Here is a 41,037-nt window from a genome sequence, read left to right as displayed (position 1 = left end):
CACGCAGATGGTCGAGTCGACGGTGTCCTGCGTGACGTCCGGGTTCAGGACGCCCGGTGTACACGTGGAATCGGGCAGGGGGAGGTAGGCCTGGGCAGCCGACCAGCGAGGCGCCCTTCGGGTAGCCGTCCCACTGGGCCGCGCTGACCGGGTGGGGCGTCGAGGCGTTGTTGCCCACCACTCCCCCGTCGGGGACCCGCCAGCGCTTCCGGTCGTCGAGCACGAACGCGAACCCGCGGTCCGGTGCCTCCACCGCCTCCGCCCCCGAGCGCAGGTGGGCCGCCACCGGGAGCGTCGCCAGGGCCGGGGGCGCCTTCTCCAGCACCTCGCCGGCCAGGGCCACCGCCACCGCGCGCCGGTCCACGCGCACGCGGGCGCCCGCCCGGACCAGGTCCATCGTGCGCTCCGGCGAGGGGGCCGTCACGCCGTCGAACGTCGCCGCCACCCGGCCCGGGTTCGCGCACGCCTGGCTGCCCCGCAGGTCCAGCCCGAAGTGCCGCAGGTCGCTCGGCGCGTGCGCCCCGCCGAGGGTGGTCGCGCGCACGACGTCGAACGGCACCCGGTCGCACGGGTCGGCCGACGACAGCGGCGCGTGCCCGTCCGCGCGGCGCACCAGCCCCGGCCCTTCCTGCCACGGCCCGGGGATCACCACCGGCTGGAACGGGTGCTCGGTGAAGTCCGCCGTCCAGAAGGTCAGCGTCGTCCCGCCGTCGGTCTCGTGCGCGACGACGAACGCGGCGAGCGCGCCCACCCACATCAGGTCGGCGCTGAACCCGTCGACGATCGACCGGGCCCGCGGCGCGGACGTCGACGCGACCGGCACGAACCCGCCGACGTCCAGCGCCTGCACCCCGGACCCGAACGCCGGGTCGCGCGAGCGGAGCAGGAACTGCCCGGCGCCGTTGGCGCCCGCGGCGCGGCCGGTGGTGTCGGTGAACATCAGGTAGAACCAGCCGTCGAGGTAGACGACCGAGGGCTGGCCGGCCCCGTAGACGTTCGCGCGGTGCACGTCGTGCGACGGCCCGAGGATCGGCCGCCCGCCCGCGGCGCGCGTCCAGTGGAGGCCGTCGGTGCTGGTGGCGAGCCCGACCGCGTTGCCGAGCGCGTGGTCCCCGGCGGCGCCGGTGTAGTAGAGGTAGTACGTCGAGCCGACACGCAGGACGGACGGGTCGCAGGTGTGCATGCCGTCGAACTGCCCGGGCGCGCCGGAGAACACGGCCGCGGGAATCCCGCCGCCGGGTCCGGCGAACGGCCCGTCCGTCGACGGCGCCTGGGCGTAGAGGATGTCGTCGCCGGCGGGCCCGGCGCCGCCGTACTGGCTGCACCACCACATCCGGGTCTGCCCGCGGTCGAGCATGACGGAGGGACCGTAGTTGTAGACGGCATCCGCCCCACCGGCGGCGATCACGCCACCACTCTGCCGGGGGTCACCCGAAGCGAGCTTGACATCGGCGGGCCGCTGCCCCTTCCCCCCGGCGATCGCCGGCTGCTCCCCGGCGGCCTGGGGCTGGGCGTAACCCTGGGTGCACCCCGCGAGGAGGAGCCCCGCCAGGACGCTGGCGAACAAGGCCCGAGCGGGTCGCCGACCCCCACGACGAAACGGGTGCACGGCACCGGAGTGTAGCGAGACACCACCCGTCCGGGCGGCAGCGCTCCGGTTCGGGGTCGCTCGATCGGGCAAGGGAGATCACGTAGCGACGGGCGACGGGCCTTTTCTGTTCGGCCCGGCGACGCGCCCGGCAAGGTTGTTGCCGGGCGGCGGGGGCCTTCCACCGCGGCCCGCACCAGCCGGGGCGCTACCGGGCGGCAGGGCCTTCCGCCGCGACCAGCTCGACCTCGAACCCGGCCTCGTTCTCCAGGTAAGCCGCGTAGTGGTCGGCGCCGCCCGCGTGCGGGTACCGGTCCGCGAACAGCGGGCGCCACCCGTGCTTCTCCGCCCTTGCCGACAGGTCGTCCACCTCCGACCGGGTGGCCACGTGCAGGGCCAGGTGGTTCAGGCCCGGCCGGGTGCGCTCGTGCTCCGCCGCGCTCGAGGCCGGCGACGCCTCGACCACCAGGTACGTCGCGCCGAGCCGCCAGCTGACGCCCGCCGGCCAGCGCTGGTGTTCGCGCCAGCCCAGCTCGCCGAGGAGCCAGCCCCAGCTGCGCTCCGCCTCCGCCAGGTCCGGCACCCACAGCTCGATGTGGTGCGGCCGCCCGTGCACGGCCGGCAGCGCGACCAGGACCCGGTGCAGGTCGCCGTAGTGGACGCCGCTGCCGACGTCCAGGAAACCCAGGCGGCCGGCCACCCTGCGGCTCGCCGCGTTCCGCTCGTGGGCCAGGGCCCAGACCGCCGGGAGCCCGAGCGTGCCGAGCCCGTGGTCCAGCAGCGCGCGGGCGGCCTCGGTCGCCAGGCCCTGCCCCGCGTGCTCGCTCGCGACGTAGTACCCCAGCTCGGCCACCTCGCCCGGCAGCTCCGACGACGGCCGCAGGTGCGCGACGCCGATCACCTCGCCGTCGCGCTCGATCACCCAGTGGCCCTGGCCCGCCGGGCCGCGGTAGGCGAGGCGGCGGTCCACCATCGCGCTCGCCGTGGCCGGGTCGGAGAAGTCCGCCGCGAAGAACCGGCTCATCTGCGGGTCGGCGAAGACCCGCACCACGGCTTCGCGGTCCGCCTCGCTCAACGGCCGCAACGTCAGCCGTGGCGTCGCCAGCAGGGTCATCCCGGGTGCGCGGCCAGCCAGCGCAGGGCGAGCGGGTAGCCGTCCACGCCGAGACCCGCGATCACCGCGGTCGCGATGTCCGAGAGCACGCTGTGGTGCCGGAACGCCTCCCGCTTGTGCACGTTCGAGATGTGCAGCTCGATCAGTGGCGCGGTCAGCTGCGCCGCGGCGTCGCGCACCGCGATCGAGTAGTGCGTCCACGCGCCGGCGTTGAGGACCACCGGGTTTCCGCCGTCGGCGGCCTCGTGCAGCCAGCCGACCAGCTCGCCCTCGTGGTCGGTCTGCCGGACCTCGACCTCGATCCCGAGCTCCTCGCCGGTTTTCACGCACAACGCCACGAGGTCGTCGTGGGTGGTCGAGCCGTAGACCGACGGCTCGCGCTTGCCGAGCCGGCCGAGGTTGGGGCCGTTGAACACGAACGCCTTCACAGCAGCACGCTCCCGCCGCTGCGGGCCGTCGTCTCCGCCGCGACCGCCGAGTACGCGGCCGCCAGCAGTGCCGGGTCCGGGCCTTCGAGCCGGCCGGGCCGGCCGACGCCGTCGAGGACGACGAACCGCAGCGCCCCCGAGCGGGTCTTCTTGTCGCCCTTCATGGTTTCCAGCAGCTGCGGCAGCGCGTCGGCGTCGTAGGTCGTCGGCAGGCCGAGCAGCTTCAGCACGGACGCGTGGCGTTCGGCCGTCGCGTCGTCGAGCCGCCCGGCCAGCCGCGCCAGCTCGGCGGCGAACACCAGGCCGACGCTGACCGCGGCGCCGTGGCGCCACCGGTACCGCTCCCGACGCTCGATGGCGTGGCCGAGCGTGTGACCGTAGTTGAGGATCTCCCGCAGGTCGGACTCGCGCAGGTCCGCGGCGACGACGTCGGCCTTGACCTGGATGGACCGCCGGACCAGCTCGGCGAGGACGTCGCCGGTCGCGTCGAGCGCGGCGGCCGGATCGGCCTCGATCAGCTCGAGGATCCGCGGGTCGGCGATGAAGCCGGTCTTGACGACCTCGGCCATCCCGGCGACGAGCTCGTTCCGCGGGAGCGTCTCCAGCGTGGCGAGGTCGACGAAGACCGCGCTCGGCTCGTGGAACACCCCGACGAGGTTCTTGCCGGCCTCGGTGTTGATGCCGGTCTTGCCGCCGACCGAGGCGTCGACCATGCCCAGCAGCGTGGTGGGCACGTTGACCAGCCGGACCCCGCGCATCCACGTGCCCGCGACGAACCCGGCGAGGTCGGTGACCGCGCCGCCGCCGAGGCCGACCACGACGCCGCGGCGGTCCAGCCCGATCCGGCCGAGCACCTCCCAGCAGAACCCCGCGACGGTCAGCGACTTGCCGTCCTCGGCGTCCGGGATTTCGACGCGGTGGGCGTCGAGGCCCGCCGCGTTCAGCTCGTCGCGGATGGCCTCGGCCGTGGCGGTCAGTGTGGGCGGGTGGATCAGCGCGATCTTCGAGGCGTCGGCCAGGTGCTCGGTGAGGTCGCCGAGCAGGCCGCGCCCGACCACGACGTCGTAGGGCTGGGCGGTGGCGACCGGGATGCGCACCGGATCGGACAGCGCCGGATCAGACACGGGGGAACTCACTCCTTGGCTTCGGCGGGAGCGGCGAGCTCCGCCACGAGGGCCGCGACGATCTCGGCGGGCGGCCGGTCGTCGGTGACGATCTCGACGGTGGCGACCTCGCGGTAGACGGGCACCCGCTCGTCGAGCAGTTTCTTGAAGGTGGCACGGGGGTTCACCCCGGCCAGCAACGGCCGCGCGGAGGACAGCCCGGTGCGCTGCACCCCCGCCGCCAGGCCGACGTTGAGGAAGACCACGGTGTGCCGGGCCAGCCGGGCCCGGGTGCCCGGGGCGAGCGGGGCGCCGCCGCCGAGGGAGAGCACGCCGTCGTGCTCCGCCAGCGCGGTGGCGACCGCTTCCTCTTCCAGCGCGCGGAAAGCGGGTTCACCGTCTTCCGCGAAGATGTCGGAGATGCTGCGCCCGGCCCGGGCGACGATGTCGTCGTCGCTGTCCCGGAATTCGACGCCGAGCGCCTTCGCGAGCAGCGGGCCGACCGTGCTCTTGCCCGAGCCGGGCGGGCCGACGACCACCGCGCGCGGACTCACCAGCGCTCCTCGAGGGCCTTGAGGTACGCCTCGGCGTTGCGCTTGCTCTCGGCGAGCGAGTCGCCGCCGAACTTCTCCAGCGCGGCGTCGGCCAGGATCAGCGCGACCACCGACTCCAGCACGACCCCGGCGCGCGGCACCGCGCAGACGTCGGAGCGCTGGTGGATGGCCACCGCGGGCTCGCCGGTCTTGACGTCCACTGTGGACAGTGCTTTGGGGACGGTCGAGATCGGCTTCATGGCCACGCGGACGCGCAGCGGCTCGCCGTTGGTGATGCCGCCTTCGAGGCCGCCCGCGCGGTTGGACCGGCGGGTGACGCCGACCGGGCCGGTGCCGCGGTCGATCTCGTCGTGCGCCTGGCTGCCCCAGCGGCGGGCGGTCGTGAAGCCGTCACCGACCTCGACGCCCTTCATCGCCTGGACGCCCATCAGGGCGCCGGCCAGCCGCGCGTCGAGGCGACGGTCCCAGTGGACGTGGGAGCCGAGGCCCGGCGGGAGGCCGTAGGCGAGGACCTCGATCACGCCGCCGACGGTGTCGCCCGCCTTCCGCACGGCGTCGACCTCCGCGACCATCGCGTCGGTGCCCTCCTGGCTGAACGCGCGCACCGGGCTTTCGTCGATGGCGGCCAGGTCGGCGGCGACCGGCAGTGGGCCTTCGGGCGCGTCCGCGCCGCCGATCGAGACGACGTGGCTGAGGATCTCGACGCCGAGCAGCTGCTTCAGGTAGTTGCGCGCGACGGTGCCGAGCGCGGTCCGCGAAGCCGTCTCGCGGGCGCTCGCGCGCTCGAGGACGGGACGGGCCTCGTCGAAGCCGTACTTCTGCATGCCGGGCAGGTCCGCGTGGCCGGGGCGGGGCCGGGTGAGCGGTTCGTTGCGCGCGAGACCTTCGAGCACCTGCGGGTCGACCGGGTCGGCCGCCATGACCTGCTCCCACTTGGGCCACTCGGCGTTCTCGATCTGGACGGCGACCGGGCCACCCTGGGTGAGGCCGTGGCGGACGCCGCCGAGGAACTCGATGTGGTCGGTCTCGAAGCCCATCCGCGGGCTGCGGCCGAAGCCGAGACGGCGCCGGGCGAGCTGCTCGGTGACGTCGGCGGTGGTGACGGCGACCCCGGCGGGCATGCCTTCGAGCACGGCGGCCAGCGCGGGTCCGTGCGATTCACCTGCGGTGATCCAGCGCAACATGGGCTCAATCCTGTCACGGGCGGGGTGCGGGGCATGCCTCCGGTCATGCCGAGCCGGGGAAGAGGGCGCACAGCCGGGTGACGGCGAGGGTCCGAGCCGAGTGACCCCCGTACCCGGAAGGCCGGTTCGCGTGCCTGGAGGGTCGACTCGCGTGATCGGACAGTCGGCTCGCGTATCTGGAGTGGTCGGCTCGCGTATCTGGAGGGTCGGCTCGCGTGCCTGGAGGGTCGGCTCGGGTATCTGGAGGGTCGGCTCGGGTTTTCCAGGGCGGAACTCGCGTGATTGCGGGGGCATCACGTGTGACTGGAGGGGCATCACCAGGCTGGGGATGCCCCTTCCGTCAGAGGGTCAGGCGGAGGAGGGCCAGGCCGCTTCCCGTGCGGACCTCCAGGGCCGTCAGGTCCGACGCCTTGAGGGCCGTGCCGATCACGATGCGGGCCGTGTTGTCCGGGACCGCCTTCCACGTCGCCAGCTGGGTTTCCGTTCCCGTCCGGGAGATCGCCACCAGCACGTACTCGCCGCTGCTGCGGTCGCCCGTGTAGCTGCACGACATGTCCACCTGCGTGCCCCACGAGAAGGCGTCGAGGCGGGCGTCCGCGCGGACCGGGAACGCGCCGAGCGCCGTCATCGCCACCGAAGGCGGCGAAGGCGGCAGAGCCGGCGTGGGCGACGAAGCCACCACCGCCAGCGCGACGCACGCCGACACCGCCAGGGCCGCCGAGGCGGACGTCACCGCCGTGCGAATCCGGCGGCCGCGCCGGACGCGGCGGAGCACCGACGGCAGCAGGTCCGGCGGGGGTGCCGAAAGGTCCGGCGGCACCGCGGGCGCGTCGACCCTGGCCAGCAGCCCCGGCAGCCCCGCCAGTTCGCGCACCGAGGCCGCGCAACGGTCGCACGTGCGCAGGTGCTCCTCGAAGCGCTGACGGTCCTCGGGGGACAGCGCTCCCAGCACGTAGGCGGCGTCGAACGTCGCGAACGGGTCTTCGCTCACTGGGTCACCCCCCTCTCCTCGAGCACCAACCGCAACGCGCGCAACGCGTAGTGCGTGCGCGACTTGACCGTCCCTTCGGCCACGCCCAGCTTCAGCGCCGCGTCCGCCACTGAATAGCCCTGGAAGTAACACAGGACCAGCACCTCGCGGTGCCGTTCCGACAGCTCGGCCAGTCCCTCCGCGACCAGCCAGCCCTGCACCGCGCGGTCGGTGCCGTCGGCGACCGCACCCTCCGGTGGCCGGTCGGTGACCACCTCCGACCGGGCCGACGCCGACCGCCAGCCGTCGATGGCGATCCGCCGCGCCACCGTGAACAGCCACGCCCGCGCCGAGCCCTGCGACTGGTCCAGCACCGCCGGTGACCGCCAGGCCCGCAGCAGCGTCTCCTGGAGGACGTCCTCGGCCCGGATCCGGTCCCCGGAGGTCAGGTGCAGCGCGTAGGACCACAGCGCGGCCGCGTGTTCTTCGTGCAGCGCGCGCATCAGCGCTTCTTCGGCGACTTCTCCCACGAACTCAGGCCGCGACCCGGCGCCGGTCCTTCACGAACAGCAGCGCCAGGCCGCCCACGATGCAGACCGCCTCCGTGATGACGCCCCAGTACTCCGGCTGGCTGTTGAACTGGTCGTGGTTCCCCGCGAACCCGACCGTCGCGGCCAGCACGTACGCGCCGAGCGTCAGCGCCCCGAAGCCGAACGCGCCCAGCGCCGGCAGCCAGTGCCGCCAGGCCAGGACCGCGATCGCCAGCACCAGCCCGGCGATCGCGTCCAGCAGGAACAGCGGCCCGACGATGCCCGGGTAGTCCTCTGTCCACAGGAAGTAGTGCACGCCGGCCGAGCCCAGCAGCGCGGCCGCCACGACGATGCGCAGAACCCAACTCACCATGATCGTTCCTCCACTCCACACCCACTCCGCTACATACACGGTGCGGGGGGCGATCCGGTTCACCGGGGATTGAACCGAACGGGTGCCGATCTCGTTCAGTAGGGCATGACAGCCGAACTGCACTCCCGCCGCACCGTCCTGTCCACCGGTGCCGCCGTCGCCGGTGCCGCCGTCGGCGCCGTCGCCCTCACCGCCTGCTCGTCCGAGCCGGGTGCCAAGTCGGGCACCGCCCAGGCGCCGATCGCCGCCGGGACGCCGCTGGTCGCGCTTTCCGACGTCCCGGTCGGCCAGGCGAAGGCGGCCAAGGCCCCGGACGGCACCGACGTCATCGTGGCCCGGACGTCCGAGTCGGCCTGCGCCGCGTTCAGCGCCGTGTGCACGCACCAGGGCTGCACGGTCGCGCCGAAGGGCGCCGACCTGGTCTGCCCGTGCCACGGTTCGGTGTTCAACGCGCTCACCGGCGAGGTCAAGCAGGGGCCGGCGAACAAGCCGCTGCCGTCCGTGCCGGTCAAGGTCGAGAACGGGAAGGTCGTGACCGGCTGACGAGCCCGGGCACACCGGCGGGCCCTCGGGGACGATCGTCCCCGAGGGCCCGTTGTGTGACAGAAGAAACTCAGGCGTCCCAGACGAACAGCCGGTCGCCCGCGGCGACCTCGCGCTCGGTGTCCGAAGCGGACAGGACCTCCGCCGGCGCGTCCAGCGCGACGACCGGGACGATCGCCGAGTAGCCCGCCGCGGTCACCGCCTCCGGGTCCCAGCTGACGATCGGCTGGCCGGCCCGCACCTGCTCGCCCTTGACGACGTGCAGCGTGAAGCCCTCGCCCTTCTCCTTCACCGTGTCGATGCCCAAGTGGACCAGCACGGCCTTGCCGTCCTCGGTGGCCACGACGTAGGCGTGCGGGTGCAGCGTCGCGACCGTGCCGTCGACCGGCGCGACCGCGTCCGACCGGCCGCCCGAAGGCTGCACGGCGATCCCCGGGCCCACCATGGCCTGCGCGAACACCGGGTCCGGGACCTCGGTGATCGGCACCACGCGCCCGGCGACCGGGCTGAGGACCTCCAGGCTCACAGGAGGTCCTCGATGTCGCTGGCGATCGTGTCCGCCTCCGGCCCGACGATCACCTGCAGGGCCGACGACCCCATCTTCACCACACCCATCGCGCCGGCCTTCTTCAGCGCCGCTTCGTCGACGAGGCTCATGTCCTCGACCTCGCAGCGCAGCCGCGTGATGCAGCCCTCGATCTCGGTGAGGTTCTCCGTGCCGCCGAGCGCGGCGAGGATCTTCTCGGGCCTGTCATCCGCCATCGCGGTCTCCTTGATCACTGTTTGTTCCCAACCTGACGCGAACCGCGTGTCCACCTGTACTACGCCGATCGTCGGCATGCACGCCGCCGCGGGCCACGAACGGATAACGGTGGTTGACACCCGTCCGCACGGCGGAGCATCCTGCCCCATCAGATCATTGGTCTAGACCGGAACGTACCAATGTTCCGGGCCGGATGCGAGCACCGGTCCCCCGGTGCCGCGAGAACGAGGAGGGTGACGCCGATGAGCGCGGCCGCGCACGTCCCGCCACCCGACCGGGTCGTCAACGGGCCCACGCCCAAGCACGCCCAGCTGCGGGAGATCCTCCGCCGCACGGTGGAGCGCGAGCTCCCGCCGGGTGCGCCGATCCCGTCGGAACGCGAGCTGGCCCAGCGCTACGGCGTGTCGCGGCTCACGGTCCGGTCGGCGATCGGCAAGCTGGTCGAAGAGGGCCTGCTCGCGCGGGTCCGCGGCAAGGGTACGTTCACCGCGGCCCGGAGGATGGAGCTGCAGCTCTACCTGATGTCGTTCACCGACGACATGCGGAGGCGGGGGCTGACCCCGACGACCGAGGTGGTCTCCGCGGCCACCGAGGTGCCGCCCACCGCCTCGGCACACGCCCTCGGCCTGGCCGAGGGCGCTCCGGCGCACCACCTGGTGCGGTTGCGGCACGCCGACGGCGTGCCGCTGGCCGTCGAACGCGGCTGGTACCACGCGGGCCGGGCCCCCGGCCTGCTCGAACTGGACCTGACCCAGTCCATCTACTCGCAGCTGGCCGAGACGTACGGTGTACGTCCCGACCAGGCGTGGCAGACGGTCTGGGCGGAGGGCGCGGACCGCGAAACGGCCCGGCTGCTCGGCATGCGTGCCGGCAGCCCGCTGCTCGTGTTCCGGCGGGTCTCCAGCGCGAACGGCGACCCCATCGAAGACATCACGTCCTGGTACCGGGGAGATCACTACCAGGTGACCATGCAGTTGGACCGGAACACCCCGGAACCCGGTCAACCACCCCACTATGGAGGACCCAGATGAGCTCCACCACCGCGGAGGGGACGAAGAGCAAGGGCGGCGGAGGTCTCGCCGGCCTGCAGCGCTTCGGCCGCAGCCTCATGCTCCCCATCGCCACGCTCCCTGCGGCGGGCATCCTGCTGCGGTTCGGGCAGGACGACCTGCTCGGCAAGGACGGCCTGGGCTGGGACAAGGTAGCCGCCGTCATCGGTGCGGCGGGCAACGCGCTCTTCGACTTCCTGCCCCTGCTCTTCGCGATCGGCATCGCGGTCGGCTTCGCACGCAAGGGTGACGGCTCCACGGCCGTCGCCGGCGCCGTCGGCTGGGTCGTCTTCAACCGCGTGATCCAGGCCATCGCGCCGGTCAGCAGCCAGGTCGGCTACAAGCCCGCCTGGGACAGCTCGCCGCTGCACTGGCCCTACAGCGTCCTCACGGGCATCGTGGCCGGTATCGTCGCGGCCCTGCTGTGGCAGAAGTACCACCGGATCAAGCTGCCCGCGTGGCTGGCGTTCTTCGGTGGCCGGCGGTTCGTCCCGATCATCACCGCCTTCACGATGATCATCCTGGGTGTCGTCTTCGGCCTCGTCTTCAAGTACGTCGACCAGGGCATCCAGAACCTCGGCTCGGCGATCGTGGGCCAGCCGGTCATCGGTGGCGGCATCTACGGCTTCTTCAACCGCCTGCTCATCCCGGTCGGTCTGCACCAGCTGCTGAACGTGCCGATGTGGTTCATCTTCAACGGCGGTGACCTGACCAACTTCTTCAGCCACGTCCAGGGTTCGGGCGCGTTCATGACCGGGTTCTTCCCGATCTTCATGTTCGCCCTGCCCGCGGCCGCGCTGGCCATCTGGCAGACCGCCCGCCCGGCGCAGAAGAAGATCGTCGGCGGTGTGATGATCGCGGCCGCGCTGACCTCGTTCATCACCGGTGTCACCGAGCCGATCGAGTTCTCGTTCATGTTCGTGGCGTGGCCGCTGTACATCTTCCACGCGGTCATGACCGGTGTGTCGCTGGCGCTGGTGAACGCCCTGGACATCCACCTCGGCTTCTCCTTCTCCGCCGGCGGGATCGACTTCCTGCTCAACTCGAGCCTGGACACCGCGCACAAGGCGTGGCTGCTGATCCCGATCGGGCTGGTCTTCGGGGTGATCTACTACTTCGTGTTCCGGATCGTGATCACGAAGTGGAACCTGCGGACGCCGGGCCGGGAGGACGACTCGATCGAGGCGGACCTCGAGCGGACTTCCGCGAAGTAACATCAGCACCGACGTAGCACCCCTTAGGGAGAGGACGAACATGCCGGAGAAACGCGTCGCCGTGGCGAGCAAGGTGGGCCTGCACGCCAGGCCGGCCGCGCTGGTGGCGAAGGCGGCCGCGGCGCAGCCCGTCGCGGTGCAGATCGCCAAGGCCGGCGGGAACCCGGTGGCCGCCGGCAGTGTGCTCAACCTGATGACGCTGGCCGCCGGTTACGGCGACGAGGTGATCATCAGCGCCGAGGGCGAGGGCGCCGAGGAGGCCGTGGAAGCGGTCGCCCAGCTGGTCGCCACCGATCTCGACGCCTGAAACACCCCGCGAAGGCCTTCGCACCGGCTCCCCGACAGCCGGTGCGAAGGCCTTCGCGGCGTTTCGTAGGCTGGCGGCATGGAGAGTGTGCGCCTGATCGACGAGTGGCCGGTGGACAACGCCGCGACGGCCGTGGTCGCGGCCGACGGGAGCGTCGCCGGCCGCCACGGTGACACGGCGCGGAAGTTCCGGCTGGCCTCGGTGTCCAAGCCGCTGACCGCCTACGCCGCGCTCATCGCGATCGAGGAAGGCGTCGTCGAGCTCGGCACGCCGGCCGGTCCCGAGGGCTCGACCGTGCGGCACCTGCTGGCCCACACCTCCGGGCTCGCCTTCGACGCGCACCAGGCGATGGCCGAGCCGGGCACCCGGCGGCTCTACTCCAACGCCGGGTTCGAGCAGCTGGCCGACGCGCTGGCCGAGCACTCCGGCATCCCGTTCGCGCAGTACCAGGCCGAGGCGCTGTTCGGCCCGCTCGGCATGGCCTCGACCACGCTGGACGGCTCGCCGGCGTCCGGCGCGGTGTCCACTGTGGACGACCTGGCCGCGTTCGCCGCCGAACTGCAGGCGCCGAAGCTCTTGGACCCGGCCACCGTCGCCGAAGCCACGAACGTCGTGTTCCCCGGGCTCTCCGGCGTGCTGCCCGGGTTCGGCCACCAGAAGCCCAACGACTGGGGCCTCGGCTTCGAGCTCCGCGACCACAAGAGCCCGCACTGGACCGGGGCGAACAGCTCACCGCGGACGTTCGGCCACTTCGGCCAGTCGGGCACGTTCCTCTGGGTCGACCCGGACGCGGGCGCGGCCTGCGTCGCCCTGACCGACCGCGCGTTCGGCCCGTGGGCCGCCGAGGTCTGGCCGCGCTACACCGACGCCGTGCTGGCGGAACTGGGCGCGTGAAGCGGGTCCTCCTCGCCGTCCTCCTGCTGCTCGCCGCCTGCAGCGCACCCCGGGCCGCGCCCGCACCGGCGACGTCCCCGAACGGCCCCGAGCCGCCCCCTGCGCTCGGCACGAACGGCGCCGCGGTCCCGGCCCTGCGCTGGGCGCCGTGCCACGGGTCGTTCCAGTGCGCGTCCGCGGCCGTGCCGCTGAGCTACCGCGAGCCGAAGGGCGCCGCGATCACGCTGTCGGTGATCCGGTTGCCGGCGGGCGACCCGGGACGCCGGCTCGGCTCCCTGTTCTTCAACTTCGGCGGCCCGGGCACGGACGGGGTCGGCGAGCTGACCCGGTTCGCCGCCCGCTACCCGCCGGAGCTGCGCGCCCGGTTCGACCTGGTGAGCTTCGACCCGCGCGGGATCGGCGGGTCGGCGCCGATCAGCTGTCCCGGCGCCGACCACCTGCCGGCGGCCGGGTCCCCGGTGCGGCAGCCGGACGCGTTCTTCGCCGCGAGCGCGGCGGCCGGGCGGGCGTGCGCCGCATCGGGAGCCCTCCTGAGCCACCTCTCGACGGCGAACGTGGCCCGCGACCTGGAACTGCTGCGCCAGGCCGTCGGAGACGCCACGCTGAACTTCTACGGCTACTCCTACGGCACCTACCTGGGCGGCACCTACGCGAACCTGTTCCCGGCCAAGGTCCGCGCGATGACCCTGGACGGCACGCTGGACCTGGTCGCCAACGCCACCGGGAAGCCGGGCCGGGAGCGGCAGCCGGTGGACGTGCGGGCCGACGTCGCCGGGGCCCAGCAGCAGGAGCTCGACCGGTTCTTCGCGGTGTGCGCCGCGGCCGGGCCGAAGTGCGCCTTCTCCGCGGGCGATCCGAAGGCCCGGTTCGCCGGGATCTTCGCCCGCGCGTCGCACGGCCCGGGCGTGGGCTCCCTGATGAGGACGGTCGACAGCGCGCTCTACCAGTCCGGCCGGTGGAAGCGGCTCGCGCAGACCCTGTCCGCGATGCCGGCGGACCCGGGTGCCGCGTCACCGGTCCTGGACCCGTACGTGCCGACGCACTCCCCCGGCTTCCTGGCCGTCCAGTGCGTCGACAGCGACAACCCGCAGGCACCGGCGGACTACGCCGCCCTCGCCGCGCGGGAAAGCACCCGGCAGCCGTATTTCGGGCTGAGCGCGGTGTATGCGATGGCGCAGTGCGTCGGCTGGCCGGCCCGCGACGAAGACCGGTACACCGGACCGTGGCACCGGCCGCGGAAGAACCCGGTCCTGGTGCTGAACAACCGGTTCGACCCGGCGACCCCGCTGTCCAACGCCGAGGCGACGGCGGCGGAACTCGGCGACGGGCGGGTGCTCGTCGTCGAGGGCTACGGCCACACCTCGCTGGACGTGCCGAGCGCGTGCGCCTCGGCGGCCGTGGTGCGGTACCTGACGGACCTGGCCCTGCCGGCGACCGGGACGACCTGCGCCCCCGACACCGTCCCGTTCCCCTGACCCCCTCGTGAGTGAGAAACAGTGTTCTAACCCTGTTTCTCACTCACGACCAGCGGCGGCAGGGCGTTCAGCCGAACGGACGCCACCGGCAGGGTCCAAAGACCCTGCCGGCCGCCGGGCGCGGGTGGTGTTCTGTAGGGGTGCAGGCCCGCCGCAGGGCCGGTGCGGGGACCTCGGGCCCCGGCGGGCCGCACGCCTTCTTCACTCCATGACGCGGATCGGTTCCCCCGCCTGGTAGGCGGCGATGTCCTCGACCGCGTCACCGTAGAAGATCTCGTAGACCTCCCGCGTGACGAAGCCGATGTGCGGGGTCAGGACCGCGTTGTCGAGCGTCCTCAGTGGATGGTCGGCGGGGAACGGCTCGGTGTCGTAGACGTCCAGCGCGGCGGCGCGGATCTCCTTGCGCCGCAAGGCGTCCACCAACGCGGCCTCGTCGACGATCGGGCCACGCGAAGTGTTCACGAGCAGCGCGGTCGGCTTCATCGCGGCGAGCTCGGCCGCCCCGACCAGGCCGCGGGTGCGGTCGCCGAGCACCAGGTGGATGGACAGCACGTCCGAGCGCGCGAACAGCTCGTCCTTGGACACCGCGGTGACGCCGTGCGGGTCCGCCTTCTCCTGCGTGAGGTTCTGGCTCCAGGCGATGGTCTCCATCCCGAAGACCTGGCCGATCTTCGCCGCCCCGGCGCCGAGCCGGCCGAGGCCGAGCAGGCCGAGCGTCTTGCCGTGCAGCATGGTGCCGACGGAGGTCTGCCAGCCTCCGTCGCGCATCGACCGGAACTCCTGCGGCAGGTTCCGCGACGCGGCCAGGATCAGCGCCCAGGTGTGCTCGGCCGTCGGCTCGCCGATGTAGCCGGTGGCGGAGACGACGACGCCGTTGCGCCGGGCGGCGGCCACGTCGATGGCCGCGTTCCGCTTGCCCGTGCTGACCAGCAGTTCCAGCTCGGGCAAGGCGTCGAGCACCGCGGCCGGGAACCGGGTGCGCTCGCGCATGGCGACCACGCACTCGAAGCCCTGCAGCTGGGTGACGACGTCGGTCAGAGGCTCGGTGAAGACCGTGATGTCGGCCTTGAGGGACGCCCAGTCGCCGAAGGTGAGGGCGACGTTCTGGTAGTCGTCGAGGATCGCTATCCGCATGGACGTCACCGTAGCCGGGCCCGGACTTCCGCGCGGGGTGACGCGGCTCTCTCTTGAACGCGTTCAAAACCCGCGCTACCGTCCTTCTTGAACACGTTCAAAAACCGGAGGAAACCATGGACCCGACAGTCCTCGCCTACGCCCTCTACCTGCTGATCAGCGTCCCGCTGACGGTGCTCGTCGCCCGGACGCTGAGCAAGCACGGCCGCACCTTCCTCACCGAGGTCTTCGCCGACAGCCCCGGCCTCGCCAACGCCGTCAACCAGCTGCTGGTGGTCGGCTTCCACCTGGTCAGCCTCGGGTTCGTGACGCTGTTCCTGACCACCGGCGCCGACATCACCACGGCCCGCGAGGTGGTCGAAATGCTGTCGGTCAAGATCGGCACGGTGGCGCTCGTCCTCGGCGTCATGCACCTGGTCAACGTCCTGGTCTTCAACGGCATCCGGCGCCGTCACCTGGCCCCGAAGCCCGGGCCGGTGCCGCTGCCGTTCCCCTACCCCGGCGTGCCGCAGGCCCCGCCCTTCCCGGCCCCCTGACGGTGGCGGCGCTACCGTGCAGCGCGTGGCCAAGAGCGAAGAAACGCGGTCCCTGATCGTCACGACCGCCATGCGGCTGTTCGGCGAAAACGGCTACGACCGCACGACGATGCGGGCGATCGCCGCCGAGGCGGGCGTCTCCGTCGGGAACGCCTACTACTACTTCTCGTCCAAGGAACAGCTGATCCAGGGGTTCTACGACGAGATGGCCCAGCAGCACCTGGCGACGGCGCGGCCGCTGCTGGACGGCGAGACCGGCTTCGCCGCCCGCCTCAAGGCCGTGCTGCTGTGCTGGCTCGACGTCGCCGGGCCCTACCACCGCTTCGGCACGCAGTTCTTCGTCAACGCCGCCGACCCGGAGTCGCCGCTGAGCCCGTTCAGCGACGACTCCTCGGCCGCCCGCGAAGCGTCGATCGGCCTCATGCGCGAGGTCGTCGAGGGCTCCGACGTCAAGCTCGACCCGGAACTGCGCGCGCAGCTGCCGGAGCTGCTGTGGCTCTACCAGATGGGCGTGGTGCTGTTCTGGGTCCACGACCGTTCGGCCGGCACGAAACGCAGCCGGATGCTGGTCGAGCGCAGCGTGCCGCTGCTGGCCCGGCTGGTCGCGCTCTCCCGGCTCCGGCTGTTCCGGCCCGTCAGCCGGGAGATCGTCGGCCTGATCGCCGACCTCACCAAGCGGGACTGACCGCCCGGAAGTACAGGAACCGCGGCCGGGTCCGCAGGGTGGCCGTCCACTTCGGATCGGCGGCCTCGGCCGCCGGGTCCGGCATCGGCTCCACCAGGCGGTCCACCGCGAAGCCGGCGTCGCGGAGCGCCTGGAACGTCCAGCTCAGCGGGCGCCGGTAGAACCGCACCACGTTCCCGGGCGGGAACTCGTCCTCCAGCAGTTCGAGCTCGAAGTAGTTTTCCTTGCCGAACCACCGCCAGTCCTCGCCGGGGTGGTGCACCGAGAACACCAGCACCCCGCCGGGCGCGAGGACCCGGCGGAACTCCGCCAGCACCGGCCCCCAGTCCGGCAGGTAGTGCAGCACGAGGGACGCGGTGACGACGTCGATCGAGGCGTCCGGCAGGTCCAGGGGCCGCGCGAGGTCGGCGACCTCGAACCGGGCGGCGTCGCCGAACTTCCGGCGGGCGACGGCGATCATCCCGGCGCTGGAGTCGACCCCGAGGACGTCGGCACCCCGCTCGGCCAGGAGCGCGCTCAGGTGCCCGGCCGCGCAGCCGGCGTCGAGCACGCGCTGGCCCGTGACGTCGCCGGCCAGGTCGAGGATCGCGGGCCGGTCGTAGAGCGCGTTGGTGACGGACTTCTCCGCGTGCTCGGCGTAGGCCTCGGCGTGGCTGTCGTACTGCTCGGCGCGGGCGCGGCCGATGATCTCCTCGACCACCTCCGTCTTGGCGTCGGCGTAGTTCTGGACGTACGTCCACGTCTTCGCGGCGAGTTCACGCTTCTTCGCCGCGTACAGTTCCCGCTCCTCCGGGTGCGAGCGCAGGCGGTCGCGGAAGAGGCGGTAGCGCGGTGTCTGGCCGTTGCCCGGCGAGTACACGTGCAGGTTGATGTTCGTGTCCGGGCCCTTGAACATCCGGTGCTTCTCCCAGCCGGGCTCCCGGATCGTCACCCGGTACCCCGCCGCCTCCAGGGCCGGGAGGTAGGCGTCCTCGTCGTCGGAATCCGGTACCTCCAGGAGGATGTCGACGATCGGCTTGGCGCACAGCCCCGGCACCGACGTCGAGCCGACGTGCTCGAGGACGAGCACCCGCTCCCCCAGCACCGCCCGGATCCGCTCGGCTTCCCGCTCGAAGAGCCGTGGCCACTCCGGGTCGTAATCGGCGAGCGTGACGGTCGACTGGAGCTTCGGCGCTTCGCCGACAAACGCCGCCTGGACCTCTTCGTCGCTCAATGCGTCTTGACTGGTCATTCCGATAGACCCCCTTCAGCAAGGCAGTCGACCAGATTATCAACGCACGCAAGCGGTTTTCAGGTGATCGGCAGCGGCAGCAGGTTCCCGGTCGCTTCGCGCAGCGCGTCCCGCATCGCCGCCCGCGGGGCCGGACGGCCGGTGAAGTGCTCGGCCTGGCCGAATGCCTGGTGCAGCAGCATGTCCAGCCCGGTCGCGAGCCGGCCGCCGCGGGCCGCGACCGCTTCGGCGAGCGGCGTCGGCCACGGGTGGTAGATGACGTCCAGGACGTGCGCGACCACGGCGAGGTCGGCCACGTGCGCGACGACCGCGTCCGGCGGCACGGTGTTCACCAGCACCGCCGCGCCCGCCGCCAGGGCCGCGAAGTCCGTCTCCGACCAGCGCAGGACGTCGACGTCGAGCGAGGCCCGCTTGGCCGCGTCGAGGGTTTCGCCGGCCCGGGCCGGTTCGCGCACGACCAGGCGCACCTGCCGCACGCCGAGGTCCGCGAGCCCGACGACCGCCGCCGCCGCGGTGCCGCCCGCGCCGAGCACGACCGCGGTGTCCCCGGAGGACGGCTCGTAGCCGCCCGCAGCCCGCAGAGCGCCGGTGACGCCCTCGACGTCGGTGCAGTCCGCGAGCCAGCCCGCGGGCGTGCGGACCAGGGTGTTGGCCGCGCCGACGGCGGCCGCCCGCGGCGTCACCTCGGCCGCGTGGTCGAGGGCGGCGCGCTTGCCCGGCATGGTCACCGAGAACCCGGCCCACTCCGGGCCGAGGCCGTCGACCAGCGCCGGGAGCTCCGCGGCGCCGGCCTCGATCCGCTCGTACGTCCAGCCGGTCAGGCCGAGCGCGGCGAACGCGGCGCCGTGCAGCACCGGGGACAGCGAGTGCGCCACCGGTTTGCCCAGCACCGCCGCCTTGCGCGGCTCAGAAGACACCGCGTTCCTTGGCGAGGTTGACGTTCTTCTTGTGGTCGTCGAAGCTGACCGCGAAGCAGGACAGGCCGTTCTTCTCGCACTTGACGAAGTACACCCAGTCGCCCTCGGGCGGCTTGACCGCGGCCTTGATCGCGTCCGGGCTCGGCACCGCGATGGGGGTCGGGGTCAGCCCGGTCATCTTGTAGGTGTTGTACGCCCCGGCGCGGTCGCGGTCGTCGTCGTTGGTCGCCAGCGTCGGCCGGTCCAGCACGTAGTTGACCGTGGAGTCCATCTGCAGCCGCATGTTGATCTTCAGCCGGTTGTAGATGACCCGCGAGAGCTTGCCGAAGTCGGCCTTCACCGCCTCGCGCTCGATGATCGAGGCGATGATCAGCGTCTGGTACGGCGTCATCCCGGGACCGGTCGACTGCGGGGTCAGCCCGGCGACCTGGATCGCCTCGGCCGAGCTGTGCACCAGCTGCCCGAGGATCTCCTGGGCGGTGGACCCGGGCTTGACGTCGTAGACGCCGGGCGCGATCAGGCCTTCCAGCCGGCGGTCCTTGCGGTCGGCCTTGTTCGCGGGCTCGATCGCCCAGTCCGGCACGCCGAGCTGCTTGAGGTCCGCCGCGTCGACGGCCTTGCGCAGGTCGTCGGCCGAGACGCAGGTGCTCTTGCCGTTGAGCTGCGCGCAGGACGCCTTGGACATCAGGCTGTACACGCCGGGCGTGACCTTGCCGTCGGGCTGGGTGATGTCGTCGAACTGCGTGTACGGCCGGATTTCCAGCTGCCCGACGCGCGCGTCCGGGGTGGTGATCCGGTCGACCGCGCTGGCCCCGGACATGTGCGCCTTCATCACGTAGAAGCCGTGCTGGACCCGGGCGAGCTTCGGGTTGTCCTCGCCGGCCTTCACGAACGCCTTGCCGCTGGCGACGATGCCCGCCGAGGCGAGCTTCGCGCCGATCGCGGACGTCGTGTCGCCGTCGTCGACCTGGAACACGACGTCGTCGGTGCCGGCGCCTTCGAAGTCGTCGTAGCCGAAGATCTTGTTGAAGCCGTACCAGGCCCCGCCCGCGAGCAGGGCGATCACCGCGACCGCGGCGATCCAGCCGACGGCGCGCTTGCCCTTCTTGCGCGGCTTTTCCGGCTCTTCCTCGTAGTCGTCGTACTCCTCGTCGTACTCCGGGTCGTACTCCGCCCCGTCGTACTCGTCGTAGCCGTCGTACTCGTCGTAGTCCGCGTACTCGTCGTCCTCGGCGAGCGGCTCTTCGCGCGGCGCGCGGGGCGGCTCGGCCGGGGGCAGCGGGGCGAGCGCGGGCAGGACGTCGGTGACCGGTTCCTCGCGCACCGGCGGGGCCGGCGGACGGCGGCGGCGCGGATCGGCACCGGGTTCGGGCACGCCTGCGGACCGGTCACCCGGCTGGGCGGGCCGCCGGGCGGGCGGTTCGGGAACGGCGTCGGGGTCCGGCGCGGTGCGGCGGCGCCGCGAATCGGCGGCCTCGGGCGCGTCGGGAGCGCGGCGGCGGCCCGTTTCCCGCGGCTCCGGTGCCGGGCCACGCCGGCCCGGCGGCGGCTCGGCCGCGTCGGGCTCGGCGCGCCGCCGTCGCGGGGACGCCGGTTCGATGCGCTCGGGCAGGGCGCGCCGCCGTCCCTCGCCCTCGTCGGGGTCCGGGACGGCACGGCGCCGGGGCGCACCGGCTTCGGCGTCGTCGGGGTCCGGTGCCCGGCGGCGGCGCGGGGCCTGCTCGATCTCCGAACCCTCGTCGAGGCCGTGGCGGGCGCGGGCGGCGCGGGCCGGGGCGGCCCGCCGCTCCTGGGGGTCGACTTCGTCGTCGGCCGGGGGCAGGGTGCCCGGCGGCTCGAGACGGCGGCGACGTCCGGACGGCGGGGCGTCGCGGCGCGGGTCGTAGGCCGGCGGCTCCGCGGGCCGGGCCCGGCGGGAGGGCTGCGGCAGGTCGTACTCGCCGCTGGGGGCCTGCCCGCGACGCGGCGGCAGCTCGTGCTGCCCGCTCGGGGTGCGGCGCGGGTCGGTACGGCGTGGAGCGGGCCGGGACGGCGGCGGGGTGGCCGCTTCCGGCTCGCGCAGTCGCCGGCGCCCGCGTGGGGGCTCAGGTGGCTGCTCGTTCATCGGTCTCCCTCCCGGGCGCGGTGCGCAGCGGCGGCGTCGATCCAGGCCTGCAGGATCTCGACGGCGGCGGCCTGGTCGACCACCGCGCGCTGCTTGCGGCCTTTGACCCCGCGCTGGGAGAGGATGCGGGATGCGGTGACCGTGGTCAGCCGCTCGTCGCCCAGCCGGACCGGCACGGGCGCTATCCGCCCGGCCAGGCGTTCAGAATACGCGATGGCCAGCTCGGCCGCCGGACCCTGGCGGTTGGCGAGCGTTCTCGGCAGGCCCACGATCACCTCGACCACCTCGTGTTCGGTGACGAGGGCGGCCAGCTGGTCCAGATCACTGTCGTCGGTCGCATCGCGGGAGAGGGTAACCAATGGCGACGCCAGCATGGGCGCCGGATCGCTCAGCGCCACCCCGACCCGGACGGATCCGACATCCACGCCGAGCCGACGGCCGCGCCCCGGATCGTCCTTGCCTGGCCGATCCGGGCCGCGGTTTCCGCGGTTAACCAATGCCGGCAATCGCCGAGCGCAGCGCCGTGACCGCCTCGGCCGCGCCGGCCGGGTTCGTGCCACCGCCCTGGGCCATGTCGGGCTTGCCGCCGCCCCGGCCGCCGATCTTCCCGGCGAACGACGGCACGAGCTTGCCCGCGGCGATGCCCTTGTCCTGGGCCGCCTTGGTCGTCGCGACGACGAAGCTCAGCTTCTCGCCGGCCGGCGAGAACAGCGCCACGACCCCGGCCCGCGTGCCGAGCCGGCCACGGATGTCCGAGGCCAGCGCGCGCAGGCCGTTGCCGTCGACGTCCGGGACGACCTCGGCCACGACAGTGACTCCGCCGATCTCCTGCGCCTTGTCGACCAGCGCGCCCGCCGAACCCAGCACCTGCTGGGTCTTGAGCTGCGCGATCTCCTTCTCGGCGTTCTTCAGCCGGGAGAGGACGTCGTCGATGCGGCCGGGCAGCTGGTCCGACGGCACCTTGAAGGTGTTCGCCAGCTGCGAGACCAGCAGCTGCTCCTTGCGGACGTACTTGAGCGCGTCCGTGCCGACCAGCGCCTCGACGCGGTGCACGCCCGAGCCGATGGAGGCGTCCGAGACCAGCTTGACCAGGCCGAGCTGGCCGATCCGGTCGACGTGCGTGCCACCGCAGAGTTCGCGGGAGTAGTCGCCCATGTCGACCACGCGGACGTCGTTGCCGTACTTCTCGCCGAACAGCGCGACCGCGCCCAGCTCGAGGGCCTTGTCCTTGGTCGTGGTGTAGCTCTGGACCTCGACGTTGGTCTGGAGGTAGTCGTTGACCTCCTCCTCGACCTCGGTCAGCACGTCGGACGACACCGAACCGGGCGTGGTGAAGTCGAACCGCATCCGGCCGGGCGAGTTCAGCGAGCCCGCCTGCGCCGCGCGCTTGCCGTACGCGCCGCGGACGGCCGCGTGCACCAGGTGCGTCGCGGAGTGCGAGCGCTCGATCGAGAGGCGGCGGTGCGCGTCGACCGAGCCGGTGACCTTGGAGTCCAGGCCGACCTCGCCGTCGACCACCTCGACGCGGTGCACGTACAGGCCCGGCACGATCTTCTGGACGTCCAGGACCTTGAGCTCGACGCCGTCGCCGAGCAGCACGCCGGTGTCGGCGACCTGGCCACCGCTCTCGGCGTAGAACGGCGTCCGGTCGAGGACCAGTTCCGCCTTCTTGCCCGCCGAGACGCTGCGGACCGGCTGCCCGTCTTCGAGCAGCGCCACGACCTTGGCCTCGGCCTGCAGGTCGGTGTAGCCGAGGAACTCGGTCTCGCCGTGCTGCTCCAGGACCTTCCGGTACTCCGAGAGGTCGCCGTGGCCGGTCTTGCGGGACGCCGCGTCCGCCTTCGCGCGGGTGCGCTGCTCGTTCATGAGCGTGCGGAAGCCGTCCTCGTCGACGGTCAGGCCCTGTTCGGCCGCCATTTCGAGGGTGAGGTCGATCGGGAAGCCGTAGGTGTCGTGCAGCTGGAAGGCCTTGTCGCCGGCCAGCACGTCGCCGCCGCCGCGCTTGGTCTCCTCGGCCGCCATGTCGAAGATGCGCGAACCACTCGTGAGGGTCGAGAGGAAGGCTTCCTCTTCGATCCGGACGACCTCGTTGATCCGGTCGAAGCCGCTGACGAGCTCGGGGTAGGTCGGGCCCATGGTGTCGCGGACGACCGCCGCGAACGCCTGCAGCACCGGCTCGTGCACGCCCAGCAGGCGCGAGGAGCGGATGATCCGGCGCAGCAGGCGGCGCAGCACGTAGCCGCGGCCGTCGTTGCCCGGGGTGACGCCGTCGCCGATGAGCATGACGCCGGTGCGGGCGTGGTCGGCGATCACGCGGAAGCGGACGTCGTCGGCGTGGTTGCCGCCGTAGCGGCGGCCGGAGAACTCCTCCGCGCGGCCGATGACCGGGCGCACGAGGTCGGTCTCGTAGACGTTCTCGACGCCCTGCAGGATCGTCGCGACGCGCTCGACGCCCATGCCGGTGTCGATGTTCTTCTTCGGCAGCTCGCCGATCGGCGGGTGCCCGAGCTTGGGGCTCAGGTCGCCGCGGACGTCCTGCATGAAGACGAGGTTCCAGATCTCGATGTAGCGATCCTCGTCGGCGACCGGGCCGCCCTCGCGGCCGTACGCCGGGCCGCGGTCGTAGTAGATCTCCGAGCAGGGGCCGCCGGGACCGGGCACGCCCATGTCCCAGTAGTTGTCCTTGCCGTCGCGGGCCTGGATGCGCTCGCCGGGCAGGCCGGTGAGCTTGCGCCACAGGCCGGCCGCCTCGGAGTCGTCGTTGTAGACGGTCGCCCAGATGCGCTCCGGGTCGAGGCCGAAGCCGCCTTCGGTCTGGGGCTTGGTGATCAGCTCCCAGGCCGCCTCGATGGCGCCTTCCTTGAAGTAGTCGCCGAAGGAGAAGTTGCCGGCCATCTGGAAGAAGGTGTTGTGCCGGGTGGTCTTGCCGACCTCGTCGATGTCCGGCGTGCGCACGCACTTCTGCACGGAGGTCGCGCGCGGGTACGGCGGCGGCGCCTCACCGAGGAAGTACGGCTTGAACTGCACCATGCCGGCGTTGACGAACAGCAGGTTCGGGTCGTCGAGGATCAGCGGCGCGCTGGGCACGCGCGTGTGGCCGCGGCCTTCGAAATGGCGCAGGAAACGGTCGGTGATTTCGTGTGTGTCCACGGGTCAGTCCTTGTAGAGGTTCGGAACGGGGTCGGCGGCTACGGCGAAGGGCTCCGGGCAGGCCCGGATCAGCCCTCCGCCCGGCGAGCTCGCCGGACCGGGCGCCGGGCGGCCGCGTGCCGTCCCTCGGCGCGGGGCGCGCTCACGCCCGTCCGCTCCTCGACCATGTCGTGCAGCTCCTGTTCCCGCTCGTTCATGCCCGCCCGCACCTCGGCGCCGAACGAACCCACGGCGCCCGCCAGCTCGCGCACGGCATCCCCCAGGTTCGATGCTAACCCGGCCGGAGTGGCCTGACGAGCGGTTTCGGCGGCCTTGCGGGAGAGCACGACCCCGGTGACGACGCCGACGCCGAGCCAGAACAGCCGCTTCATTTCCCGGCCTTCCTGGCGGCCTTGAGAGCGCTCTTCTTCTTGCGCGCCTTGATCGCCTTGGACAGGCCGTAGGACAGGGCCGCGGTCTTGACCAGCGGGCCGCCCAGGGTGGCGGTGAAGACCGACGTCAGCGCGGAGACGTTGCCGGTCATCGCCTGCGCGTTCGCGGTGATCCCGTCGACCCGCTCGAGCTGGGTGTTGACGTGCGTGATCGTCTCGTTCGCGCCGATCAGCAGCGGATCGGTGTTGCTGTTGGTGCGCTCGATCGCCTCGGTGGCCGCGTCCAGCGTCTTGCCGAGCTTGATCAGCGGGATCGCCAGCAGGACGACCAGCACCACGAATGCTCCTGCGGCGATCAACGCGGCGATCTGCCCTGCCGACACGGGCCCTCCTCGGTTCAGGGGTCGGGATGCCGCCTGAGGTTACCGCCTGGCCGGGTCCCCGACCGTGTCACCCCGCCGGGCCCGGAAAACCCCTCGCCCGGAGGCCGCGGACCGCCGGAACTGTCGGTGCCCGCCGGTAGAGTCGAAAACGGGGGGCGCCCCGGCGGCCTGGGGTTTCCTGCCTACCGGTCCCTGACGACCGCCCGGTACAGCGCGGCCATGTCCTCGTCGCCGTACCCGGCCCCGACCGCCGCCTCCAGGTGGGCCAGCACCGCCTTCGCGCCCGCCACGTCGGCGTCCTCGCCGGCCGCCTCCACCACCAGGCGGGCGTCCTTCGCCGCCAGGCTCGCCGGGAACGCCGGCGGGTACTCGCCCGCCAGCATCGCGCCGCCCTTCGCGTGCGCGTAGCCCACGTCCAGGCCGCCGCCCTTGATCGTCTCCAGGAACAGCTGCGGGTCCAGGCCCAGCGCCCGGGCCAGGCCGAGGCTCTCGGCCGTTCCGTTCGTCAGGGCCAGCACCCAGGCGTTCATCACCAGCTTCAGGCGGCTTCCCCGGCCCGCCGGGCCGAGCCACTGCGTCTTCACGGCGACCGCGTCGAACACCGGCGTCGCCTTCGGGCGGGCCTCCTCCGGGCCGGACGCCAGGACCTGCAGCTGCGCCTGCTCCGCCGGCTGGCGGGTGCCCAGCACGGGGGCGTCGACGAACACCACGCCCGCCTTCTCGGCCATGGCGGCCAAGCGGTCGGTCCACTCGAGTCCGACCGTGCTCATCTGCAGCCACAGCGTCCCCGAAGCGGGCGAAGCGGCCTCGAAGGCTTCAGCGACGGCCGGGCCGTCGGCGAGCATCGTGACGAGGGTGTCCGCGCCCTCGGCCGCGGCAGCTGCCGAGGACGCCACCGTGGCCACGTCGGACAGGGGCTCGGCCTTGGCGCGGGTCCGGTTCCAGACCCGGACGTCGAGGCCCGCCCTGGCGATGTTGGCCGCCATCGGGGCGCCCATGATCCCGGTTCCGAGAAACGCGACAGTCATGCCGCCATCGTCGCCGACCCCGGGCGGCCCCGCGCGCTCAGTAGTCGCCGAGCAGGCAGAACGGGTGGCCGGCCGGATCGGCGTAGACGCGCCAGCCGCGGCCGCCGAGGTCCGGGTCGAGCAGCCGCCCGCCGTGGGCCAGGACCTGGTGGTGCGACTCGCGCAGGTCGTCGACCTCGAAGTCGAGGTGGAACTGCTGCGGGAACGCGGGGTCCGGCCAGCGCGGCGGCTGGTGGCCGTACGCCCGCTGGAAACCCAGCACCAGCCCGTTCACGTGCAGGGTGGACCAGTCGTCGTCGACGCGCCACCGCGGGTCGGGCCGGTCCACTTCGCCGCCGAGCAAGGCCTGGTAGAAGCGGGCGAGCACGAGCGGTTCCGGACAGTCCAAGACGATGCACTGCAGCGTCGCGGGCACGGGTACGCCTCCTGCCGTCGCTGCGGCCTTCGCCTGTTCCGGGCCGCCTCGAAGGGGGAAAGTTTACGAACCCCGATGATCTTGGCCACTCCGGCCCGCACTCCGGGCGAACGGTGTTCAACAGCGCGTGAAGCCGCCTTCACGCAGTGATCACCGCCCGCGGATCGTCCGGCGCAGTTTGGGGACGCGATCGGCGAGCGTCCGCTCGGCCCCGCGCTGGGTCGGCTCGTAGTAGTCCCGGCCCACCAGGTCGTCCGGCGGGTACTGCTGGGCCAGCACCCCCTCGGGCACGTCGTGCGGGTACCGGTAGCCCTGCGCGTTGCCCAGTTTCTTCGCGCCCGCGTAGTGCCCGTCGCGCAGGTGCGGCGGGACCGTGCCGGCCAGCCCGGCGCGGACGTCCGCGAGTGCGGCGTCGATGCCCTTGATCACCGCGTTGGACTTCGGCGCGGTGGCCAGGTGCACGGTCGCCTGCGCGAGCGCCAGCCTGCCCTCCGGCATGCCGATGAACTGCACCGCGTGCGCGGCCGCGACCGCCGACTGCAGCGCCGTGGGGTCGGCCATCCCGATGTCCTCGCTCGCGTGCACCACCAGCCGCCGCGCGAGGAACCGCGGGTCCTCCCCCGCCTCGATCATCCGGGCCAGGTAGTGCAGCGCGGCGTCCACATCGGACCCGCGGATCGACTTGATGAACGCGCTGATCACGTCGTAGTGCTGGTCGCCGTCGCGGTCGTAGCGCACCGCCGCCTTGTCCACAGTGGACTCGACGGTGGGCAGGTCGATCGTCTTCGCCTCGGTGGCCGAGGCCGCGTCCGCCGCCGCCTCCAGCGCGGTGAGCGCCCGGCGGGCGTCTCCGCCCGCGAGCCGGACGAGGTGGGCGCGCGCGTCCTCGGTCAGGGTCAGCTCGCCGCCGAGGCCGCGCTCGTCGGCCAGGGCGCGCTCGAGCAGCTGCGTGATGTCCTCGTCGGTGAGCGGGCGCAGCTGCAGCACCAGCGAGCGCGACAGCAGCGGCGAGACGACGGAGAACGACGGGTTCTCGGTGGTCGCCGCGACCAGCAGCACCGTGCGGTCCTCGACCGCGCCCAGCAGCGCGTCCTGCTGGGTCTTGGAGAACCGGTGCACCTCGTCGATGAACAGCACGGTGTTCTCGGTGTTGTACTGCCGGCGCCGCCGCGCCTCCTCGATGACCCCGCGGACCTCCTTGACGCCCGCGGACAGCGCCGACATCGCGACGAACCGGCGGCCGGTGGCGATCGAGACGAGGTTGGCCAGCGTCGTCTTGCCCGTGCCGGGCGGGCCGTAGAGCAGCACCGACGCCGGTGCGGCGCCTTCGACCAGCCGCCGCAGCGGAGCCCCTTCGCGCAGCAGGTGCTGCTGGCCGACGACCTCGTCGAGCGAGCGCGGCCGCATCCGCACGGCCAGCGGCGAGCTGGCCGGGTCCGCCTGCCGCTCGTCCGCGGTCGACGTCGTCCGCTCCGGGGGCGGCGCGATGTCGGCGTTCACGGTGAAAAGCTCGTCCTGTGCCACACCGAAGACGTTAACCGACACCACCGACAGAACCGCTTGCCCCGGTCCCCGCATCGGCGCTACCGTCGTACTGACCGGTTGACCGAAAGTGCGAATCCGGTCAACACGTCAAACCCTCAACGAACCCGCAGGTGGACGACCGCATGAGCCATCCCAACCGCGAACGCGCCGACCGGATCCTGGACGCGGCGGGCGAGCTGCTGCTGCGCATGGGCTACCGCAAGGTGGCGGTGGACGACATCGCGCGCGCGGTCGGCATCGGCAAGGGCACCGTCTACCTGCACTGGCGCAACAAGGAACTGCTGTTCCAGGCGCTGATGATGCGCGAATCGGCCGACCTCACCGACGAGGTCCTGCAGGCGATCGAGGCCGACCCGGCGATGATCCTGCCGCACCGGATGATCCCGGAGTCGTTCCTGATCACGCACCGCCGTCCGCTGGTGATGGCGATGCTGCGCGGCAACGCCGAGATGTTCGGGTCCCTCGGCGACCTCGCGCTGCACAAGCAGCAGGACGAGCTGCGCGCGCAGTTCGAGGAAACCATGCTGCGGCACGGGCTGATCCGCGCGGACGTGCCGAACCTGAGCTACGCGCTGAGCGCCTCGACGCTCGGCTTCTACCTGGGCGACACGCTTTCGCACGAGTTCGAGGACGTTCCCCTCGAAGCGAAGGCGGCCGTCCTCGCGCACGTGATCCGCACCGCGTTCGAGCCGGCCGGGGAGCCCGATCCCGGCGTGGTCGCGGAAGTGGCAGCGGAACTGGGCTCGGCGCTCGAGGAGCTCGTGTCGAGCTACCGCAACGGGATCTACGCACACGATCCCGCCAGGCCACCCGGGTAGCTCCCGGGGTTGCACAGGGGAAAGGGGCGGAAATGACCACCACACTCGCCGACACCTGGGGACTCCACGAATCCCAGTTCTGGTTGCGGGGAAAACAGCCGGAAAAGCAGGTCGAGTTCGCCGCGGAACTGGGGATGTGGAACGTCTACGGGCACCCGGAGGCCGAAGCGATCCTCCGCGATCCGGCGACGTTCTCGTCCGACACGTCCCGCCTGGTGCCGAAGGAGATGATGCCGGAGCTCGACGAGGACGCGCTGGCGGCGGGCAGCATCCTGCAGCTGGATCCGCCGCTGCACAACAAGATGCGCAAGCTCGTCAGCCGCGCTTTCACGCCGAAGGTGGTCGCGGACCTCGAGCCGCGGATCGCCGCGATCACCCGCGAGCTGCTCGACGCCGCCCCCACCGGCGGCCGGCTGGAGCTGGTGGCCGACCTGGCCTACCCGCTGCCGGTGATCGTGATCGCCGAGCTGCTGGGCGTCCCGGCGAGCGACCGGTACCTGTTCAAGGGCTGGGTGGACCGCATGTTCGAGTCCGCCGACCAGGTTTCCCTGGTGAATCAGGACGAAAAGCAGGGCGAAGCGATCAAGAAGTCCCTGGAGGGCCAGAAGGCGCTCATCGACTACCTGGGCGGGCACGTCGACGAGCGGCGCAAGCAGCCGCGCGAGGACCTGCTGACGAAGCTGGTCGAGGCCGAGCTGGACGGCGAACGGCTGTCCCGCGCCGAGGTCGTCAACTTCGCGAACATCCTGCTGCTGGCCGGCCACATCACCACCACGATGCTGCTCGGCAACGTGGTGCTGTGCCTGGACACCTACCCGGAGTGGGACGAGCGGGCGCGCGCCGACCGGTCGCTGGTGGCGCCGGTGATCGAAGAGTCGCTGCGGTACCTCACGCCGTTCGCGGCGGTGGGCCGCACGACGATGCGGGAGGCGGAGGTCGGCGGTGTCACCGTGCCGGCCGACCAGATGCTGCTGGTGTGGGTGGCGGCGGCCAACCGGGACGAGCGGGTGTTCGCCGCCCCTGGCCGGTTCGACCCGCTGCGCGACCCGAACCCGCACCTGGCGTTCGGCCGCGGCATCCACTTCTGCATCGGCGCGCCGCTCGCGCGGCTGGAAGGCCGGGTGGCGCTGGACATCCTGTTCGACCGCTACCCGGCGTTGCGCACGATCCCGGGTGAGCCGCCGAAGTTCCAGGTCAACCCGAACATGACGGGGGTGCGCGAACTGCCGCTCACCGTGGCGTGAGGGCGTTGCGCCCTGGGCGAAATCCCTCGCCCGGGGCGCCGCGCGTGCCCGATGGTGGGGCGGTGAACGTGGCCGTGCTGTCCGACATCCACGGGGTGCGGCCGGCGCTGGAGGCGGTCCTGGCGGAGCCGGACGTCCGGGCGGCGGACCGGATCGGGCTGCTGGGCGACCTGCTCGCCGGGCCGATGCCGGTCGAAACCCTCGAACGGCTGCAGGCGCTCGGCGACCGCGCGGTGTGGGTCCGCGGCAACGCCGACCGCGAGCCGGCGGAGTCGGCCCGCACCGGCGGTTCGTTCGTCCCGGACCCGATCTTCCCGTGGGCGGCGCGGCAGCTGCGTCCGGCCGACCTGCCGGTGCTGGACGCGCTGCCGCTGACGGTCACGCTGGGCGAGGTGCTGTTCTGCCACGCCACCCCGCGCGACGACGCCGAAATCGTGCTGGTGGACTCGTCCCCGCAGCGTTGGGCGGAGGTGCCGGCGGGGGTTTCCGCGCCGACGGTGGTCTGCGGGCACACGCACCTGCAGTTCGCCCGGTTCGCCGACCGGCGGCTGGTCGTGAACCCGGGCAGCGTCGGGATGCCGTACGGGGCGAGGGGTGCGCACTGGGCCCTGCTCGGCGAAGGCGTCCAGCTGCGGCGCACGGAGTACGACGCCGAGGCGGCGTGCCGGTACCTGACTTCGCGGTCGGCCTATCCGGACATCGAGGAGTACTTCGTCCGCAACCCGGCTTCGGACGTGGAGGCGTTGCGGGTGTTCAGCGGGCGCGGAACGAGTTCCACATGATCACCGCGGCGTAGGGCAGGAACTCGCGGCCGCGGCGCCACAGCCACGGGATGCCCTTGAGCACCAGCCACCCCACGTGCCCCGCGGTGCTCGGCTCGACGCCGCCGCTGCAGGTGAGGCTCACCGGTTCCGGCACGGCGTACCCGGCTTCGGCGAGCAGCCCGGTGAAGCCGTCGGCGAGCATGCGGTGGCCCAGTTCGGAGGGGTGCAGCCGGTCGACGCTCCACGACGCGAGGTCGTAGGCGCCGGGCAGCAGCGCGAGATCGAGGCAGGGCACGCCTTCGCGGGCGACGACCTCGTCGATGGCCGCGTTGAGCTCGGCGACGCGGGCGCTGAGGGCGCGTTTCAGCGACTGCGGGAGGCGGAAGACCTTGCTGTGGTCGTGGAACCGGACGGGCACGACGGTGGTCCCGGTCTCCCGCAGGCGGCGGATCACCTCGGTGAGGTCGGCGGCGATCCGGGCGGCGTCGAAGTCGGGCCGCAGGGTGTCGTTCATGCCGGCGACGACCAGCGCGACATCGGGCCGGTGCGCAAGGGCGGCGGGCACCTGTTCGGTGAGCACGCACCGCATCCGTGCACCGGCGAAGGAGGGGTTGAGGTAGCCGTCACCGGCAATCCCGAGCGCGGCGGCGACCAGCGGGCCGACCCCACGCCAGCCGCCCCGCCGCGGCAGGGGATCCCCGAGCCCGACGGCGGTGGAGTCCCCGAGCACGACCAGCCGCCGAGCCGGCCTCGGCCGCAGCGCCGGAACGGCGGCCAGCTGAGGCCGGCGGCCGGGTTCGGGGAGTTCGGGGGTGACATCGACGCTCATCACGGTCACGGTGACGACCATCGGCCACGCAGGCTCACAGGCGGTGAGGTCGAGGTAACGCGCCTGCGACACCGGGCCTAATTCTTGACGCGAAGCTCACGGACGCCGGAAATGTCCTGATGGCGGCGCCCACGGAGGTCGCTCCCCACGAAGGTCGAGGCTTGCCCACGAGTACCGCGCCGAAGTGACCACGGGCGGCGATCAGCTGCGGATCGCGCCGGTCGGGGCCGGTCGCCGGCCGGCTTGGTCGCCAGCCGGGCCGGTCACGCCGATCGCGCCGGTCGGGGCCGGTCGGTCGGGCCGGTCGCCAGCAGGGCCGCTCGCGCCGGTCGCCACTCGGGCCAGCCGGGCCGCCTCCCGCCCCAGAACAGCGCCCACCCTCCCAGGGGGCCGGTCCCGGTTCCAGCGTATCGAGAGCCACCGACAAGAACCGCGAAAAGCCGCCGACCCGCCTCAGCCATCCCCATCACGGCCACCCTGTGAACAACCACCCGGCCTCAGCGGAACGCCGGATAAAACGCCAGGTCCGCATGCGGCCCCAGCCGAGCCGCCAGAGCCGCTGCCACCCGGGCCGAAAACTCCGATACCGCCGTCATCCGGACATATCCCGCGTGCTTCGCCAGATCACGCCACCACGTCACGAACGCCGCCTCGCGGCTGACCGGGGCCGCGTGGCGGGAGAGGTTCAAGCCGCCCAGTTCCTCGCCCGTGATCAGCCAGACCCGCAGCAGCTCGCTCGCCGTCAGGTGCGTCGCCAGGGCTTCGTCGTCCGCGAAGGCCGGCCAGATGCCCACCACCTCCGCGCGCCAGGCGGCGATCATCGCCTCGCTCATGCCCGCCGGGAGGGCCAGGGCGTCCGGCCAGCTCGCGAACGGCAACCGCAGGTGGGCCGCGTCGTCCAGGGCCGAGCGGACGCAGCCGTACTCGAAGTCGAGGAAACGGACGCCCTGGCCCGTCACCAGGTTGTTGTCCGGGCTCAGCTCGACCGGGCTGAACGCCCGGAAGCCCGCCGACCGCGACTGCTCCAAAGCCGCCGTCACCTGCGCGCGGACGTCGTCGGGCACCGGGATGCCCAGGCGCTCCTGGATCAGGGACGGCACCCGCGCGCACAGCTCGTCGACGCCGCCGGAATCGCTCTTCGCCGGGCCGCCGAGGCGGCGCAGCAACGCATTGAAGTCCGCTTCGCGCCCCGCCGTGTTCGCGTGCAGGCGACCCAGGGAGCGGGCCCAGGACAGCAGCGCGCGTTCGGCCGCGCGGGAGTCGCGGGCGTAGAGCTTGTCCTCCAGCGTCGGTGTGCGGCCGAGGTCCTCCAGCACCAGCACGCGGTCGCGGCCGTCGTGGGCCAGCAGCTCCGGGCACATCCGCTCGTCCGGGGACAGCGCCGTGAACAGCTGGTAGCTGACCGCCTCCTGGGCGAACGGGTCGGCGCCCGCCGCCGGCTGGTCCGGGTAGTGCTTGATCACCAGCGTGCGCGGCAGCGCGAAGGACGACGACACCACTCTCGCCCGGACCACCGTCGCCGGCCCGCTACCCGCGAGGTCCTCCGGCGCGACGAGGGTGATCGGACTGCCGAACCGGCGCGAGAGAACGGACTCGCCCGCCGCGACCGCCGCGGCGACGGCGAGCTGCTCGGCTCCGGCCCCGACGCCGGCGTCGCCGGTGGACGAGGTGTCGACTGTCATTGTCACCGACCCTACTCGTGACTGAGCAACCATGACTACTGACATCCGGACAGAAAGGCGCATCCGCCCGGACACGGGTCACCCTCGTGAAAGCGGACGCGTTCCCACCGCTGAACGTTGCCCATTCCGGCGCACGATCAACACAATGGCCGCTGCTGCAACGATTCCGAGAAGGTTGACCAGCAGCTGGCCGACGGACTGGAGGCACCGGCTCCACTCCCCCGCCACCGCCGCGACGACCGCGTACCCCGCGGCCGGCACCGTGGTCACGGAAATGAACACGCCCACCAGCGCGGCCGACTTCGCCGAGGTCATGGCGAGCATCCCGGCCGCGCCGGCCAGCATCGCGACGACCAGCGACGGCACGCCGACCGAGAAGACGAAGTCGACCTCGTGGTTCCGTTCCAGCCGGAACGCGTCCGCGCCGAAGACGTCGGTCGCACGCACGAGCAGCGCGCCGCCCAGCGTCACGACCATCGCCAGCGGGAAGCCGGCGCCCAGCGCGGCACCCGCCCGGCGGACGAGGTCCCAGCGGCGCAGCACGCTCCCGACCGCGAGCGCGGCGAGCGGGCCGAACTCCGGGCCGACCACCATCGCGCCGACGATGGTGACCGCGGAGTTCGTCAGCACGCCGACGGCGGCCAGCAGGCACGCGATGGTGAGGAAGGCCAGGAACGTCACGTTCAGCCGGGATTCCTCGCCGGTGCGCGCAACCAGCTCCTCCCACACCACGGCGTCCGCGGCCTCGCCCGGCGCCGCCTCTTCCGCCCGGTCGGCGGCGTCGGACAGCGCCGTGTCCAGCGATTCCAGCGTGATGCCGCCGGTGTGGTCGAGCTCGAGCGCGCACAGGGCGTCGATGATCTCGTCCGCCGCCTCGCGCGCGATGTCGGCCTCGACCAGGTCACCCGCCGGTTCGACGGCCGCGCCGCGGTGCACGACGAGGTGCGCCGTGCCGGCGTGGGCCCGCAGGATGCCGAGTGCCTCGCCGGTCTTCTCCGGCGGGCACACGGCCCTGAGGTGCAGCACTAGTTCTGCGGGGCGGCGGCCGGTTTCGCGTCGATGCCGGCCTCCTTGCGCTGCTGCGCGGTGATCGGCGCCGGCGCCGCGGTCAGCGGGTCGTACCCGCCGCCGGTCTTCGGGAACGCGATCACGTCACGCAGCGAGTCGGCCTTGGCCAGCAGCATGACGATCCGGTCCCAGCCGAACGCGATGCCACCGTGCGGCGGCGGGCCGAAGGCGAAGGCGTCGAGCAGGAAGCCGAACTTCTCCTGCGCCTCCTCCTCGCCGAGGCCCATCAGGCTGAAGACGCGCTTCTGGACGTCGCCGCGGTGGATACGGATCGAGCCGCCGCCGATCTCGTTGCCGTTGCAGACGATGTCGTAGGCGTAGGCCAGGGCGTTGCCCGGGTCCTGCTCGAACTTGTCGATCCACTCCGGGGTCGGCGAGGTGAACGCGTGGTGCACCGCGGTCCACTTGCCGGAGCCGACGGCGACGTCGTCGCCGATGTCCTCGACCGGCGCGAACAGCGGCGCGTCGACGACCCACACGAACGACCAGGCGTTCTCGTCGATCAGGCCGAGCCGCTTGCCGATCTCGTCGCGCGCGGCGCCGAGCAGCGGCTGCGTCGACGCGGCCTTGCCCGCGGAGAAGAAGATGCAGTCGCCCGGCTTGGCGCCGGCCGCGGCGGCGACGTTCTCGCGCTCGGTCTCGGACAGGTTCTTCGCGACCGGGCCGCCGAGCGTCCCGTCCTCGTTGACGAGGATGTACGCGAGGCCGCGGGCGCCGCGCTGCTTCGCCCACTCCTGCCACGCGTCGAGCTGGCGGCGCGGCTGGTCGGCGCCGCCGGCCATCACGACCGCGCCGACGTACGGGGCCTGGAACACGCGGAACGGCGTGTCGGCGAAGAACTCCGTCATGTCGGTGATCTCGAGGTCGAAGCGCAGGTCCGGCTTGTCGGAGCCGTACTTGGCCATCGCCTCGTGGTAGGTGATGCGCGGGATGGGCCGCGGGATCTCGTGCCCGATCAGCTTCCACAGCGCGGACACGATGTCCTCGCCCAGCGCGATGACGTCGTCCTGCTCGACGAAGCTCATCTCGATGTCGAGCTGGGTGAACTCGGGCTGGCGGTCGGCGCGGAAGTCTTCGTCGCGGTAGCAGCGGGCGATCTGGTAGTACCGCTCCATGCCGCCGACCATGAGCAGCTGCTTGAACAGCTGCGGCGACTGCGGCAGGGCGTACCAGGAGCCGGGCTTGAGCCGGGCGGGCACCAGGAAGTCGCGCGCGCCTTCGGGCGTCGAGCGGGTCATCGTCGGGGTCTCGATCTCGACGAAGTCCTGGTTGTGCAGCACCTCGCGCGCGGCGCGGCTGACCTCGCTGCGCAGGCGCATGGCCGCGGCCGGGCCGCTGCGGCGCAGGTCCAGGTAACGGTGCTTGAGGCGGACCTCTTCGCCGACGTCGACGCGGTCGTCGATCGGGAACGGCAGCGGCGCGGCCTCGGACAGCACCTCGAGCTGGGTCGCGAGGACCTCGATCTCGCCGGTCGGGATCTCGGCGTTGGCGTTGCCCTCGGGGCGCTTCGCGACCTCGCCGACGATCTTCACGCAGAACTCGGAACGCAGGGCGTGCGCGCGCTCGGCCATCTCGCCCTCGCGGAAGACGACCTGGGCGACGCCACTGGCGTCCCGGAGGTCGATGAAGATGACGCCGCCGTGATCGCGCCGCCGGGCCACCCATCCGGTGAGGGTGACGGTCTGTCCGGCCTGTCCGGCACGCAGGGTGCCGGCTTGATGGGTGCGGAGCACTGCGACTGCTCTCCTTCGACATGGGTGGTTCAAGCTGCCTAAAGGCTAACGAACCACTCAGCCTACGACGTCGGCAGGCTGGCAGGGCGCCGAGGTCAGAGGACGTACTTGGGCCGGATCTCCAGCGCGGCGACCAGCCGGTGGGCCTGGGCCAGGTAGGCGGGCACCTGGTAGATGCGCCCGCCCGGGTTCGCCACCAGCCAGCTCGCGGCCGCGGACGCCGACGCGAAGAACGGCTGCCCCGCGCAGGCGACCGCGTCTGCCCCGTACAGGTCGAAGCCGAGGTCGACCGCCGCGACCACCACCGACGGCGGGTCGACCAGCAGGATCGCGCCGGCGGTCAGCTCGATGCGGATGCGGGTCCCGGTGACCGGGCAGGTCGCCGTCGCGTGCACGCGCTCGCCGGTGGCGATGGCCAGCAGGAACATGTCCACCGTGCCGTCGGGGCCGGCACCGAGGGTGCCTTCGGCCGGTTCGAGGCGGTGGTGGGCGCCGCGCGGGGCCGGGCCGGTGGAGACCAGGTCGCGGTGCAGGGTGAAACCGATCAGCTCGACCAGCCGCCGGGCTTCGGCCGGGGGCACGCCGACCGTCGCGGCCAGCCGGTCGACCCCCACCGGGTGCCGGCCGGCCCGCGTCAGCTTGAGGGCGGCCCAGGCGAGCCGGGCCGCCGCGACGCGGTCGGTCTGCGAGGTCGTCACGTCCGGCTCCTTCCGATCCCTTCGACGTTAGGCGCCGGTGACACGCGACGACAACGACACGATCGGACATTTTGGCGCAAGCCGAAGACACCGGACCGCAAACGGACCCGGATTGACGCGAACGGCGCAGCGCGTCACCCGGTCGGTCCACAAAGGACCGTCAGAGCAGGCGCAGCTGCTCTGACGGGACGTCCGCCGGCGCGGCCGGCGCCGGGCCGCGCAGGTCGAAACCCGTCTTGGTGTCGAGGCCGTGGCGCCGCAGCAGCGGCGCGACCCGCTCGGCAAGCCGCTCCCGGTACGCCTTCCGCACGTAACTGCCCCGCGCGTACAGCTCGCGGTAGCGCGGGACGAGCTCCGGGTGCGTGCCGGCCAGCCAGCGGCCGAACCACTCCCGCGCGCCCGGCCGCAGGTGCAGCGCGAACGCCGTGACGCTGGTCGCGCCGACCTCCGCGAGCTGCGCGAAGAGCGCGTCCAGGGCCTCGGCGGAGTCGGTCAGCCACGGCAGCACCGGCGCGACCAGCACCGAACACGGCAGCCCGGCGTCACGCGCCTTGCGAACCAGCTCCAGCCGCGCCCGCGGGCTCGGCGTGCCGGGTTCGAGGCGGTGCTGCAGCTCTTCGTCGAGCAGCGCGATCGACACCGCGAGGCCCACCGGGACGTCGGCGGAGACGTCCTTCAGCAGCGGCAGGTCCTGGGCCAGCACCGTGCCCTTTGTCAGCACCGACAGCGGGGTGCCGGACCGGGCCAGCGCGGTGATGATGCCCGGCATCAGCCGGTAGCGGCCCTCGGCGCGCTGGTAGGGGTCGGTGTTGGTGCCCATCGCGACCGGCTCGCGCCGCCACGACGGCTTCTTCAGCTGCGCGGCCAGCACCTGCGGCGCGTTGATCTTGACGACCACCTGGGTGTCGAAGTCGCGGCCGGCGTCGAAGTCGAGGTAGGTGTGGGTGTTCCGGGCGAAGCAGTTGTGCGACACCATGCCGTCGGCCACGAAGTCGCCGGTGCCGGTGGTGATGTCGAACAGCGGCAGCTGCAGGCCCAGCGCCTCGATCGCCTCGATGCGGCGGCGGCTCGCGCCGATCGCCGCTCCGTCGAGCGACCGCTTCCAGCCCACGGCGGGGTTGCTCACGTGCAGGAACCGCAGGACTTCGCCGACCCCGCCGAGCAGCCGGATTTCCTGGCGCGTCGGGAACTTCGGCACCTCGTCGAGCTGGTGGGTGAAGCCGAAGCCGGCGAGCGCGGCGATGAAGGCGTCGGCGATTTCGGGTTCGTCGTGCGCCACCGCGAGCACACCGCGGCCGTAGCCGCCCGCGAGGTCGAAGACGCCGGCGAGGAACCCGCGCTGCCAATGGGCGTCCGGATCCGGCGGCACCTTGAGAAAACCGACCGACGCACCGAAGTCCGGCAGGTATTCCAGGGCCCGCGCGGCGGCGTCCGGCTCCGCGGCGAACCCGCCGGAGCGCAGCATCCCGCAGAGGTAGCCGGCCCGGTAGCCGAGCGTCTCGTCGGGGGTCGGGGCGAACCGGCCGACGCCGATGAGCTCGGTGCCGGGCGTCAGGTGCGGCCGCTGCGCGGCGCCGAACTTGCTGCCGGTGACGTGCTTCCAGCCCTTGCTGGTGAGGAACCGGTGATCGCCACCGGCGACGAGCCGGGTGCCGTCCTCGAGCGTCACCCGGTAGGCGGCGCGCAGGGTGGTCCAGTGGGCCTCGACCCGGGTGGGCACCAGCCGCCGGGCGGCGCCGTGGCCGCGGGTGCCGTAGATCTCGTCGCCGACCTGCAGATCGGACAGCGCCCGCGTCCGGCCGTCGGCCATCAGGATCCGGGTGCCGCCTTCGAGGCAGTAGGTGCAGGCGTGCGAGCACCCTCGGTAGGGGTTGACGGTCCAGCCGAACGGCACGCCGGACCCGGCGGGCACCTTGTTCAGCACCGACCGGGCGTGCACCTCGTGAAAGGTGACGCCGTCGAATTCCGGTGACCGCACCGATCGCACCAGGCCCTCCAGCCCGGGCAGTGCCGGTTCACCCTCCCCTGTCCGCTGCCGATCCCATCGCACGGCGCCAGTCGAACATATGTTCTAGACGGGTGTCAAACCGGTTCGGGACAGGCGGATCATGTGGTGCTGGTGTGACTGCTGGGGTGGTTCAGGACGAAAACCGGTCCAGCGCCCGGATCTTGTTCGTCGCGTCCAGCGCCGCCACCTTGTACGCCTCCGACAGCGTCGGGTAGTTGAACACCGCGTCCACCAGGTAGTCGACCGTGCCCCCGCAGCCCATCACCGCCTGTCCGATGTGGACCAGGTCGGTCGCGCCCGTGCCGAACACGTGGACACCGAGCAGCTTCCGGTCCGCTGTGGACACCAGCAGTTTCAGCATCCCGTAGCTGTCCCCGGTGATCTGGCCGCGGGCCAGCTCGCGGTAGCGGGCGATGCCCACCTCGTACGGCACCGCCGACGACGTCAGCTGGGCCTCCGTCGCGCCGACGTACGAGATCTCCGGGATCGTGTAGATGCCGATCGGCTGCAGGGCGCCCAGCTCGTGCGCCGGCTCGCCGAACGCGTGGTAGGCCGCCAGCCTGCCCTGGTCCATCGACGTCGCCGCCAGGGCCGGGAAGCCGATCACGTCGCCGACCGCGTAGATGTGCGGGACCGCCGTCCGGTAGTTCTCGTCGACCACCAGGCGGCCGCGCTCGTCGGCGGCCAGGCCCGCCGCCGCCAGGTCGAGCTCGCCCGTCATGCCCTGGCGGCCGGCCGAGTACATCACGCCGTCGGCCGGGATGCGCTTGCCGCTGACCAGGGTCGTGATCGTCGCGTCGGCGGACACCGCCACGTCCGCGACCTTCTCGCCGAAGCGGAACGTGACCCCGAGGTCGCGCAGCTGGAACTTCAGGGACTCGACGATCTCCGGGTCGCAGAAGTCGAGCATGTGGTCGCGCTGCTCGACCACCGTCACGCGCGAGCCGAGCGCGGCGAACATCGACGCGTACTCGATGCCGATCACCCCGGCACCCACCACGACCAGCGACGACGGGATCTGCTCGAGCCGCAGGATCTCGTCGGAGTCGAGCACGCGGGCGGCGTCGAAGTCGACGTGGGCCGGCCGCGCGGGCCGGGTGCCGGTGGCGATCACGACGTGGTCGGCCGACAGCGTGCGCCGGTCGCCGCGGTGGCGGCCCTCGACGACCACGGTGTGCGGGTCGGCGAACGAGCCGGTGCCGTCGACCAGGTCGACGTGGTTGCGCATCAGCTGCGCGCGCACGACCTGGACCTCGCGCCCGACGACGTGCTGGGTGCGGGCCAGCAGGTCGGCGATGGTGATGTCCTGCTTGACCCGGTAGCTCGCGCCGTAGAGCTCGCGCTGGTTCATGCCAGTCAGGTAGAGCACCGCTTCGCGCAGCGTCTTGGACGGGATGGTGCCGGTGTTGACGCACACCCCGCCGACCATGTCGTGCCGGTCGACGACCGCCACCTTCTTGCCGAGCTTCGCCGCGGCGATGGCGGCCTTCTGCCCGCCGGGGCCCGAACCGATGACGATGAGGTCGTACTCGTGCTCGCTCACGAGTCGAGCCTGCGCACCCGGCGGTCCCGGCGCAACCCCTCACCGGTGAAGATCCGCCAACACCGCTGCCACGGGGTTAGCGTGAGCCGGTGCTGCGGGTTTCGCTGCTGGGCGAGCAGGTGATCGCCGACGACGCGACCGGCGCCGTGCTGACGCGGTCGCCGCGGTCGGTCGCGCTGGTGGCCTACCTCGTCGTGCACGCCGGCCTGGCGCAGCCCCGCCGCCTGATCGCCGGGCTGTTCTGGCCGGACTCCACCGACGCGCAGGCGCTGACCAACCTGCGCCGCGAGCTGCACCAGCTGCGCCAGGTGCTGGGCGAGCTGCCGTCACTGGCCGTCAGCGGGCGGGACCTGTGCTGGCGGGACACGCCGTCGAGCCGCGTCGACGTGCGGGAGTTCGACGCCGCCCGCCGGGCCGCCCTGGCCGACGGGGACGCCGCTCAGGCCCTGGCCGCGCTCGCGGTCTACCGCGGTGACCTGCTGCCGGGCTTGGCCGACGACTGGGTCCTGGCCGCCCGCGCCGAGCTCGACCGCCAGTGCGTCGAGCTGTGCGACCTGATCTGCCGGACACCGGGCGACAGCGCCGCCGCGCTCGCCGCCGCGCGCCGCCGGATCCGGCTGCGCCCGCTGGAGGAGACCGGCTACCTGACGTTGATGCGGCTGCAGGCCGAGGCCGGTGACCGGGCGGGTGCGGTGAGCACCTACCACCGGTGCGCGTCGATCCTCGAGCGTGAGCTCGGGGTCGGGCCCGCCGAGCCGACCCGCGCGGCGCTGCGCCGGCTGCTCGCCCGGCCCGAGCCCGAGGTCCGGCGGGCGGCGGCGCCCGGGCTCGTCGGGCGGGCCGCCGAGCTGGCCCGGCTCGGCGAAGCGTGGCGCGCGGCCGCGGCGGGCCGCGCGGGGGTCGCGCTCGTCCGCGGGGACGCCGGCGTCGGCAAGACGCGGCTGGTCACCGAGCTCGCCGCGCTGGCGCGCGCGGAAGGCGCCGTCGTCGCCACCGGCCGCTGCTTCGGCTCGGCCGGCCGGCTCCCGCTGGCCCCGGTGGCCGACTGGCTGCGCACACCGG

The 41,037-nt window shown here is 72.6% G+C and carries 40 protein-coding genes and 1 pseudogene (1 of these 41 cut by a window edge); 12 read left to right on the top strand and 29 right to left on the bottom strand.

Annotated features, from left to right (window positions below; translation table 11 throughout):
• Nucleotides 1–97: 97 nt before the first annotated feature.
• The 9 genes and pseudogenes from ABZW17_RS26535 to ABZW17_RS26495 form a co-directional block, all read right to left on the bottom strand.
• Nucleotides 98–1,567 (bottom strand): annotated as a pseudogene (locus ABZW17_RS26535) (beta-xylosidase); the annotation flags it as partial.
• A gap of 229 nt (nucleotides 1,568–1,796) precedes the next feature.
• Nucleotides 1,797–2,702 (bottom strand): GNAT family N-acetyltransferase, encoded by a 906-nt coding sequence (locus ABZW17_RS26530; protein WP_354819565.1) that lies wholly within the window; start codon nucleotides 2,700–2,702, stop codon nucleotides 1,797–1,799.
• Nucleotides 2,699–3,130: a type II 3-dehydroquinate dehydratase gene (aroQ, locus tag ABZW17_RS26525; protein WP_354819562.1), complete on the bottom strand. Its 432-nt coding sequence runs from the start codon at nucleotides 3,128–3,130 to the stop codon at nucleotides 2,699–2,701. Before aroQ ends, ABZW17_RS26530 begins: the two co-directional genes overlap by 4 nt.
• Nucleotides 3,127–4,239: a 3-dehydroquinate synthase gene (gene aroB, locus ABZW17_RS26520; protein ID WP_354819592.1), complete on the bottom strand. Its 1,113-nt coding sequence runs from the start codon at nucleotides 4,237–4,239 to the stop codon at nucleotides 3,127–3,129. Before aroB ends, aroQ begins: the two co-directional genes overlap by 4 nt.
• A 23-nt stretch (nucleotides 4,240–4,262) precedes the next feature.
• Nucleotides 4,263–4,787, bottom strand: a complete 525-nt coding sequence (locus ABZW17_RS26515; protein WP_354819559.1) for a shikimate kinase — start codon at nucleotides 4,785–4,787, stop codon at nucleotides 4,263–4,265.
• A complete protein-coding gene (gene aroC, locus ABZW17_RS26510; RefSeq protein WP_354819556.1) occupies nucleotides 4,784–5,971 on the bottom strand; it encodes a chorismate synthase in 1,188 nt (395 codons plus the stop codon). Before aroC ends, ABZW17_RS26515 begins: the two co-directional genes overlap by 4 nt.
• 340 nt (nucleotides 5,972–6,311) lie before the next feature.
• On the bottom strand, nucleotides 6,312–6,962 hold the full coding sequence (locus tag ABZW17_RS26505; RefSeq protein ID WP_354819553.1) for a zf-HC2 domain-containing protein: 651 nt from the start codon (nucleotides 6,960–6,962) through the stop codon (nucleotides 6,312–6,314).
• On the bottom strand, nucleotides 6,959–7,471 hold the full coding sequence (locus tag ABZW17_RS26500; RefSeq protein ID WP_354819550.1) for a sigma-70 family RNA polymerase sigma factor: 513 nt from the start codon (nucleotides 7,469–7,471) through the stop codon (nucleotides 6,959–6,961). Before ABZW17_RS26500 ends, ABZW17_RS26505 begins: the two co-directional genes overlap by 4 nt.
• 4 nt (nucleotides 7,472–7,475) lie before the next feature.
• The gene (locus ABZW17_RS26495; protein ID WP_176176216.1) at nucleotides 7,476–7,844 is read right to left on the bottom strand and encodes a hypothetical protein; all 369 of its coding nucleotides are present in this window, start codon (nucleotides 7,842–7,844) and stop codon (nucleotides 7,476–7,478) included.
• Between the two features lie 105 nt (nucleotides 7,845–7,949).
• Between ABZW17_RS26495 and ABZW17_RS26490 the strand changes: the two genes are divergently transcribed.
• Nucleotides 7,950–8,387, top strand: coding sequence for a Rieske (2Fe-2S) protein (locus ABZW17_RS26490; protein ID WP_354819547.1), 438 nt, complete (start codon nucleotides 7,950–7,952; stop codon nucleotides 8,385–8,387).
• A gap of 70 nt (nucleotides 8,388–8,457) precedes the next feature.
• Here ABZW17_RS26490 and ABZW17_RS26485 read toward each other — a convergent pair whose 3' ends face one another.
• Nucleotides 8,458–8,913 carry a PTS glucose transporter subunit IIA gene (locus ABZW17_RS26485; RefSeq protein WP_354819544.1) on the bottom strand — a complete coding sequence of 152 codons (456 nt, stop codon included), beginning with the start codon at nucleotides 8,911–8,913 and terminating at the stop codon, nucleotides 8,458–8,460.
• Nucleotides 8,910–9,149 (bottom strand): glucose PTS transporter subunit EIIB, encoded by a 240-nt coding sequence (locus tag ABZW17_RS26480; RefSeq protein ID WP_167379806.1) that lies wholly within the window; start codon nucleotides 9,147–9,149, stop codon nucleotides 8,910–8,912. The genes ABZW17_RS26485 and ABZW17_RS26480 overlap by 4 nt, the downstream gene beginning before the upstream one ends.
• 243 nt (nucleotides 9,150–9,392) lie before the next feature.
• Here ABZW17_RS26480 and ABZW17_RS26475 point away from each other — a divergent pair, with 243 nt between their 5' ends.
• From ABZW17_RS26475 to ABZW17_RS26455, 5 genes are all read left to right on the top strand, one after another.
• Nucleotides 9,393–10,181, top strand: a complete 789-nt coding sequence (locus ABZW17_RS26475; protein WP_354819541.1) for a GntR family transcriptional regulator — start codon at nucleotides 9,393–9,395, stop codon at nucleotides 10,179–10,181.
• Nucleotides 10,178–11,413, top strand: coding sequence for a PTS transporter subunit EIIC (locus tag ABZW17_RS26470; RefSeq protein WP_354819538.1), 1,236 nt, complete (start codon nucleotides 10,178–10,180; stop codon nucleotides 11,411–11,413). The genes ABZW17_RS26475 and ABZW17_RS26470 overlap by 4 nt, the downstream gene beginning before the upstream one ends.
• Nucleotides 11,414–11,453: 40 nt before the next feature.
• Nucleotides 11,454–11,720, top strand: a complete 267-nt coding sequence (locus tag ABZW17_RS26465; RefSeq protein WP_091308360.1) for an HPr family phosphocarrier protein — start codon at nucleotides 11,454–11,456, stop codon at nucleotides 11,718–11,720.
• Nucleotides 11,721–11,798: 78 nt separating this feature from the next.
• Entirely contained in the window at nucleotides 11,799–12,614 is an 816-nt protein-coding gene (locus tag ABZW17_RS26460; RefSeq protein ID WP_354819535.1) for a serine hydrolase domain-containing protein, read from the top strand.
• Nucleotides 12,611–14,089, top strand: coding sequence for an alpha/beta hydrolase (locus ABZW17_RS26455; protein ID WP_354819532.1), 1,479 nt, complete (start codon nucleotides 12,611–12,613; stop codon nucleotides 14,087–14,089). The genes ABZW17_RS26460 and ABZW17_RS26455 overlap by 4 nt, the downstream gene beginning before the upstream one ends.
• A 201-nt stretch (nucleotides 14,090–14,290) precedes the next feature.
• Here the strand turns inward: ABZW17_RS26455 and ABZW17_RS26450 are convergent, their stop codons facing one another.
• Nucleotides 14,291–15,223: a D-2-hydroxyacid dehydrogenase family protein gene (locus ABZW17_RS26450; protein WP_354819529.1), complete on the bottom strand. Its 933-nt coding sequence runs from the start codon at nucleotides 15,221–15,223 to the stop codon at nucleotides 14,291–14,293.
• Nucleotides 15,224–15,339: 116 nt separating this feature from the next.
• On the opposite strand from ABZW17_RS26450, the gene ABZW17_RS26445 reads away from it, so the two are divergent.
• Nucleotides 15,340–15,759: a hypothetical protein gene (locus ABZW17_RS26445; RefSeq protein WP_354819526.1), complete on the top strand. Its 420-nt coding sequence runs from the start codon at nucleotides 15,340–15,342 to the stop codon at nucleotides 15,757–15,759.
• A 25-nt stretch (nucleotides 15,760–15,784) separates the two neighbouring features.
• Complete coding sequence (locus ABZW17_RS26440) at nucleotides 15,785–16,444, top strand: TetR family transcriptional regulator (RefSeq protein WP_354819523.1); 660 nt, start codon at nucleotides 15,785–15,787, stop codon at nucleotides 16,442–16,444.
• On the opposite strand, the gene ABZW17_RS26435 is transcribed toward ABZW17_RS26440, so the two are convergent.
• The 10 genes from ABZW17_RS26435 to ABZW17_RS26390 all read right to left on the bottom strand — a co-directional run bounded on the left by ABZW17_RS26435 (nucleotide 16,428) and on the right by ABZW17_RS26390 (nucleotide 27,567).
• On the bottom strand, nucleotides 16,428–17,675 hold the full coding sequence (locus tag ABZW17_RS26435) for a GrpB family protein (protein WP_354819520.1): 1,248 nt from the start codon (nucleotides 17,673–17,675) through the stop codon (nucleotides 16,428–16,430). The two genes, ABZW17_RS26440 and ABZW17_RS26435, sit on opposite strands and share 17 nt — an antisense overlap.
• A 59-nt stretch (nucleotides 17,676–17,734) precedes the next feature.
• Entirely contained in the window at nucleotides 17,735–18,565 is an 831-nt protein-coding gene (locus tag ABZW17_RS26430) for a shikimate dehydrogenase (protein WP_354819589.1), read from the bottom strand.
• Between the two features lie 16 nt (nucleotides 18,566–18,581).
• Complete coding sequence (gene mltG, locus ABZW17_RS26425; RefSeq protein WP_354819517.1) at nucleotides 18,582–20,696, bottom strand: endolytic transglycosylase MltG; 2,115 nt, start codon at nucleotides 20,694–20,696, stop codon at nucleotides 18,582–18,584.
• A complete protein-coding gene (gene ruvX, locus ABZW17_RS26420) occupies nucleotides 20,693–21,121 on the bottom strand; it encodes a Holliday junction resolvase RuvX (RefSeq protein WP_257927331.1) in 429 nt (142 codons plus the stop codon). The genes mltG and ruvX overlap by 4 nt, the downstream gene beginning before the upstream one ends.
• Before the next feature lie 64 nt (nucleotides 21,122–21,185).
• The gene (alaS, locus tag ABZW17_RS26415) at nucleotides 21,186–23,846 is read right to left on the bottom strand and encodes an alanine--tRNA ligase (RefSeq protein ID WP_354819514.1); all 2,661 of its coding nucleotides are present in this window, start codon (nucleotides 23,844–23,846) and stop codon (nucleotides 21,186–21,188) included.
• A 68-nt stretch (nucleotides 23,847–23,914) separates the two neighbouring features.
• On the bottom strand, nucleotides 23,915–24,217 hold the full coding sequence (locus ABZW17_RS26410) for a hypothetical protein (RefSeq protein WP_176176199.1): 303 nt from the start codon (nucleotides 24,215–24,217) through the stop codon (nucleotides 23,915–23,917).
• The gene (locus ABZW17_RS26405; protein ID WP_354819510.1) at nucleotides 24,214–24,600 is read right to left on the bottom strand and encodes a DUF948 domain-containing protein; all 387 of its coding nucleotides are present in this window, start codon (nucleotides 24,598–24,600) and stop codon (nucleotides 24,214–24,216) included. Before ABZW17_RS26405 ends, ABZW17_RS26410 begins: the two co-directional genes overlap by 4 nt.
• A gap of 182 nt (nucleotides 24,601–24,782) precedes the next feature.
• A complete protein-coding gene (locus ABZW17_RS26400) occupies nucleotides 24,783–25,628 on the bottom strand; it encodes an NAD(P)-dependent oxidoreductase (protein WP_354819507.1) in 846 nt (281 codons plus the stop codon).
• A gap of 37 nt (nucleotides 25,629–25,665) precedes the next feature.
• Nucleotides 25,666–26,043: a VOC family protein gene (locus tag ABZW17_RS26395; protein WP_354819504.1), complete on the bottom strand. Its 378-nt coding sequence runs from the start codon at nucleotides 26,041–26,043 to the stop codon at nucleotides 25,666–25,668.
• A 150-nt stretch (nucleotides 26,044–26,193) separates the two neighbouring features.
• Nucleotides 26,194–27,567, bottom strand: coding sequence for a replication-associated recombination protein A (locus ABZW17_RS26390; RefSeq protein ID WP_354819501.1), 1,374 nt, complete (start codon nucleotides 27,565–27,567; stop codon nucleotides 26,194–26,196).
• Between the two features lie 143 nt (nucleotides 27,568–27,710).
• Between ABZW17_RS26390 and ABZW17_RS26385 the strand changes: the two genes are divergently transcribed.
• The 3 genes from ABZW17_RS26385 (at nucleotide 27,711) to ABZW17_RS26375 (ending at nucleotide 30,432) form a co-directional block, all read left to right on the top strand.
• Nucleotides 27,711–28,406, top strand: coding sequence for a TetR/AcrR family transcriptional regulator (locus tag ABZW17_RS26385; RefSeq protein WP_354819498.1), 696 nt, complete (start codon nucleotides 27,711–27,713; stop codon nucleotides 28,404–28,406).
• Nucleotides 28,407–28,438: 32 nt separating this feature from the next.
• On the top strand, nucleotides 28,439–29,650 hold the full coding sequence (locus ABZW17_RS26380) for a cytochrome P450 (protein ID WP_354819495.1): 1,212 nt from the start codon (nucleotides 28,439–28,441) through the stop codon (nucleotides 29,648–29,650).
• Nucleotides 29,651–29,712: 62 nt separating this feature from the next.
• A complete protein-coding gene (locus tag ABZW17_RS26375) occupies nucleotides 29,713–30,432 on the top strand; it encodes a metallophosphoesterase family protein (protein WP_354819492.1) in 720 nt (239 codons plus the stop codon).
• On the opposite strand, the gene ABZW17_RS26370 is transcribed toward ABZW17_RS26375, so the two are convergent.
• From ABZW17_RS26370 to sthA, 7 genes are all read right to left on the bottom strand, one after another.
• Nucleotides 30,404–31,264 carry an SGNH/GDSL hydrolase family protein gene (locus ABZW17_RS26370; RefSeq protein ID WP_354819585.1) on the bottom strand — a complete coding sequence of 287 codons (861 nt, stop codon included), beginning with the start codon at nucleotides 31,262–31,264 and terminating at the stop codon, nucleotides 30,404–30,406. The genes ABZW17_RS26375 and ABZW17_RS26370 overlap by 29 nt on opposite strands.
• A gap of 476 nt (nucleotides 31,265–31,740) precedes the next feature.
• A complete protein-coding gene (locus tag ABZW17_RS26365) occupies nucleotides 31,741–32,925 on the bottom strand; it encodes a phosphotransferase (RefSeq protein ID WP_354819490.1) in 1,185 nt (394 codons plus the stop codon).
• Between the two features lie 78 nt (nucleotides 32,926–33,003).
• Entirely contained in the window at nucleotides 33,004–33,951 is a 948-nt protein-coding gene (locus ABZW17_RS26360) for a DUF389 domain-containing protein (RefSeq protein WP_354819487.1), read from the bottom strand.
• Nucleotides 33,951–35,726 carry an aspartate--tRNA ligase gene (gene aspS, locus ABZW17_RS26355; protein ID WP_354819484.1) on the bottom strand — a complete coding sequence of 592 codons (1,776 nt, stop codon included), beginning with the start codon at nucleotides 35,724–35,726 and terminating at the stop codon, nucleotides 33,951–33,953. The genes ABZW17_RS26360 and aspS overlap by 1 nt, the downstream gene beginning before the upstream one ends.
• Before the next feature lie 95 nt (nucleotides 35,727–35,821).
• Nucleotides 35,822–36,424, bottom strand: coding sequence for an organomercurial lyase (gene merB / locus ABZW17_RS26350; protein WP_354819481.1), 603 nt, complete (start codon nucleotides 36,422–36,424; stop codon nucleotides 35,822–35,824).
• 160 nt (nucleotides 36,425–36,584) lie between these two features.
• Nucleotides 36,585–38,474 carry an intein-containing Rv2578c family radical SAM protein gene (locus ABZW17_RS26345; RefSeq protein WP_354819478.1) on the bottom strand — a complete coding sequence of 630 codons (1,890 nt, stop codon included), beginning with the start codon at nucleotides 38,472–38,474 and terminating at the stop codon, nucleotides 36,585–36,587.
• A gap of 88 nt (nucleotides 38,475–38,562) precedes the next feature.
• Complete coding sequence (gene sthA, locus ABZW17_RS26340; protein ID WP_354819475.1) at nucleotides 38,563–39,975, bottom strand: Si-specific NAD(P)(+) transhydrogenase; 1,413 nt, start codon at nucleotides 39,973–39,975, stop codon at nucleotides 38,563–38,565.
• 89 nt (nucleotides 39,976–40,064) lie between these two features.
• On the opposite strand from sthA, the gene ABZW17_RS26335 reads away from it, so the two are divergent.
• Nucleotides 40,065–41,037, top strand: partial view of an AAA family ATPase gene (locus ABZW17_RS26335; protein ID WP_354819472.1) — the start only. 2,063 nt of this gene lie beyond the right edge of the window; 973 of the gene's 3,036 nt are visible here — the first part of the coding sequence; it begins with the start codon at nucleotides 40,065–40,067; the stop codon falls past the right edge of the window.

The sequence above is a fragment of the Amycolatopsis sp. NPDC004625 genome, from assembly GCF_040609695.1.
In the GTDB taxonomy this organism is placed as follows: domain Bacteria; phylum Actinomycetota; class Actinomycetes; order Mycobacteriales; family Pseudonocardiaceae; genus Amycolatopsis.
This window is presented reverse-complemented; position numbering and strand designations above follow the sequence as displayed.

Bases quoted from the DNA above. Each gene is read 5' to 3' on its own strand.
- ABZW17_RS26530 (WP_354819565.1), bottom strand. From the start codon at position 2,702: ATGACCCTGCTGGCGACGCCACGGCTGACGTTGCGGCCGTTGAGCGAG.
- aroC (WP_354819556.1), bottom strand. From the start codon at position 5,971: ATGTTGCGCTGGATCACCGCAGGTGAATCGCACGGACCCGCGCTGGCC.
- ABZW17_RS26495 (WP_176176216.1), bottom strand. From the start codon at position 7,844: ATGGTGAGTTGGGTTCTGCGCATCGTCGTGGCGGCCGCGCTGCTGGGC.
- ABZW17_RS26490 (WP_354819547.1), top strand. From the start codon at position 7,950: ATGACAGCCGAACTGCACTCCCGCCGCACCGTCCTGTCCACCGGTGCC.
- ABZW17_RS26480 (WP_167379806.1), bottom strand. From the start codon at position 9,149: ATGGCGGATGACAGGCCCGAGAAGATCCTCGCCGCGCTCGGCGGCACG.
- ABZW17_RS26475 (WP_354819541.1), top strand. From the start codon at position 9,393: ATGAGCGCGGCCGCGCACGTCCCGCCACCCGACCGGGTCGTCAACGGG.
- ABZW17_RS26470 (WP_354819538.1), top strand. From the start codon at position 10,178: ATGAGCTCCACCACCGCGGAGGGGACGAAGAGCAAGGGCGGCGGAGGT.
- ABZW17_RS26465 (WP_091308360.1), top strand. From the start codon at position 11,454: ATGCCGGAGAAACGCGTCGCCGTGGCGAGCAAGGTGGGCCTGCACGCC.
- ABZW17_RS26460 (WP_354819535.1), top strand. From the start codon at position 11,799: ATGGAGAGTGTGCGCCTGATCGACGAGTGGCCGGTGGACAACGCCGCG.
- ABZW17_RS26450 (WP_354819529.1), bottom strand. From the start codon at position 15,223: ATGCGGATAGCGATCCTCGACGACTACCAGAACGTCGCCCTCACCTTC.
- ABZW17_RS26445 (WP_354819526.1), top strand. From the start codon at position 15,340: ATGGACCCGACAGTCCTCGCCTACGCCCTCTACCTGCTGATCAGCGTC.
- ABZW17_RS26435 (WP_354819520.1), bottom strand. From the start codon at position 17,675: ATGACCAGTCAAGACGCATTGAGCGACGAAGAGGTCCAGGCGGCGTTT.
- mltG (WP_354819517.1), bottom strand. From the start codon at position 20,696: ATGAACGAGCAGCCACCTGAGCCCCCACGCGGGCGCCGGCGACTGCGC.
- ABZW17_RS26410 (WP_176176199.1), bottom strand. From the start codon at position 24,217: ATGAAGCGGCTGTTCTGGCTCGGCGTCGGCGTCGTCACCGGGGTCGTG.
- ABZW17_RS26400 (WP_354819507.1), bottom strand. From the start codon at position 25,628: ATGACTGTCGCGTTTCTCGGAACCGGGATCATGGGCGCCCCGATGGCG.
- ABZW17_RS26385 (WP_354819498.1), top strand. From the start codon at position 27,711: ATGAGCCATCCCAACCGCGAACGCGCCGACCGGATCCTGGACGCGGCG.
- ABZW17_RS26380 (WP_354819495.1), top strand. From the start codon at position 28,439: ATGACCACCACACTCGCCGACACCTGGGGACTCCACGAATCCCAGTTC.
- ABZW17_RS26370 (WP_354819585.1), bottom strand. From the start codon at position 31,264: ATGGTCGTCACCGTGACCGTGATGAGCGTCGATGTCACCCCCGAACTC.
- ABZW17_RS26365 (WP_354819490.1), bottom strand. From the start codon at position 32,925: ATGACAGTCGACACCTCGTCCACCGGCGACGCCGGCGTCGGGGCCGGA.